This window comes from Roseixanthobacter pseudopolyaromaticivorans (assembly GCF_043195145.2).
Lineage (GTDB): Bacteria > Pseudomonadota > Alphaproteobacteria > Rhizobiales > Xanthobacteraceae > NCEH01.
The window spans coordinates 681,057-738,064 of the sequence record NZ_CM195539.1 but is presented as its reverse complement, the minus strand read 5'-3'; the positions used below and the strand labels follow the sequence as shown (position 1 = coordinate 738,064).

The following is a 57,008-nucleotide window of genomic DNA, read 5'->3' as shown; positions in this document are numbered from 1 at the left end:
CGGTGCTTGAGCGAGTGCGCGCCAAGGCGCGGGCCGAAGGGCTCTGGGCGCCACAGGTGCCGCAGGCGCTCGGCGGCATGGGCATCGGCATGGTGGGGCAGGCCGCCATGTATGAGGAGGCGAACCGCTCCATCTTCGGCCCCGCCTGCTTCAATGCTGCCGCACCCGACGACGGCAACATGATGCTCATGTCCAGGGTCGCCACCCCGGCGCAGCAGGATTGGTGGCTGAAGCCCGTGATCGCCGGCGAGATGCGCTCCGCCTTCGCCATGACCGAGCCCCATCCCGGCGGCGGTTCCGACCCCGGCATGATGCTGACCCGCGCGGAAAAGCGCGGGGATCGCTACATGGTCACCGGCCGCAAATGGTTCATCACCGGGGCCGAGGCGGCGCAGCGCTTCATCGTGATGGCGCGCACATCCGACGATCCGCGCACCGGCCTCACCGCGCTCCTGTTCGATGCCAAGTCCCCCGGCTGGCACATCGCGCGGCGCATCGAGATCATGGGGCCTGAGGAACACGGCGGGCATTGCGAACTGATCTTCGACGGGCTCGAGATTCCGGCCGAGAATGTCCTGATGAAGGAAGGCGACGGGCTGCGCGTCACCCAGATCCGCCTCGGGCCTGCGCGCCTCACCCATTGCATGCGCTGGCTCGGCCTCTCCAAGCGGGCGCTGGAGATCGGCCATGCCTATGCCAGCGAGCGCACCGGCTTCGGCATCCGCCTCGCGGACCGCGAGAGCGTGCAGATCAAGCTTGGCCGCGCCGCCTCGGCGATCGAGGTGGGCCGCTTGCTGGTGATGAAGGCAGCCTGGCTGCTGGATGCCGGTGACAAGGCGCGCAAGGAAATCTCCATGGCGAAGAACCATGTGGCCGAAACCCTGCACCTGTGCGCCGACACCGCGCTGCAGCTCTGCGGCGCCAGGGGCTATTCCAAGGACACTCCGCTGGAATGGATCTATCGCTATGCCCGCCAGGCGAAGCTGGTGGATGGGGCGAGCGAGGTGCACGACATGGTGCTGGCCGCAAATTATGCGCGGGAAGGCCAGGATTTCTGGCGCTGGGGCGTGCCCCATGGCAAGTGAGGGGCCTCCCGAAGCCGGCCTCCCCCTCGATACCCTCGCCGCCTTTCTCGCCCGCGAACTCGGGGCCACCGCCGTGGTGCCCCACGCGGCGCGCCTGCTGAAGGGCGGCGCGATCCAGCAGAACTGGCGGCTCGACCTCACCATCGCGGGTGGCCCGGAAGCGGGCGAACGCTCCTATGTCCTGCGCAAGGATGCCCCCAGCGTGGTGGGTTCCAGCCACGGCCGGGTGGCGGAATTCGAGATCATCAAGGCCGCTTATGCCGCGGGCGTCACCGTGCCGCGCCCCATCCTCTCATGCGCCGATGCCTCCCTGCTGGGCACGCCGTTCGCGCTGATGGAACGCGTGGAGGGCGTCGCGCTCGGCCCGCGCGTCGTGAAGGATACCACGCTCGGCGGCGACCGGCGGTCGCTGCTGCACCGGCTCGGCGCCGAGATGGCGAAGCTGCACCGCGTGCGTCCGCCCCACCCCGCCCTTGCCTTCCTGCCCCCGCCGCCGGAGGATTTCGCCCGCGCAGACATCGCCGATCTGCGCGCCGCGCTCGATGCGCTAGGCGAGCCGCGACCGGCGCTGGACTGGGGCCTGCGCTGGGGCGAGGTGACCACCCCGCCGCCGAGCGATATCCGCCTGATCCACCGCGATTTTCGCACTGGCAATTACATGCTCGACGCGACCGGCGTGACGGCCATCCTGGATTGGGAATTCGCCGGCTGGGGCGATCCCATGTCGGATCTCGGCTGGTTCTGTGCCGAATGCTGGCGCTTCGGCCGGCCCGACCTGGAAGCTGGCGGCATGGGGGACCGCGCGGATCTCTATGCCGGTTACTCGGCCGAAAGCGGCGAGAGCGTGGACGATGCCCGCGTGCGCTATTTCGAGGTGATGGCGCATATCCGCTGGGCCATCATCGCGCTTCAGCAGGGCGCCCGGCATGCGAGCGGGCAGGAAAGCTCGCTGGAACTCGCCCTCACCGGCCGGATCGCCGACGAATTGGAACTGGCTATCCTGCGTGCCACCGCGCCTGCCGCCTGGGAGATGCGCCCATGACCGGCCACACCCCGCCCGTCCAGACCTTCGGCGCGGACCTGCTTGCCATCGCCCGCAAGACGCTGCAGGAGGAAATCGCGCCCCAGCTCTCCGGCGACCAGCGCTATCAGGCGGCCATGGTGGCCAATGCCTGCGCTATCGCGGGGCGCGAGATGGCGACAGAAGCCGTCGCCCGCGAGGCGGAAGCGGCCTGTCTTGACGCCGCGCAGGCGCCCTCCCCGGCCGCGCTGTGCGCCGCAATCCGCGCCGGCGCGCGCGATGCCGATCCGCACCTTCATGCCGCCCTGCTGCGGCACAGCCTGATCGCGACCTATCGCACCCGTCCCGGCGCCTTGCGGCCCGCGGAGCGGCAAGAGGTCGATGCCCTCATCAAGGATCAGACCACATGACTAAGCCGAATCTCGGCGTGCTCGGCGCCGGCCTGATGGGCGGCGGCATCGCCCTTGACGCCGCGCGCCACGGCATCGAGGTGGTGGTGTATGACGCGCGCGCCGACGCGGTGGAAAAACTGAAGGCTCGAGCCGCCAAGACCTATGAGCGCTGGGTCTCCTCCAACCGCATGACGACGGACGATGCACAATCAGCGCTCGCCCGCATCATCGGGGCGCGCGACCTCGGCGAGGCCGGCACGCGCGATATCATCATCGAAGCGGTGTTCGAGGATCTGGCGGTGAAGCGCGCGCTGTTCGCGGACTTGGCCCCGCACATCGCACGCGGCAGCATCGTCGCCACCAATACCAGCGCTTTGAAGGTGGGCGACATCGCGGACGTGCTGCCCGATCCCGCGCGCTTTCTCGGCCTGCATTATTTCAGCCCGGCGGAAGTCAGCCCGCTGGTTGAGGTGGTGCGGGCGGAACGGACCTCGGCGGAAACCGTGGCGCGGGCTCTCGCCTTCCTGGAGCAGACGCGCCGCGTGCCGCTGCGCTGTTCGGATACCCCCGGCTTCGTGGTGAACCGCTTCTTCTGCCCCTATTACAATGAGGCAGCGCATATCGTTCAGGACCTGCGGGCAACCGCGTCGGAGGTGGATTTCGTCGCCCGAGAGCGGCTCGGCATCGCTGCCGGTCCGTTCAAGGTGATGAACCTCATCGGGGCGACGGTGGCGGCCCACGCCATGGAGAATCTCTCGCCCCTCGGCCCCTTCTATCGCGCCTGCGCTGCCCTGGTGCGGCAGGGCGAGAGCGGTGCCGCCTGGGAGGTTTCAGACATGGCGGCTCCCTCGTCCGAAGTCGCCGACGAGATCGAGCAGCGGCTTCTCGGCGCACTCTTCGTGCCGGCCCTGGAGCTGCTGAACGCCGGCGCTTCCACGCCCGCCGACATGGATAAAGGTGCGCAGCTCGCCCTGCGCTTCACGCTCGGCCCCTGCGCCCTCATGGAGCGCGCCGGAACCACTCGGGTGCAAACGGCGGTGGCACGCTTGTGCGCCCGCGACGGGCATCCGCAACCCGCCCTGTTCGATCTTCAGCCGAACCGCGCCGGTCGGGCCTCCTGAGGCCACGCCCGCTCGCAAGCCTCGCGTCCCGGCCAAGCGCATCGCCGCAGGCGCGGAAGGCACACCGGGACGCGGGACCGAGCCGCGATCCCAACGCCTTCTCCCGCATGCGGGGGAGGGTTGGGAGGGGGAAGCCACCGTGGAACGTGAAAGGACGGCCGTGCCATCGCGGGACACGCCCTTCCTCCCGCACCCGAACGCGCCCGGAACGAACCGGGAGCGAATCACGGTCGGTCCGCAAACCGCGCTTTGTTCCGTTCCTGTGCCCCGCGTGCGCGGAGCACGCGTCCCTGCTGCGCCTCCGCCCGGAATGAAAGACGCGACGCGCGGGCGTGATAGGACGCGCCGCGCCGGGCGCGTCCCCCCGCTCACACCCGCTCGATGGCCAAGGCGATGCCCTGCCCGCCGCCGATGCACATGGTGATGAGGCCATAGCGGCCGCCGGTGCGCTGAAGTTCGTTCAGCGCCTTCACCACCAGGATCGCGCCGGTGGCCCCAACCGGATGGCCGAGCGCGATGGCACCGCCATTGGGATTAAGCTTGGCCGCATCGAAATCCAGCTCCCGCGCCACGGCGCAGGCCTGGGCGGCGAACGCCTCGTTGGATTCGATCACGTCAAAATTCGAAACCTTCAGGCCCGTGCGTTCGCACAATTTGCGCACCGCCGGCACCGGGCCGATGCCCATCTCGCCGGGCTCCACGCCCGCATGGGCATAGCCGACGATGCGCGCGAGCGGCGTCTTCCCGGATCGGGCCGCGCGATCCTCCGCCATCAGCACGAGGCCGGCGGCGCCGTCATTGATGCCGGAGGAATTGCCGGCCGTGACCGTGCCACCCTTCTTGAAAGCCGCGCGCAGGCCGGCAAGGATCTCGGCGGTGGTCGCCTTGGGATGCTCGTCGGTGTCGAACACCATTTCCTTGCGGCCCACGGTGACCGTCACCGGCAGGATCTGGTCGCGGAAGCGGCCGTCATCGATGGCCGCGCGGGCACGCTGCTGGCTGGTGAGGGCGAGTTCGTCCTGCGCCTCGCGGGTGATGTTCCATTTCTCGGCGACATTCTCGCCCGTGATGCCCATGCCGCCATGGCCGAACGGGTCGGTGAGCACGCCGATCATCAGATCGGACGCCGCCATGTCGCCCATGCGCTGGCCGAAACGCGAGGTGGACAGCAGGTGCGGCGAGCGGCTCATGCATTCCGCGCCGCCGGCCACCGCCACATCGCAATCCCCCAGAAGAATGGCCTGCGCGGCGGAGACCACCGCCTGGGCGCCGCTGCCGCACAGCCGGTTCACGTTCATGGCCGGCACCTCCTTCGGGATGCCGCCCTCGATCGCCGCGACCCGGCTGAGATAGGCGTCCCGCGGTTCGGTGACGATCACGTGGCCGAACACCACCGTGCCCACGTCCGCGCCGTCCACATGCGCGCGCTTCAGCGCTTCGGCCACCACCAGGCTGCCAAGCTTAGTGGGTGGGACGGAAGCGAGCGCACCCCCGAAGGTGCCGATGGCCGTGCGCACGCCGGACATGATCATGACGGACTGTGACATGGTGTTCTTGAGCCTCCCTTGCGGCGGGTGCACCGCCGGTTCAGCTCCCGCCTAAACCCGGGAGAGGGCAGCGCGCAATGGGCAGAAGGCAAGGCGTGGACATTCATCATGTCCATGATCGACCAAACGCAGGCGCGCCGGTCAGGGGTTCGGCTGCACCTCGCCCCGGGGGTCGGGTAGGCTGTCCTTCTCGACCGGCGAGACCTTGCGCCCCGCCATCTCCGCGCCCGCATCCTTCGGCAAGCGCAGGAAGCTGATGACCGAACTGGCGCTGATGAGCGCCACAATGAGGAAGGCGGGCGTGAAATCCGCCAATACCAGGTTGGTCTCGCCCCGAAGGTCGCGCATCACCTCGAGAATGATGCCCGCGGTCGCGACCCCGAGCGAGATCGACACCTGCTGCCCGACGCTGGCGAAGGAGGTCGCCCGGCTCATGGACGAGGGCTCGACATCGGCATAGGCGATCGCGTTCAGCGCGGTGAATTCCAGCGAGCGGAAGAAGCCGCCGATGAGCAAAACCGCCATGATGACGAATGTCGGCGTATTCGGGGTGAAAAGCGCGTTAGAGGCGATGAAAGCCGCCGAAAGTAGGCTGTTCACTACGAGAACCCGGCGAAATCCGAAACGGCGGATGATCGGTGCCGCGGTGGTCTTCATGATCAAAGCACCGGCCGAGGCGGCGAACGTCATCAGGCCGGAGGCGAACGGGGAGAGGCCAAACGTGAGCTGCAGCATCAGCGGCAGCAGGAACGGCAGGGCGCCGATGCCGATTCGAAACACCGACGCGCCGATCACGCCGGAGCGGAAAGTGGGCAGGCGCAGGAGCGTGAGATCGAGCACCGCGTGCGGCGTGACCCGCGCGTGGCGGACATAAAAGATCAGAGAAATCAATCCGATAGCCGTCACGCCCCCGGCAACCCAGAGCGGCACCAGTTCCTGCCCGAAGACCGCGAAGCCGAACACCAGCCCCGAAAGGCCGATGCCCGAAAGCACGAGCCCCCGCAGATCAAGCGGCGGCACGTCTTCCTCGCGGACGTTCTCGATGAAGCGGGTGGCCAGGACGACGCCCAATACGCCAATGGGAACATTGATGTAGAAGATCAGCCGCCAATCGAAATAGGTGGTGATGAAGCCGCCGAGCGGCGGTCCCAGCACCGGCCCCAGCAGCGCCGGCACGGTCAACCACGCGAGCGCCGAGACCAGTTGCGCCTTGGGGATGCTGCGCAAGATCACGAGCCGGCCCACCGGCACCATCATCGCCCCGCCCATGCCTTGGATGATGCGGTAGAGCACGAAATCCGACAGGCTGGTGGACATGCCGCAGAGGATCGAGCCGATGGTGAAGATTACGATGGCGGCGCGGAATACAGTGCGCGCGCCATAGCGGTCGGCCGCCCAGCCGCTGGCGGGGATGAATACCGCAAGGCTCAGCAGATAGGACGTCAACGCCAGCTTCAGCGCCACCGGATCCTCACCCAGCGACGTGGCGATGGCCGGCAGCGAAGTGGAGATGACGGTCGAATCCACCTGCTCCATGAACAGCGCACAGGCGACGATCAGGGGGATGAGGATTTCGCGGGGAATTTGGCGGGAAAGCATGGGCGCAGGCAATCTTGCTCCGCTTGGAGTGCCCTCTTAGACCATCTTTTTCAATCCCGCCATGGCCCGTTTTCCAAGTCGTCCGCCGTCCTCCGGTACGGCATAAAGCCAGGCTCCAGCCTGTTTACGGGGGCTTTATGCGCACGCGCCGCCTTCCGGATGGAGCGCTTATGGGGGGTGTTGCATCCTTACTTCCGCAGCGTCGGGTTCGCCCCGCGCTGGCGTCACAGAAGGAGGGCGCGATGCCCCAGATCAACACCGCCGCCGTGCGGCGGCGCGAAGACGATCCCGAAATCGAACCCGAGCCGTCCAGTCCGCGTCGAAACGAACGGACCATGCCCGCGCGGCACCGCCTGCCTGCGGTCGCGGTGCAGCCGGCCGGCGTCACCGCTGCCCCTGAGCCGAACCCGAGCTGGGCCATCGAGGAAATCGCCGCCTTCGCTCATCTTCGTCCCTGTGATCACGTTGTCGTGCTCGGCAAGGAGAGCCTCAATCTCGCGCTCGGCCTGTGGCGGTCGGGCTTCACGAACGTCGGCTGCGCACCCCGCAATCTCGACAAGGTCGCCCACGGCACCGCCGACGCGCTGATCATCGACCATCTTGCCATGGATGAAGATTTCGCCGCCGCGATCGAGCGTAACCGCGGCTTCGTGCGGCGCGGTGGCTGGTTGTTGGTGCATGTGGCCCGCTCGGCCGGGCGTGGCGCGCTTCCGGCCCTGCGCGGTCTTCTGGCCAAGGCCGGCTTCTGCGCCGGGCCCGGCATCGTGGACGGGGCAGGCGTTTGGATCGCGGCACGCCGCCAGGAAGGCACGCCCCGGCTCGCCTCCTGAGCAGAGGCTTCATCTGCACGATCCGCGCGCCGGCGGGCCCCGCAATCTTGAAGCGGACAGGATCTCCCCCATATGAAATCCTGGTTCCTCGGAGCGCCGGTCAACACCCATGATCTACATTGTCGCCGCCTTGCTTCCCCCGCTCGGCCTGCTGCTGAATGCGCAGCCTGTGTCGGCGATCCTCAATCTGGTGCTGATCGTGCCATGCGTGCTGCTCGGCCTGATCTTTCCGCTGTTCTTCGCGGTTCCCTCCGCCCACGCGGTGATCGCGGTGCATATGAAGCGGTCCGACCGGCGCCAGCGGGAAATCGTCGATGCCATCTCCCGCCATGGCGTTCCGCCGGGCTGGGGCCGTTGATCCGGCACGCCGTTCGATGGTTCAAAAGGCGCCCATGGGCGCCTTTTTCATTGGCCAGACAGGGCGCGCACCGCCAGCGCGGTGGCAGACGCGCGGTTTTCCACGCCGATCTTGGCGTAGATCTGCTCCAGATGCTTGTTCACCGTGCGCGGGCTGAGGCCGAGGATCTGGGCAATGTCGCGATTGGCCTTGCCGCGCGCGATCCACACCAGCACCTCCGCCTCGCGCTGTGTGATGGACAGCGCCCGCCGCAGAACCTCTTCGTCCTTGGCCGGGGCCTCCTCGATCACCCGCAGCAGAAATTCCCGTCCGCCGATCTGGCCGACATAGGCGAGCTTCAGCGTGCGGGGCGCTTCGGCCAGTAGGGAAAGGTCGATCCCGTCGCGCTGCGCCGCATCCGAGTCCTGACAGGCCTCCAGCCATCGGCGAACCGCATCCGGCAAAACGAAGCCTTCGCCGGGCTGCACTGGGGCGATCTGCGCCATCAGGCGGGTGGCCTGCGGCGTACTCCACAGCACCCGCCCGTCGAGATTGGCGGAGAGCAGGAACCGCCCGGCGGCATCCAGCGCCACGTGCGCCCCTTGCGTCTGGCGCGCATTGGCGAGGTGGACCTTCATGCGGGCGATGATCTCGCTCGGCACGATGGGCTTGGTGACGTAGTCCACCCCGCCCGCCTCCAGCCCCTGAACGATATGCTCGGTCTCGGACAGGCCGGTCATGAAGATCACCGGCACGTGGGCGAGCGCCTTGTTGGTCTTCAGCGCCCGGCAGGTCTCGAAGCCGGTCATACCGGGCATGATGGCGTCCATCAGGATGATGTCGGGGGTGATCTGCTCCACCAAGGCGAGGGCATTGGCGCCCTCCACCGCCACCAGCACCGTGATGCCCGCCTCCTCCAGCGCGTCGGTGAGGAGGCTCAGGGTTTCCGGGCTATCGTCCACCACCAGGACGATGTCGCGTCGCTTGGCGCTATGCATCATCGCTGCGAAGGCCCTCCAGAACGGTCATGTAACGGTTGAGATCGAAGCTGCGCACGATATCGCTCATCTGCGCGACGAATTCCGCGTGATCGGGTGATTCTTCGCCGAGCGCCTGGAGCTTCGCCTGGATGCCACGCACGTAGCCGATGCGCCCGAGCTTCAGCAACTCGTCGATATGGCGGTTGGCGGGGGCGATCATCTCGCCAGGAGGTTCTTCGGGCGCGGCGGGGGGATCGCCGTCATAGATCCAGTCGAGCGTCAGCAGGCCACGCAGCTGTTCGAGCAGATGGCGCAGATCCACGGGCTTGGCGATCTGCTGATCGTGATGGCGCCCCTCCGCCTCAGGCCGGCCGGCATCGCCGGCATTGGCGGAAATCATGATGATGCGGGCACCCGGCGCCACCTTGCCGCGCAGGCGGCGGGCGACCTGCCAGCCGTTGAGACCTGGCATCGCGATATCGAGCAGGACGAGGTCCGGCTGCACCTGGGCGGCGAGCTCCAGGCAGGCGACGCCGTCGGGCGCGGTGAACACGACGAACCCCAGCGGCCGCAGCAATTCGCACATCAGATCCCGGTGGGCGGCATCATCGTCCGCGACCAGGAGGGTGCGCGGTTCCCCGCGATAGCCGGTGATGCGCCGTTCCGCCGGAGCGGCGTCGTCCGGGGTGGAAACCTCCGACAGCAGCAGCCGCACGGCGAAGATCGAGCCGCCTTGCGGCCCGCTCCTCAGGACGATCTCGCCCCCCATGATTTCGGTGAGCAGCTTGGTGATGGTCAGCCCCAGGCCGATGCCCACCGTATTGTAGGTGCCGGCGCGGCCGCCGCGCTCGAACGGCTCGAAGATGCGCAGGCGGTCCTCTTCCGCCACCCCAAGGCCGGTGTCCTCCACCTCGAACTCGGCCACCTGGTTGCGGAACGAGACCCGCAGGGCGACGTGGCCGGCGGCGGTAAACTTGATGGCGTTGGACAGCAGGTTGATGAGGATCTGCCGCAGCCGCTTCTCGTCCGTGAACACCACGGGCGGAAGCCGATCCGAACGGGAGTGGCGGAAGTCGATATCCTTCGCCTGGGCCTGAAGGCGGAACATGTCCACGATCTGGTCCAGCAATTCGTGGATGCGCACCTTGTCCCTGTTCAGGTGCAGGCGCCCGGCCTCGATCTTGGAGATATCCAGCAGCCCGTCGATGAGGCCGGACAGATGCTCGGCGCTGCGGCGTACCACCCGGATGGCATCCCGCCGGCCGGCGGGAATGGACGTGTCGCGCTCGAGCAGTTGGGCATAACCGAGGATCGCGTTCAGCGGCGTGCGCAATTCGTGGCTGATGCCGACCACGTAGCGGCTCTTGGCGAGGTTCGCCGCCTCCGCCACCTCCTTGGCGCGCTGGAGCTTGGCGTCGGTGCGCTTGTGTGCCGCGATTTCGTGCATCAGCAAGGTAGTCTGGCGCTGGCTTTCCTCCTGCGCCACGTTGCGGCTTTCCTGCGCCAGCACGAAAAGCCACGCCACCACGCCCACGACGATGATGAGGACGAAATAGACCGTCCAGAGCGTGGTGCGGATCGCCTCCCCATAGGCGGGAGATTCGAACGTGGCGTGGAAATAGATGATGGCGAGAATCGCGGCGATGAGGGACGCCAGCGTCGCCAGGATCGCGATGTAGTGCCCGACGCGCGAATTCAGCCGCTTCACCGCCCAGCGCGGCAAGGTCGCCGCCAGGAAGGCGAGGATCTGGTCGGCGGCGCGGGCATCCTCCTTGCAGCGATCACGGCAGCGCGCATCAAGCGAGCAGCACAGGGAACAGATGGGCCCGGCATAAAGCGGGCACTGGGCCATGTCCTCATGCTCGAACTTGTGCTCGCACACACAGCAGCGCAGTGTGCCCTTGCCGCGCCACTGCACCTTGGGTTCGCGGGCCATGTAATAGCGCCCCTTGGTGGCGAGCGCGATCGCCGGCGCCGCGAGGAAGGCCACCGCGAGCGCCAAGAAGGGCGCGAAGGCCTGCAGCATGCGGCCGAATTGTCCAGAATACGCCAGCACGCCCACCGCGGTGCCGAGTGCCACCGAGCCGACCCCAACCGGGTTGATGTCGTAGAGATGGGCGCGCTTGAACTCGATGTTCGGCGGGGACAGACCAAGCGGCTTGTTCACCACGAGGTCCGACACCAGCGCCGCCACCCAGGCGATGGCGACGATGGCATAAAGGCCGAGGATCTCGTCCAGCGCCTTGTAGATGCCGAGCTCCATCAGCATCAGGGCGATGGCGACATTGAACACCAGCCACACCACCCGTCCAGGATGGGAATGTGTCAGCCGCGAGAAGAAGTTCGACCAGGCGATGGAGCCGGCGTAGGCGTTGGTCACATTGATCTTGAGCTGGGAGATGATGACGAAGACGCCGGTGAAGGCGAGCGCCGCCTGTTGCGAGGGCAGCATCGAGCCGAAGGCGACCAGATACATCTGCGTCGGTTCGGCCGCATGGTCCAAGCCGATGCCGTGCTGAAGCGCCAGATAGGCGAGGAACGACCCGATCGTCATTTTCAGCGCGCCGGGAATGATCCAGCCCGGTCCGGCAGCCAGCAGGCTGCCCCACCAATTGACGCGGTTACCGGCTTCCCGGCGCGGCAGGAATCGCAGGAAATCCACCTGCTCGCCGATCTGCGCCACGAGCGCGAACACCACAGTGGACGCCCCGCCGAAGGCGAGCCAGGAAAAGCTGCCGTCCGCGGGCCCCACGCGGCCGGTGAAATCGGTCCAGGCGGAAAGATCCTCTCCGTGGGTCAGGGCGATATAAGCGAGCGGGATGATATGCAGCGCCAGCCACACCGGCTGGGTCCACATCTGGAACCGGGATATGAGCGTGATGCCGTGGGTGACCAGCGGGATCACCACCAGGGCGCTGATTATGTAGCCGATCGCCAGCGGGATGCCGAAACACATCTCCAGGGCCAGCGACATGATCGCCGCCTCGATGGCGAAGAACAGGAAGGTGAAGGAGGCATAGATCAGCGAGGTGAAGGTCGAGCCGATATAGCCGAAGCCCGCGCCCCGCGTCAGCAGGTCGATATCGACGCCGAATTTCGCGGCATAGAAGCAGATCGGGAAGCCGGCCGCGAAAATGATGGCGCTGACCACCAGGATCGCCGCGATCGCATTGGTGAAGCCGAATGAGAGCGTGATCGCTCCGCCGATGGCTTCCAGGGCCAGGAAGGAAATGGCACCAAGCGCGGTATTGGCGACGCGGAACGACGACCAGCGCCGCGCGCTCTTCGCGGTGAAACGCAGGGCATAGTCTTCCAGGGTCTCGTTGACGACCCATTTGTTGTACTGGCGTCGAACCCGAACGATCCGCTGTTCCCCGGCCATAGGTTCCCCGGCCCTCTGACTTCAAATTCCCTCAGGTCTTCGGGCCCATGAACCGCCCGCCCCGCGCCCCGGCTACATCTGCCGCGCCGCTGAGCCGGCTTCCGCCCTCTCCCGACCCGGGATCGCCACATGAAGCGCGTCATCCCCAAGATAATTCATTATGCCACAGCCTATTTTCGTATGCGTGACTGAATTTATCGCGCCTTTGCCTGCATTCTGATCAAACTCGAAGCATTGTTCCTGTGCATCTCTCACGGTTCCCAATATTCCCGAAACTTAAGTAGAAGCGCCCGCAGCGCCTGCACCGTACGTGCGCGCGCCCGCGCGTGCGAATTAAAACGCGAGCAGGAAACCTCTCCGCAAAATCGACAATACGGATTTTCTGGCTGCGCCATATACGTCAATCACCGTATTGCTGCGCCGCATCATCCCCGGAACCATGGAACCCAAGCAGGCGCCTGTTCGGCCCTGTCTTCGATCCGTAAAGCGCTGGAGGGGACCTTGATGTCGGGTGGCGACGATCGCAACAGCAAGATGAATGCAACGCGAAGGGATGTCTTGAAGGGCGCAGCCGCGCTGCCTCTTGCCTCCCTTATTCCCGCGACGACGCTCTTTTCCGGCGTTGCCCAAGCGCAGGTGCCGGCAACCTCTGCGGTGAATACGACCGGGCTCGCCGTAACCGATACCGAAGTCACGGTCGGCATCCTTCATTCCGTCACGGGAACCATGGCGATTTCCGAGACCGGCTCAGTCCAGGCAGAAAAGCTCGCCATCGACCAGATCAATGCAGCGGGCGGCATCCTCGGGCGCAAGATCAAGTACATTCAGGAAGACGGTGCGAGCGACTGGCCTACCTTCGCGGAAAAGGCCAAAAAGCTGCTGGTTCAGGACAAGTGCGCCTCGGTCTTCGGCTGCTGGACATCCGCCTCCCGCAAGGCCGTCCTGCCGGTGTTCGAGCAATATAACGGCATGTTGTATTATCCGACCTTCTACGAAGGACTGGAGCAATCGAAGAACGTCATCTATACCGGGCAAGAAGCAACCCAGCAGATCATCGCCGGTCTGAATTGGGTGGTGAAGGAGCGCGGGGCGCAGACCTTCTATCTGCTCGGGTCGGATTACATCTGGCCGCGCACGTCCAACAAGATCGCCCGCAAGCACATCGAGAACTTCCTGAAGCTCAAGGTGGTGGGCGAGGAATATTTCCCGCTCGGGCATACGCAGTTCAATTCGGCGATCAACAAAATCAAGCTGACGAAGCCCGACGTGATCTACGCCATCATCGTCGGCGGCTCGAATGTCGCCTTCTACAAGCAGTTGAAGGCGGCCGGCATCGACCTTTCCAAGCAGACCCTGCTCACCATCTCGGTCACCGAGGACGAAATTTTGGGTATCGGCGGCGAGAATATCGCCGGCGCCTTCGCCTGCATGAAATACTTCCAGTCCCTCGACAATCCCAACAACAAGGCATTCGTCGAGGCATTCAAGAAGACCTATGGCGACAAGATCGTCATCGGCGACGTGACGCAGGCGGCTTATCTCGGCCCCTGGCTGTGGAAGCTCACCGCGGAGAAGGCCGGGTCCTTCGACATTGACAAGATCGCTGCGGCTTCCCCCGGCGTTGCCTTCGACAAGGCGCCGGAAGGCTATGTCCGCATCCATGAGAACCACCATTTGTGGAGCAAGACGCGCGTCGGCAAGGCCCGGGCCGATGGGCAATACGACGTGGTGTTCGAGACCTCCGAACTGGTGGAGCCGAACCCCTTCCCCCAGGGATACCAATGATCTCCCGCTCGTCCTGAAGGACGAGCGCGTGGAAGCGGGATGGCGGCCGGGCCAGGGGGCCGCCGTCCCCTTCTTCTCCGCGATCCAGCCGGCCGCGCGTCGGCCGCACTGTCTTCCGTCATGAATTGAGCGGCAGCGAAAGCTGCGGGGGTGCTTTGATGCTGGGATATTCGCTCGGGGAGCTTGGTTCCATTTTCGCCATGCAGGCGTTCGCGGGCCTGATCCTGTTCTCGGTCTTCGTGCTGATGTCGCTCGGGCTGGCCATCATCTTCGGCCAGATGGGCGTGATCAACATGGCGCACGGCGAGTTCATGATCCTCGGCGCCTACATGACCTATCTCACCTCGCAGCTGTTCCAGACCTATTTGCCGGGCCTCTTCGGCATCTATTTCTTCATTGCAATGGCGGTGGCCTTCGTGGTCAGCGGCGCGCTGGGCATGCTGGTGGAGTGGAGCATGATCCGCTTCCTCTACAAGCGCCCGCTGGACACCCTGCTCGCCACCTGGGGCCTGTCGCTGATCATGCAGCAGGCCTTCCGGTCCATTTTCGGGGCGCGCGAGGTGGGCGTCGAACTGCCCGAATGGATGATGGGCTCGCTGCCCGTCACCGACACCATCGAGGTCCAGATCAACGGCCTGTTCGTCATGGGCCTCACCACGCTCATCGCCATCGCCGTCTATCTGCTCATGTACCGCTCCCGCTGGGGGCTGCAGGTGCGCTCCGTGGTGCAGAACCGCCCCATGGCCGGCGCCGTCGGCATAAATACCGAGCGCGTGGATCGCTACACCTTCGGCCTCGGCTGCGGCATCGCCGGCGTCGCGGGCAGCGCCTTCACCATGATCGGTTCCACCGGGCCAACGGCGGGCCAGCTCTACATCGTCGATACCTTCCTGGTGGTGGTCTTCGGCGGCGCGGCGAGCCTGCTCGGCACCATCGCCTCGGCCTTCACCATCTCGCAGGCGCAGTCGACCATGGAATTCTTCATGTCCGGCTCCATGGCGAAGGTGCTCACCCTGATGGTGGTCGTGGGCATCCTGATGGTGCGCCCCGAGGGCCTCTTCGTCCTCAAAGTCCGCCGCTGAGGAGCGCATTGATGCAAAGCGAAGCCTTCACCCTGCGCTCCAAGGATCTCATCGGCGTGCTCATCCTGGCAGCGCTGCTCTTCGTGGTCCTGCCGATGGCGCTCGAACCCTTCCGGCTCAACATGGTGGGCAAGTATCTCACCTATGCCTTCGTCGCGGTGGGCCTGGTGCTGTGCTGGGGCAATGCCGGCATTCTGTCGCTCGGCCAGGGCGTGTTCTTCGGCCTCGGCGGCTATTGCATGGCCATGTATCTGAAGCTCGAAGCCTCCAGTCCCGAAGCGACGAAGATCCAGTCCACGCCGGGCATCCCGGACTTCATGGACTGGAACCAGATCACCGAACTGCCATTCTTCTGGGTGCCGTTCAAATCGCTCGGCTTCTCCCTGGCGGCAGTGGTCCTCGTGCCGGCCATCCTGGCGCTGATCATCGCTTTCGCGTTGTTCAAACGACGTGTCGGCGGGGTGTATTTCGCCATCATCACCCAGGCCATGGCGGCCATTGTGACGATCCTTATCGTCGGCCAGCAGGGCTACACCGGCGGCATCAACGGCATCACGGACCTGCGCACCTTTCATGGGTGGGACATCCGCACAGACAGCGCCAAGACCCTGCTTTATTTCGTCAATGGCGGCTTGCTGATCGGCTGTATCCTGCTGTGCCAGTTCATCCGCCGCTCCAAGCTCGGCCGCATCCTGGTCGCCATGCGCGACAAGGAGGACCGGGTGCGCTTCTCCGGCTACGACGTGGCGAGCTACAAGATCTTCGTGTTCTGCTTCGCCGCGGCACTGGCGGGCATTGGCGGGGCCATGTTCACCTTGCAGGTGGGGTTCATGTCGCCCTCTTTCGTCGGCATCGTGCCGTCCATCGAGATGGTGATCTATGCGGCAGTCGGCGGTCGGCTATCGTTGCTCGGCGCGGTCTACGGCACGCTGCTGGTGAACTGGGCGAAGACCTCGTTTTCCGAAAGCTTCCCCGAATTGTGGCTGTTCGGCCTCGGCGGCCTGTTCATCGCCGTGGTGCTGCTGTTCCCGAACGGGCTTGCCGGCCTCTACCGCTCCTATGTGGAGCCGCGCATCGACGCCCTATTCACCCGCAAGCCTGCCGCGGACGCCGGGGCGGCCCCCGGCGCCGCCCCGACCCTGGCCGAGTGAGGAGACAGACCCATGAATGCCGCTCCCATCACCGACCAGATCGCGCCCGACTTCCTCCTCGCCGTGGAAGGGCTCACGGTCTCCTTCGACGGCTTCAAGGCGGTGGACGACCTCTCGTTCTACGTGGATGAGAACGAGATCCGCGTCATCATCGGCCCCAACGGCGCCGGCAAGACCACGGTGCTCGACCTCATCTGCGGGCGCACCAAGGCGACCTCGGGCTCGGTGCGGTTCAAGAGCACGGAGCTGACCAAGCTGAAGGAATACGAGATCGTCCGCAAAGGGGTGGGGCGCAAGTTCCAGAACCCGTCGATCTATGACGACCTGACCGTCTTCGAGAATCTGGAAATCTCCTTTCCCCGCGGCCGCGGCGTGCTCGGCGCGCTCGCCTTCAAGCGCGATGCGGAGGTGCGCGAGCGGGTGCAGCACGTGGCGGAGACCATCTTTCTCGCCGACCAACTGAACCGCAAGGCCGAGTTCCTCAGCCACGGACAGAAGCAATGGCTGGAGATCGGCATGCTGCTGATCCAGGACCCGGAACTGCTGATGCTCGACGAGCCGGTCGCGGGCATGAGCGTCGCCGAGCGCAAGAAGACCGCCGAACTGCTCAACACCATCATCAAGGACCGCTCGGTGATCGTCATCGAGCACGACATGAAGTTCGTCGAAGACATCGCCCACAAAGTCACGGTCCTGCACCAGGGGAAGATCCTGTCGGAAGGATCCATGGCCAAGGTGAAGGCCGATCCGAAGGTGATCGAAGTCTATCTCGGCCATTGAGGGCCTCGGCCCGCGCAGAGCTGAGCGTAGCCCGCGCGGCGGCGGGCAAGGACCGGTGTCGTCGGCACCATGGGGGCACACCACATGCTCGATGTTTCCAACCTCGTTGTTTCCTATGGCCAGAGCGAAGCGCTCCACGGGCTAAATTTCACCGTCGCGCCCAACGAGATCGTGGCGATCATGGGCCGCAACGGCATGGGCAAGACCACGCTGATGAAATCGCTCATGGGGGTGGTGCCGACCCGCTCCGGCAAGGTTTCCATCGGCGCGGACGAAATCACCGATTTGAAAAGCTACGAGCGGGTGGCGAAAGGCATCGCCTATGTGCCCCAGGGCCGCATGATCTTCTCCGCCATGACGGTGGAGGAGAATATCGAGACCGGCCTCGTCGCCTCCGGCACGAAGAAGGTGCCGGGCGACATCTATGAGTTGTTTCCCGTGCTGCTGGAGATGAGGAAGCGGCGCGGCGGCAATCTCTCCGGCGGCCAGCAGCAGCAACTCGCCATCGCCCGCGCGCTCGCCACCAAGCCCAAGGTGCTGCTGCTCGACGAGCCGACGGAGGGCATCCAGCCCTCCATCATCCGCGAGATGGCGCGCACCTTGAAGCGCATCCGCGACGAGAAGGGGCTTTCCATCGTGGTGTCGGAACAGGTGCTCTCCTTCGCCCTCGACATCGCCGACCGAGTGCTGGTGCTGGAGAACGGTTCTATCGTCCACGAGGACCTGCGGGCCGACATCGACGAGGCCAAGGTCGCCAAATTCCTTTCGGTGTGAGGCACGCGCCTCGCCCATTCATCCGCCCGCGTTTTCCGTCCGCCCAAGAGAGTCAAGCAAGCTGGGAGCTGTCCATGGCCGATACTTTGATTAAGGTCGATCTCAACCAGTCCGCCTACGACAATGACATGGTGCATAATCGCTGGCACCCCGACATCCCCATGGTGGCCTGGGTGAAGCCCGGCGACGATTTCATCGTCGAGACCTATGACTGGACCGGCGGCTTCATCAAGAACAACGACAGCGCCGACGACGTGCGCGACATCGACTTGTCCATCGTGCATTTCCTCTCCGGCCCGATCGGGGTGAAGGGGGCCGAGCCGGGCGATTTGCTGGTGGTGGACCTGCTGGACATCGGCGCCATGCCGGACAGCCAGTGGGGCTTCAACGGCTTCTTCTCGAAGAAGAACGGCGGCGGCTTCCTGACCGACCACTTCCCCCAGGCGCAGAAATCCATCTGGGATTTCAAAGGCATGTTCACCTCGTCCCGGCACATTCCGGGGGTGAATTTCGCCGGCCTCATCCATCCCGGCCTGATCGGCTGCCTGCCCGATCCCAAGCTGCTTGAGACGTGGAACAAGCGCGAGGTGGACTTCATCGCCACCAATCCGACCCGCGTGCCCCCGCTCGCCAATCCGCCCTTCGGCCCCACCGCCCACATGGGCCGCCTCACCGGCGAGGCAAAGGCCAAGGCGGCGGCGGAAGGCGCACGCACCGTGCCGCCGCGTGAACACGGCGGCAATTGCGACATCAAGGACCTTTCGCGCGGCTCGAAGATCTATTTCCCGGTCTATGTGGACGGCGGCGGCCTCTCCATGGGCGACCTGCATTTCTCGCAGGGCGACGGCGAGATCACCTTCTGCGGCGCCATCGAGATGGCCGGCTGGGTGCATCTGAAGGTGGACGTGCTCAAGGGCGGCATGGCGAAGTACGGGATCAAGAATCCCATCTTCAAGCCCTCGCCCATCACGCCCAACTATAAGGACTACCTGATCTTCGAGGGCATCTCGGTGGACGAGGCCGGCGGCCAGCATTATCTCGACGTCCACGTCGCCTATCGCCAGGCGTGCCTCAACGCCATCGAATATCTGAAGAAGTTCGGCTATTCCGGCGCCCAGGCCTATTCCATCCTCGGCACGGCGCCGGTGCAGGGGCACATCTCCGGCGTTGTGGACATTCCCAACGCCTGCGCCACGCTCTGGCTGCCCACCGAGATCTTCGACTTCGACATCAATCCGACCTCGGCGGGACCGACCAAGTTCCTGGACGGCTCCATCGACATGCCGCTTTCGCCCGATCTGTGATCGCGGACGTGCCACCGGCCGGGGCGTGCCCGCCCCGGTCTCCCGTGAGGAACGCCAGAAAACGAGGGCGACATGCCGGTCTATGATTATATGTGCGACGCCTGCGGCCCCTTCACGCAGACCCGGCCCATGAGCGAATACAACCATCCCCAGGCCTGCCCGGACTGCGCGGCCGCGTCGCCCCGCGCCATCCTCAGCGCGCCGCGCCTTGCCAATATGGATGCGGGCCGCCGCACGGCGCTTTCCACCAATGAGCGCAGTTCCCATGCGCCCATGAGCGTCGGCCAGTTCGCCGCCGCCCAGGCCTCGACCAAGCACGGGGCGGGCTGCGGCTGCTGTTCGGGCAAGATGAAAAGCCGCACCAAGACCGCCCAGAACGGGGCCAAGAGCTTCCCCTCGGCCCGCCCCTGGATGATCAGCCATTAGGCCGGTGCGAAACGAAAAGCCTCAGTCGGCGGACTGGCCGATGGGGGCATAGCCCTCCTCGCCCGGCAGAGGATCGGCCTTGCCGCGAAAACCGGTCGCCAGAACATAGAGTTCCGCCGAATCCGCCCGGCTCGCGGCCGGCTTGAGGTGCTTGACGGAGGTGAAATCCCGCTTCAGGTCCGCCAGCAGCACGCCTTCGGTGCCGCCCTGGATCACTTTGGCCAGAAACGTACCGCCGGGCGCGAGCACCTGCCGGGCGAATTCCACCGCCAGTTCCACCAGGGCGACGATCTTGATGTGGTCGGTCTTTTTGTGGCCGGTGGCGTTGGCGGCCATGTCGGACATGACGATATCGGCCCGCCCGTCCAGCAATTCCAGCAGCCGTGCCGGGGCCTTCTCGTCCAGGAAGTCGAGTTGCTCGAAGATCACGCCGGTCACCGGCTCCATCTCCAGCAGGTCGATGGCGACGATCTTGCCGCGCCCCTCTTCCAGGCCAATCTTCTTCGCCGCCACCTGGCTCCAGCCGCCGGGAGCGGCGCCGAGATCGACGATCCGCATGCCCTTTTTCAGCAGGTGCGCCTTCTCGTCCATCTCGATGAGCTTGTAGGCCGCGCGCGAGCGATAGCCTTCCCGCTTGGCGCGGGCGACATAAGGGTCGTTGAGCTGCCGTTGCAGCCATTTCTGCGAGGAGGTGGTGCGGCTGCGGGCGTTTTTCACGCGCACTTTCAGCGGCCGCCCATCCGGGCCCCGGGTCGGATTGGTCACGCGATGCTCCTATTGGGGCCGATGGCGACGCCAGGCCCCGTCCGCCCGCATCAACTGCACCAGCATGCCTTCGCGCAAGCCCCGATCGGCCACGCGCAGACGATCGGTGGGAAAAGCTTCCCGCACGGCTTCCATGATGGCGCAGCCGGCGAGCACCAGATCCGCCCGTTGCGCGCCGATGCAGGGATTGGAGACCCGTTCCTCGAACGACATGTCCACGAGGCGGTCCACCACCTCGTTGATGTCGCGGGCATGGAGCCAGGCGCCGTCCACGCGGGCGCGATCGTAGCGCTCGAGACCGAGGTGGATACCGGCAACTGTCGTCACCGTTCCCGACGTGCCGAGCAAATGGATGCGGCCCGGCGGGCGCACGCCCCAGCTCTGGCGCACGCCTTCCAGCATATCAAGCACTTCGTCCACCATCTTGATGAACAGTTCACGCGAAACCTTGACCCCGCCATGGCGCTCGGCCAGCGAAACCACGCCCACGGGCATGGAGGCCCAGGAGCGGATGCGGGCGCGCGGCGGCCCGTCGTCCCCCGCCGCCCGGCGGCCGAGCCAGACCACTTCGGTCGAGCCGCCGCCGATGTCGAACAGGATGGCGCCGTCGCAGCTCGGGTCCACTAGGGGCGCACAGCCGGAGGCGGCGAGGCCCGCTTCGGTGCGGCGGTCCACCACTTCCAGCACAAGGCCGGTGCGGCGCTCGACCTCGGCGCAGAATTCCGCGCCGTTCTCCGCCGCGCGGCAGGCTTCGGTCGCGATGATGCGGGCGCGCGAGACGCCCCGGGCGGCGATCTTGCCGGCGCATACTTCCAGCGCCGCGATGGCGCGCCCCATGGCCGGAGCGCCGAGGCGCCCGCTGCCCGAGAGGCCTTCGCCCAGGCGCACGATGCGCGAAAAGGCATCCACCACGCGGAAGTTGCGGGTGGTGGGGCGGGCAATCAAAAGGCGACAATTGTTGGTGCCGAGATCGAGCGCGGCGTAGATGCGGTCGCAGGAGGGCACCGCTTGCTGGCCCTCGCCGGCCTGCGTGTTGGAGGCTGCGGGATCGGGCCGCGGCGGGCTGCGCGGGTCCTCGCTCTCCTCGGTGCCGCAGGCATTGTCGTGGCGCGAATCGCGGCTGCCGGCATGCCCCGGCTGCGTGGGGCGCGGCTGCGCGGCCTCGCCCGCAAAAGCCTGCGCTGCAACGGTTTGCGCGGAAGAAACGGACGCGGAATAAGCAGGCGCGGTGTGGGGCGGCGTCATTTCCGCGCGCGTGTCGGCACACGGATCCGCCTCCGGGCGCGGATCAAGCACCATCTCTTCCGCTGCGTCCCCGCCAAAGGCGGTGCGGATCGGAGGAAAGCAAGGCTGAACCTCGCTATCCTGGCAAGAGCGCTCCGGGTCCCTGTCGGACCCGTGCGTCTCGTCCCTCATCTCAAACCCCTCGCCGCCCTGCGCCCGCGCCGTTTTCCAGCTTCGCGCGCCTGCGGTCAAAATGTCGCTTCGGCACGAAGTGTAACACCGGGCGGGGAAGGCGCAATGCGCCTGCCCCCATGCGGCAGGAGAATACCGGGCTGCGGGCCTATTCGGCGGCGCGGCGGCCGGACAGATCCAGCGTCAGCCCGGTCGCCAGAGCGTCCGCCCGGAAGGCCTTGACGGCGTCGAGAGACAATTCCTCAGCGGTCCTGCTGCCGAGCGCGGGCAGTTTCTTCAGCACGTCGGCGGGCGCGGTGATGATGTGGCAGCCGAGGCGGTCGGCCTCGATCACGTTCCACACCTCGCGGGTGGAGGCCCAGATGACTTCCACGTTCGGCGTCGCGCGGGAAAGCGCCACCGCCTTGGAAATGGCGGGCACATAGTCGATGCCGAGATCGGCGAGGCGGCCGGCGAATACGGAGATGATGGAGGGCGCACCGCCTGCCAGCGCGGCGACGCCCAATTCCACCTGCGGCACGGAGAAAATGGCGGTGAGGTTCACCTTCACGCCATCCTGCACCAGATCGCGCACCAGATCGTACAGCGTCTCGCCGCGCGTGGTGGAAACCGGAAGCTTCACATGCACATTCTCGCCCCAGGTGGCGATGACGCGGGCCTGGGCGCGGATTTCGTCGATCTCGTCGGAGAACACTTCAAAGGAAATATGCCGGTCGGGCACCGCCGCGACGAGGTCGCGGGCATAGGCCTCGTAATCGGAAACGCCGGCCTTGCGCAGCAGCGAGGGGTTGGTGGTGAAACCGGCGATATGGGCCTGCTTCGCCATCTCGACGATCTGCGCCTTGTCGGCGCCGTCGGTGAAGAGCTTCACCTTCAGATCAGCGAGCGTCACGGCCATGGCTTCTGTCTCCCGTCGCGTTTTGCGGCATCCTATAGCGCGCGGACCCGGCCGCGTCACGGGCCAAGGCGGCCCGCGCCCGGAGAGGCCGGGGCCGCTTTTCCAAGCGGCACAGCGGCGCAGCGGCCCTCGGATTTACAAAATGTTTCACGTGAAACAATGGCTTAGTGAAGACGAACATGGGTTCGGTGCATCTTCTCCGCGGCATTCCGGCTGATGAAACCCCAATTTCGGGCGAATGTTCGCCGCACATGAATCCGCCGCCCTGCGTTCGGGCGATCCCGGCCGGCCTCACGGCTAGGGTGCGAGCGGCGCGGCCATCAAGCCAAGGCGGGACGCGCCAGCAGGGAGCGCAGCGGCCGCTGGCAGGACGATAAGGCGATCCTCGCCCGCCTGTGCGAGGACGAAGGCGCCGGCGGGCGGCGGGCCGGCCATGTGCGCCACAGTGAGGTCCGCGCCGGAGGGGTCGCCCTCGTAGCGGGTGACGATCAGCGCCTGAGGCGGCGCATCAGCGCCGCGCAACAGCGGAGCGGCGGCGACGATGCGCATTCCCTCCGGCAAGGTGAGCCACCAGGACCCCTCCGGCGGCAGGACGGCGGCATCGGCCTTTCCCGCCGCCAGCGCATCGAGCGTCTCGGCGGGCTGGGCAACGCGCGATTGCGGGATCGCGGCGCCGAAAAAGGCTTGGGCAAGGCCCGCCTGAGTCTCGTCTCCAGCTACGGCCACGCGGAAATCGGGCTTCTGCTGGAGGATCGAGCCGGCGATGATGGCGGTCCAGACCTGCACCAGGGTCTGCGGCGTCTGCGGACCGCCGTCGCGCGATAGGAGGTGGCGAAGGAGAGCGGCCTGTCGTCCCGGCCGGAACACCGGGCCGCCGCTCGTGGTCTTTCCCGCGCCCACTTCCGCGACAATCCCCGCCCGCGCATTGAGCAAGGCCAGCAATTCCCCATCCACGCGGTCGATCTCCGCCCGCAGGGTTTCGAGCGGGCGCGGCGCCTTGGATGCTCCCTCGGAGGACGCGCCCTGCGCATGGACGCCCGCGACCGGAAGCAGCAGAAAACACCAGGCGAAAACAACGAGATAACGCGAACGCATGAGAGCGGGCCCCGATCCGCGCCACACCGGCGCTAACGTTTCGTTGACCAAGCCACAGGATCGCGTGCCCCCGCAACCCGCAATGTCCCGGCTGGAAAGAGTCCGGCAACTCCCTTGCCGCATCGTGAGCGGGACGTGCGGACACGCGCGTGCGGCGCGAAGAGGGTGCGATGGTTTCGGCGGATCTTGTGCAGCGGATGGCGAAGAAGGCGCACGCGGCCGCGCGGGCCCGTTATCCTTTGCTCGAGCCGTGGGATCGCCTCACCCCCGAGCGCCAAGCCTATCAAAGCCGCCTCATGAGCCAGGCGCTTTCGGCGCTCACCGCCCGCGACCTGCTCGATTTGCTGGATGCCGTGCCCGAAGTGGTGGCCCTGCCGGCCGAGCCGAGCCCGTTCGCGCTCGCCGAATTGCAGGAAGCCGCGATCGGCGACAACGGGACGGTCAGCGACGCACGGCGCCGTTATCGCTCGCTGCTGGCCATCGCGGCGCGGCCGTTGCGGTTGAAGCGGGCCGGGCAGCCCGCCTCCTGAGCCCGCGAGGCGCGGCTCAGCCTTCCCATTCCTGGCGCGCTACCAGCCGCGCCTTGAGGCAGGCGAGCCCGCCGATCATGCCATAGCCGCCCACGCTGCCGGCATAGGCATAGGTCACGTTGTGATCCTTGTGCAGGAAGGTCCCCGCAAGCCCCACCAGCTCGCCCGCGCGGGCCGCCTCCAGCAGGCGCTCCAGTTCCGCGACCACGGTCGGGTTGGGCGACGGTGTCGACGTCGACGGCAGGGCGGCGCCACGCAGGCTGATCACTTTCTCGGACATGCCGGTCTCCCTCGTTCCAAGGAGAGACAAGCAAGGAGCATGCCGAAAAAGAAGGGCGACCCAAGGGCCGCCCTTCCTTCGTCAGATTCGGCCGTTCCGCCGGCGTTCAGGCACGCCGGACGAACCGCCCCGATCGGTCAGCGCTTCACCGTGCCCGGCACGCTCGCCTGGCCGGTCTGGGACGTGACGCCCTGGGCGGTCGTGCCCTGGGTCGCCGTGTTCTGGCCGGTGGTGCCAGTGGTGCCTTGGCCGGTCAGGCCCGAGGTGTGCGCGGTGTGCGCGGTGTTCCCCTGGCCGAGGCCGGAGGCAAAGTCCCGCACACGCAGGTTATTCTGCACGTGGCGGACGCCGGACACCTGTTCCGCCACATCCTCGGCGCGGCGGCGCTGGGTCCGGTCGGCAACGGTGCCGGTGAGGGTCACCTCGCCGCCGCTGGCCGCCACCTCGATATCGGAGGCATCCACCTGCCAGTCGTCGGTGAGACGGTCGCTCACATCCTCGCGGACCCGATCGTCCGAGCGGGAATAGTTCTTGGGGCCGCGTCCGCGATATTCGTCCTCGCGGCGGCGGCGCTCCGCGGCTTCATCGCCGAACCAGGAGGAAACCTCGTCGGTCGCCCGGTCCCAGAGGCCGCGTTCCTGGTTGCGGTCGGCATCGCGGCCGGAATAGCCCTCGCGGCCGTAAGACTCGCGGCCGTAGGAGCTGTCGCGGCCATAAGCGCCGCGCCCGGTCTGCTGCGGGCCGGACATGCCCCATTCCTCGCGGCCCCAGTCGGGCCGGCGCATCTGCCGGTCACGGGAGAAGCGAGAGGCGTCCTCGTCGCGCGCATGGCCATAGGAGAAATCGGAGCGGGGATAGGTGCCGCCGCCGAAATAATGCTCCTCGCGGGCGCCCTGCCCGCGGCCGGACCCGTAATCCTCATAGGGGCCGCGCCCATAGTCACGGTTCGGGCCGGAGCCGTAATCCTGATAGCGGCCGCCCTGCTCGCGGGCGCCGGACGGATCGCGCCAGCCGGGGCGATTGCCATAGCTGGATTCCGACGAGAAATAACGCTCGCCGCCGCGGCCGTAATCGTCGCGATAACCCTGGTCTCGACCGCGCGCATAGGCCTCGCGGTCATTGCCGCCGCGCGGTCCGCTGCGGAAGCTGTCCTCGTTGCGCCAATCGGAGCCGTAGCGATCGTCATTGCGGTGCCGATCGTCTTCGGCGCGCCAGTTCTGAGGCATGCATTCCTCCTGCATTGGAATTTTCTTCCCCTCTCAGAAAAACCGCGCTGCGGCGAAGAGGTTCCGAGAAACAGCAGTGGCTTTGCCTAAATGAAATGCAATTGCCTCAAGTTCTTGCATGCCCTCTGCAAGGCAAACGCGAGCGCTGCCGAAATCTTCGACGCACCTCACACAGTCGCGGGCCGCGCGATCTGGTGTTCGACCCCGAACAAACGGCGATATCGCTCGATCTCGGCGGGTGGCCCCATGGCCTTGGTGGGATTATCCGAAAGCTTGACCGCTGCATGCCCGTTGGCAGAGATGACCTTGCAGACGATGGAGATGGGATCCAGCGCGCCATGGGGGGCGAGGCCGCGGAAATCGTTGGTCAGCAGCGTGCCCCAGCCAAAGCCGAGGCGCATGCGGCCCGTGAAGCGGGCATGGATGCGCGCCACCTCGTCCACATCCAGGCCATCCGAGAAAATCGCCAGCTTCTCGCGCGGGTCCTGGCCGCGCGCCTTCCACCAGGCGATCACCTCCTCGCCGCCCTCGATGGGGTCCTTGCTGTCGATGCGAATGCCGGTCCAGGCTGTGAGCCAGTCCGGCGCGTGGGCCAGGAATCCCGTGGTGCCGTAGGTATCCGGCAGCATTATGCGCAGATTGCCTTCGTAATCCTCCTGCCAGTCCGCCAGCACCTGATAGGGCGCGCGCAGCAGCTCGGCGTCGCTCCGGGCGAGGGCGGAATAGACCATCGGCAGTTCGTGCGCGTTGGTGCCGGTCGCCTCCACCTCGCGTCGCATGGCGATCAGGCAATTGGAGGTGCCGAGGAAGGTCTCGCCCAGCCCCTCCATGAGCGCCTGCACGCACCAATCCTGCCACAGATAGCCGTGCCGCCGGCGGGTGCCGAAATCCGCGACATTGACGGGGCCGAGCGCCTTGATGGCCTCGATCTTCTCCCACACCCGCGTCATGGCGCGGGCATAGAGGATCTGCAGCTCGAACTTGCCGAGCCCCTTCAATACGGCGCGCGAGCGCAGCTCGTTGATGATGGCGAGCGCCGGAATCTCCCACATGGTGGTCTCGACCCACGGCCCCTCGAACACCAGCTCATATTGCCCGTCCCACTTTTCCAGGTGGTAGGCGGGAAAGCGGAAACCCTCCAGCCACGCCACATAATCGGGCGAGAACATCTGCCGCTTGCCGTAGAACATATTGCCGCGCAGCCAGGTGGACTCCCCGCGCGTGAGCGAGAGCGAGCGCACATGATCCAGCTGCTCGCGCAAGGCGCCGATGTCGATGATATCGGCGAGCCGCACCCGGCTGGTGCGGTTGTGGATGCCGAAGGTGACTTTCACGTCCGGATGGCGCCGAAAAATAGTCTGCCCCATCAGCAGCTTATAGAAATCGGTATCCAGCACCGAGCGGACGATCGGATCGATCTTCCAGGTATGATTATAAACGCGCGAGGCTATGTCGGTCATGGCAATCCCGATGCGGCGGATGACTGCTATACCACCGCGCCGCGGGTGTACATCCACTTTGCCTTATACCGAGCCCCACAACCGACAATAACGGCTGCAATCATCATATGCTGGATTGAAACGTGTCTGTCCGCTCCGTTGAATTTATGTTAACAGAGAAACCGAAGGGCGAGATCGCAATCAATGGTTGCGTCTTAAGTAATGCAAGTATTATAGCGATTATTTCATCGCGAATCTTGTATAATGCGCCATTTCTCCGGAGGATAAATTGAAAGAGGCGCCGTCTAGAGAGGTCATGGGTGGAGATCGGGCAGAGGCTTTACGCGCCCTGAGGCAACTTCTTAGCCTCTCCAATTGCACGATCACCGAAATTTATGACCATTACTTGACATCGGCGCGCGCGATCTTCGGCATGGATGTCGCGATCATCGCTGCGGTGAAAGACGGCATGTTCACGCCTTTGCGGATGCAGTTCACCCAGCCGCTGACGATCAGCGAAGGGCAGTCGATCCCCGAGAGCGCCACCTTCTCGGTGGAGGCGATCCGCACCGGCCGCGCCATTTCCTGCCCCCATGTGGCGCAGGACCCTGTTCTGCGCGCCCATCCGATCTACGCGGACACCGGGCTGGAATCCTACATGGGCGCGCCGATCCGCATCGGCGACACGATCTTCGGCTCCTTCAGCCTGCTGGACCCCAAACCGCGTGAGTACCCCTTCGCCCCCGAATCCATGGCGCTGTTGGAATTGCTGGCGGAAACGCTGGGCCGCGCCATCGAACGCGACCGGCTGGAAGCCGAGCGCCGGGAAGCGGACAAGGAGCGCACCGCCGCCATCAATTTCTTCCAGACCGCGTTCGCGAACGCGCCCATCGGCATCACTCTGGTGGATCTCGACGGCAAGTTCCTGCGCGCCAACCCCGCCGCATGCCGCCTGTTCGGATATTCGGAAGAAGAACTTCAGGCGCGCGACTTCCAGTCTCTGACGTATCCGGAAGACTTGAGCCTCGATCTGGAGCACCTCGCCGAGATCAAGGCCGGCATCATCTCCGAATACGAGATGGACAAGCGCTATGTGCGGCCGGATGGAAGCATCATCTGGGCCCAGCTGAACGTCGCCCTGGTGCGCAACGAGGACGGCACGCCCCGCTGCTTCATTTCGCAGATCCACGACGTCAGCGAAGAACGCGCCCTGATCCAGGAACTCGACCACAAGCGCAAGCAACTGGAAGAGGCCAATCAGAAACTTACTCAGCTCGCTTCGCTGGACCCGCTGACCGGCACGCTGAACCGCCGCGCGCTGCGCCAGCGGCTCGACCAGGAAATGGCCCGCGCCAACGCCCAGGGCACGCCGCTCGCCTTCATCATGGTCGACGTGGACGACTTCAAGCCCTTTAACGACCGCTACGGCCATCTGGCCGGCGATGTCGCCCTCAAGGAAGTGGCCCAGTGCATGCGCGCCGCCTCGCGGGCGGACGATGCGGTCTGCCGCTTCGGCGGCGAGGAATTCCTGCTGCTTCTGCCCCGAACGCCCCAGGCCGAAGCCAAGAAGGTGGCCGAGCGCGTGCGCGAGTCCATCGCCACCAGCACCGCCCTTCCCGAGCGCGTCACAGTGAGCGCCGGTGTGCACGTCTACAATCCCTCGGAAAAAGGGCAGCCGATCGACCGCCTCATCGCCCAGGCGGACGCGGCGCTTTATGAAGCCAAGCGCAACGGCAAGAACCGCGTCGAAATCATGTGAGCCGATCCGGCGCGCCGGCCCGGGGCGCGCCGCGCGCGGTCAGCACGGCGCGCACCGCGCGATAACCGCGGCGGGTTTCCCGCCGCCGGTTCATGCCGCCTGCGCGCTCATGCAGAGCCGGCCATCCGGGCCGGAGGTCCACAGCTCCAGCCCCTCGGCGTGCGCGGCGGCATTGAGGCGCATGGGCGGGCCATCGAAGATCGGCCGCACGCTGCGGAACGCGAAGCGCTGCAGCGGCCGCCCCAGCAGGCGCGCGGCGAATTCCACCAGCAAGGTCGCCTGCAACGGGCCGTGCACGACCAGGCCGGGATAGCCTTCTTCCTGCTGGCAATAGGTGCGGTCGTAATGGATGCGGTGGCCGTTGAAGGTGACGGCGGAATAGCGAAACAGCAGCACCGGGGAGGTGTCCACCTCTTCCTGCCAGGTGGCGACCGGAGGCGGCTCGCTCTTGCCCGCCCCGCCCGCCGGCGCATCGACGCCGCGAAAGACGATGTCCTGCCGCTCGGCGATGGCAAGGCCGCGCGGCGTATAGATGTTGTGCGCGACGGTGACGAAGCACAAAGTGCCCGTGCGCCCCTCCTTCACCACCACATCCTCGATGCGCGAGAGGCGCCGCGCCTCGTCGCCCACACGCAGCGCATCGTGAAAATCGAGCTGGCCGCCCGCCCACATGCGGCGCGGCAGCGGCACGGGCGGCAGGAACCCGCCGCGCGCGGGATGCCCGTCCGGCCCCAAGCGATCCATCTCCACCGTGATGGGCGAGAGGCACCAATGGGCGGTGAGCGTCGCCTCCTCACCGGGCACCGGGTCGCCGGGGTCGCGGTTCAGCGTCGCGCGCATCTCGCGCACCGCGCGGGCGGTGACGAGGTCGCGCACCTCGTGGGTGCGGCCGATCCAGCCGCGCAGGGTGGCAACGTCCAGGGGTTCGCTCATTTCGACCTCAATAGGAGCGCGGCATGCCGAGCACATGCTCGGCGATATAGCTCAGGATGAGATTGGTGGAGATGGGCGCCACCTGATACAGGCGCGTCTCGCGGAACTTGCGCTCCACATCGTATTCCTCGGCGAAGCCGAAGCCGCCATGGGTCTGCACGCAGGCTTCCGCCGCCGCCCAGGAGGCATCCGCGGCCAGCATCTTGGCCATATTGGCCTGCTCGCCGCAGTCAAGGCCGGCCTCGAAGCGCTCGGCCGCCTTGTGCACCATCAATTCCGCCGCGCGCATCTGGGCATAGGCCTTGGCGATGGGAAACTGGATGCCCTGGTTCTGGCCGATGGGCCGGCCGAACACCACGCGCTCCTTGGCATAGGCGGTGGCCTTCTCGATGAACCATTTGGCATCGCCCACGCATTCCGAGGCGATGAGGATGCGCTCGGCATTCATGCCCGACAGGATGTAGCGGAAGCCCTTGCCCTCCTCGCCGATGAGGTTTTCGGCGGGAATGCGCACATTGTCGAAGAACACTTCGGTGGTGGAATGGTTCATCATTGCCCGGATCGGACGGATGGTGAGGCCGGCGTTGCGCGCTTCGCGCATGTCAAGGATGAACACCGAGAGGCCGTCGGTGCGTTTCTTCACCTGATCCTTCGGCGTGGTGCGGGCGAGCAGCAGCATCAAATCGGAATATTCCGCCCGCGAGGTCCACACCTTCTGCCCGTTGACCACATAATGGTCGCCGCGCTTCTCCGCGAAGGTCTTGATGGAGGAGGTATCCGTGCCCGAGGTCGGCTCGGTGACGCCGAACGCCTGGAGGCGCAGTTCACCCGATGCGATCTTCGGCAGATAGGCCTGCTTCTGCGCTTCATTGCCGTGCCGCAGCAGCGCGCCCATGATGTACATCTGGGCGTGGCAGGCGCCACCGTTGCACCCTGCCCGCTGCACTTCCTCCAAGATGGCGGCTGCGGCGGACAGGGGCAGGCCGGCCCCGCCATAGGCTTCCGGTATCAGGGCGGACAGGAAGCCCGACTGGGTCAGCGCAGTCACGAACTCGGACGGATACGCCGCCTCGCGGTCGAGACGGCGCCAATATTCGCCGGGAAAGCCTGCGCAGAGCTTGCGCACCGCATCGCGAATATCGGCGAATGTTTCCTCGTCCTGACCCTGCATGAACCAACTCCAAAGCAAACCGTCCTCCTCCCTAGCAAGGGATGAGGCCATCTTGGAAAGTGATAAAAGTGATTGCCCCGTGAGGGTAAAAGTTATGCCAGTTCCGCGATCCGGGACCGCCACAGCGCCGGCCCCAGCGCATGCACCGATTGCCCGGCGCTATCCACCGCCACCGTCACCGGCATGTCCTCCACCACGAATTCGTGGATCGCCTCCATGCCGAGGTCGGCGAACGCAAGCACCCGCGCGCTCTTGATCGCCTTGGACACCAGATAAGCCGCCCCGCCGATGGCGATCAGATAGGCCGCCTTGTGTCGGGCGATGGCCTCGATCGCGACCGGCCCGCGCTCGGCCTTGCCGATCATGGCGATGAGCCCGGTGCCGGCGAGGATCTCCTCGGTGAAGCCGTCCATGCGGGTGGAAGTGGTGGGGCCGGCCGGGCCGACCGCCTCCTCGCGCACCGCGTCCACCGGGCCGACATAATAGATCACCCGGTCCTTCAGGCTCACCGGCAAGGGTTCGCCGGCGCGCAGCATCTGCGACAGGCGCGCGTGGGCGGCGTCGCGCCCGGTGAGCATGCGCCCGTTCAGCAGAAGCTTCTCGCCGATGCGCCAGGAGGCGACCTCCGCGCGGGTGAGCGTATCGAGATCCACCCGCCGCGCGGCGGCGCTCGTCTGGTCCAGCACGATCTGCGGCCAGGCGGACAGGTCCGGCGGGTCGAGCTTCACCGGGCCGGAGCCGTCGAGCACGATGGTGGCATGGCGGTTGGCGGCGCATTGGGGGATCAGCGCCACGGGCTTGGAGGCCGCATGGGTGGGGAAGGTGGCGATCTTCACATCCACCACGGTGGTCAGCCCGCCGAGCCCCTGGGCGCCGATGCCGAGCGCATTCACCTTTTGGTACAGCTCGATGCGCAACTCCTCTTCCCGGCTCGCCGGTCCGCGCGCGAGGAGCTGCGTCATGTCGATGGGTTCGAGCAGGGATTCCTTGGCCAGCAGCATGGCCTTTTCCGCGCTGCCGCCGATGCCGATGCCGAGCATGCCGGGCGGGCACCAGCCGGCGCCCAGCTCCGGCACCGTCTTCAGCACCCAGTCCACCACCGAGGCGGAGGGATTGAGTGTGGCGAAGCGCGCCTTGTTCTCCGAGCCGCCGCCCTTCGCCGCCAGCGAAATCTCCACCGTGCCGCCGGGCACCAGTTCCACATGCACCACGGCGGGCGCGTTGTCGCGGGTGTTGCGGCGGGCGAACAGCGGGTCCTCCACCATGGAGGCGCGCAGCGGATTGTCCGCGTCCAGATAGGCGCGGCGCACGCCTTCGTTGATGAGGTCGGCCAGCGAACGCTCGGTATTGAAGCGCACGTCCATGCCCACCTTCACGAACGCCACCACCAGCCCGGTATCCTGGCAGATGGGGCGATGGCCGAGCGCGGCCATGCGCGAATTCACCAGGATCTGCGCGATGGCGTCCTTCGCCGCGGGGGATTCCTCGCGCGCATGGGCCTGCGCGAGATGGACGATGTAATCGGCGGGATGAAAATAGGAGATGTATTGCAAAGCGTCGGCGACGCTCGCGACCACATCCTCCTCGGCGATGACGACGCTCGCTCTCATGGCATCACCTTTCCGGCCGCGGGATCGCGGACACGGCGCAAGCCGCGCCCGCGATTTAGATCAGATGGTGCGCCCGCCATCCACTTCCAGGATCACGCCGGTGATGAACTCGGCTTCGTCCGACGCCAGATAGAGGCAGGCGTTGGCGATGTCCTTCGGCTCGGAGAGCCGGCCGAGCGGAATGGTGGAGATGAAGCGGGCGCGGTTCTCCGGCGTGTCCGGCATGCCCATGAAGCTCTCCAGCAGCGCGGTCGCGCCCATCACCGGGGCCACGCAGTTCACGCGCACCTTCTGCGGGGCGAGTTCCACCGCCAGCGAGCGGGTGAGCAGGTTCACCGCGCCCTTCGAGCCGTTGTACCAGGTGAGGCCGGGACGCGGGCGGATGCCGGCGGTGGAGCCGATGTTCACCACCACGCCGCCGCCGGCGGCCGCCATGCCCGGCACCACCGCATTGATCATGTGGAAGATCGACTTCACATTGATCGCATAGACGCGGTCGAACTCCTCCTCACTCACTTCGAGCAGGGGCTTGTTGCGATGGGTCCAGCCGGCATTGTTGATGACGATGTCGAGCTTGCCGCCGTGGGCGATGGCGGCTTTCACGCCGGCCTCGATATCAGCCTTCTTCGTGACGTCGCCCTGCACCGCAGTGGCGGCGGCGCCGATCTCCTGGGCGACCTTCGCCGCGCCGTCCCCGTTCAGGTCCAGGATGGTGACCTTCGCGCCCTCGCGGGCGAACAGGCGGGCGATCTCCGCGCCGAAGCCGGAGGCCGCCCCCGTGACGAGGGCGGATTTACCTTGCAGCCGCATGTGCCGTTTCCTCAATCGTGCTTGATGATCATGGTCTTGAGGGTCGAGAACTCGTACAGGGCCTCGAACCCCTTCTCGCGGCCGTGGCCGGATTTCTTCATGCCGCCGAACGGCAGCTCGATGCCGCCGCCGGCGCCATAGGCATTCACATAGACCTGCCCCGCCTTGACCTTGCGGGCGACCCGCATGGCGCGCGAGCCGTCGCGCGACCACACGCCGGCCATGAGGCCGAAATCGGTGCCGTTGGCGAGCGCCACCGCATCCGCCTCGTCGTCGAACGGCAGCATGGACAGCACCGGGCCGAACACTTCCTGCGTGGCCAACTCGTTGGCGCGCGGCACCGGGCCGTAGATGCGCGGCGTCACGTAGAAGCCGCCCTCCGGAACGCCCTCGGCGATGCCGCCCTGCGCCAGAACTGGCACGCCCTTTTCCTGGGCGCGGGCGAAGAAGCCTTCCACGCGCTCTTTCTGCTTGGCGTTGATCACCGGGCCGAGGTCGAGGTCCATCTCCGGGGTGCCGGCGCGCAGCTTGGAGAAGCGCTCGGCGACGCGGGCGACCACCTCCTCATAGGCGCTGCGCTCCACCAGCAGGCGCGAGCCGGCCGAGCAGGTCTGGCCGGCATTCTGCACCACCGTGTTCACGATCACCGGGATCGCCACGTCGAGGTCGGTATCGCCGAACAGCACGTGGGGCGACTTGCCGCCCAGCTCCAGCGTGCAGCCGATGTGGTTGCGCGCGGCGGCGGTCTGGATCAGCACGCCCACTTCCGGGCTGCCGGTGAAGGCGATGAAGTCGATGTCGCGATGGGCCGAGAGCGCCGCGCCCGCCTCCTCGCCGAGGCCGGGAACGATATTGATGGCGCCTTCCGGGAAGCCCACGCCGGCTGCAAGCTCGGCGATGCGCAGCGGGGTCAGGCAGGCGTCCTCGGCCGGCTTGATGACCGTGGCATTGCCCACCGCCAGCGCCGGGCCGATGGTGCGGCCGAACATCTGGGCGGGATAGTTCCAGGGAATGATGTGTCCCGTCACGCCGAAGCGCTCGCGCTCGGTGGCGACGAAATAGCCGTTCAGGAACGGAATCGTCTCGCCGTGCAGCTTGTCGGCGGCGCCGCCGTAGAATTCGAAATAGCGGGCGGCGGCCACCATGTCGGCCCGCGCCTGCTTCATGGGCTTGCCGGTGTCGCGCGCTTCCAGCAGCGCCAGTTCCTCCGCGTGATCGGCGATGGCGATGCCGAGCTTCACCAGCAGGCGGCCGCGCTCGGTGGCCGAAAGCCGGCCCCAGGCGCCCTCTTCCACCGCCGCGCGCGCGGCCTTCACCGCCGCGTCCACGTCCGGCGCCGTGCCGGCGGCGATCTCGGCGAACACCTTGCCGTCGGCCGGGGCATAGACCGGAACGGTGCGGCCGGACGCTGCGGGGCGCCAGGCATTGTTGATGAAGACGCCTTTTGCGGCGGCGACCGGGGCGGGGGTTTGCGCGTTCATGCGGGCAGTCCTTCGTTGCGCACATCCTGGGCGATCTCGCCGCGCTCGACGGTGATGATCCGCTCGGCGAAGCTGCGCAGGAGGTGGGGGTTGGATTCGGTGATCACGAGCGCGAGGCTCGGTTCGGCATCGCGCAGGCGCCGCAGCGCCTCCGCGTAGCGATTGGCGAGAACCGGGGCGAGGCCCTGGAACGGCTCGTCCAGCAGCACCAGGCGGGTCGCCAGCATGAGCGCGCGCGCGAGCGCCACCATCTTGCCCTGCCCGCCGGAAACCGAGCCGGCGGGGCGGCGGGCCATCTCCCGCAATTCCGGCAGGATGTCGTAGACCCGGTCCAGCCGGCGCTTGGTCTCGGCGGTCGAGAGCTTGGCCACCTGCGCCGGCAGCAGGATGTTTTCCTCCACCGTGAAGCGCGAGAACAGGCGCCGGTCCTCCGGCGCATAGCCGATGCCGAGGCCGGGGCGGCGGAAATCCGCCACCGTATTGAGATCGGCGCCGTCGAACTGAAGCCGGCCGGTATTCTTGGTGAAGCCCATGATGGTGCGCAGCGTGGTGGTCTTGCCGGCGCCGTTGCGGCCGACGAAGGCCACCGCCTCGCCCTCCCCCACCTTAAACGAGACGCCGCGCAGCACCGGCACGGTGCCGAAGGAGACGCAGATGTTTTCAAGCAGCAGCATGGCTCAGACTCCGATCACCGTGCGGATGACCTCGGGGTCTTCCAGGACCTCCTTCGGCGGTCCGGCGCGCTTGATCTTGCCGGTGCTCCACACCGCCACGCGATTGGCATAGCGCTGCACCATGTCCATGTCGTGCTCCACGAACACCGAGGAAACCTTGGCCTTGGCGAGCGCCGCCACCAGGATTTCCATGACCTCGAACTTGTCCGCCGAGGCGACGCCGGAGGTCGGCTCGTCCATCAGCAGGAGCTGCGGCTTCAGGGCGAGCGCGACGGCGATGTCCACCAGCTTGCGATGGCCTTCCGGCAGGTCGCCTGCGCGCTTGTCCTTGTATTGGGCGCAGTCCACCAGCTCGAGCAGGGCGATCATCTCGTCGCGCTCGGCGATGCCGGAGAGCGGCTTGAGCAGGTTCCAGCGCTTCTGCCGCACGGCGGCGGCGAGCAGCATGTTTTCCAGCACCGTATGGTCGGAGAACAATTGCGGGATCTGGAACGCACGGGCGATGCCGAGGCGCGTGATGGTGCGCGGCGGCTGGGCGGTGATCTCCCGTGCGTTGAACCGCACGCTGCCCGCCAGCGGCCGCAGATAGCCGGTGCAGATGTTGAGGAAGGTGGTCTTGCCGGCGCCGTTCGGGCCGATGATGGCAAGGTTCTCGCCCTCATAGACATCGAGGTCGATGCCGTCGGCCGCGACCACGCCGCCGAAGCGGATCTCGATGCCGCGTGCTTCCAGCAGGATGCGGGGCGCCGCCGCCGCGCTGTGAGGGGCGCCGCTCATTTCATGCTCTCCAGTTCCGCGCTCTCCAGGGCATTCGCGTGGGTCGCACGCGCCGCCGCCCGGCGTTGCGCGATGGTCTCGAACACGCCGACGATGCCCGTGGGCGCCTTGAGGATGATGGCCAGCAGCACGAAGCCGAGGATCAATTGCCAGCTGTCCGCCACGAACGCCGCCGCATAGGTGCGGATCGCCTCATAGACGAAGGTGCCGGTAAGCGCCCCGGCGACGTGGCCGACCCCGCCGAGGATCGCGATGAACACGAATTCGGAGGACCGCGTCCAATAGGTGTATTCGGGCGTCGCGATGCCCTGGATCAGGCCGAGCCCAGCCCCACCGATGCCGCACAGCACCGCCGAGATCACATAGCCCACCAGCAGCACCGAACGCGCCGAGAGGCCGATATATTCCAGCCGCGTCTCGTTGGTCTTGATGGCCTTGAGCGCCTGGCCGAGCGGGCTCTTCAGGTAGCGCCAGACGAGATAGGCCCCGGCAAGCGCCAGAACCAGCATCACGTAATAGAGCAGCAGGTCGAACTGCGCGCGATCGAACGCGAAGCCGAACAGGGTCGGCCGGCGGATGCGCAGGCCGTCCGATCCGCCGGTCAGGTGGAAGAACTTCTCCAGGATCGAATAGAGCACCATGGAGAAGGCGAGGTTCAGCATGCCGAAGAAAATGTAGCGGTAGCGCACCACGAACAGGCCCACGACCAGGCCGAGCACCAGCGAGGTGCCGACGCTCGCCACCAGCAGCAGGGCGAGATCGCCGCCCCCGCCCATGGCGCGGCCGAGGAAGGCGGCGGTATAGGCGCCGGTGGCGAAGAACATGCCGTGGCCGAACGACACCTGCCCCGCCTGCAGCAGCAGGATGATGCCCAGCACGGCGAGGCTCTTGGCATAGACGATGGCGAGGAAGGTCAGCGAAGAGAGCGCGAACAGCGGCACCAGGGCCAGCAGGATCGCGAGCGCGATCAGGGAAAGACGGGCGGCCATGGTCAGATCTTCCTAACGGCGGTGGCGCCGAACAGGCCGCTCGGCCGCACGATGAGCACGAGCACCATGAGGATGTAGGGCACCAGCACCTCGAATTCGGGGGCGATGTAGACGGCGAGCGAGCGGCCGAGGCCGATCATCAGCGCCGCCACCGCCGCGCCCTCGATCTGGCCGAGGCCGGCGGTCGCGGCCACGGCGAAGGAGAGCACGATCATCTCCGCGCCCATGCCGGGGATCAGCGAGGTGGTGGGCGCGGCCACCGCGCCGCCCAGCGCCGCAAGCGTCGCGCCGACGATGAAGGTGAGGAAATAGACCCTCTGCGCATCGATTCCGATCGCGCGGGCGGCTTCGCGGTCCTCGGTCACGGCCATGATCTGCGCGCCGGCATTGGTGTGCCGCAGGAAGAACCGCAGGCCGAGCAGCACCGCCAGCGCGAGCAGCGGCAGGAACAGGGTCTGGTAGGCGGTGTAATTGATGCCCACCAGCGAGACGTTGCCGAGCAATTGCAGCGGCTCCGACATGAAATAGGGCTGCACGCCCCAGATCAGGCGCTGGATATTCTCCAGCATCATGAAGACCGCGAAGGTGACCAGGATCTGGAGCACGTGCTCCTTGTCGTAGATGCGCTGGAGCAGCAGCTTTTCCATCAGCCCGCCCAGCACGGCGCCGACCAGGATGGCGGCCACGAACAGCGCCGGGAAGGTCAGCCAGGGGCTGAACCCCATCTTCACCAGCGCCAGGCCGATGCTGACGGCCATATAGGCGCCGAGCGCATAGAAGCTGCCGTGGGCGATGTTGAGCACGCCCAGCACGCCGAAGATGAAGGTCAGGCCCACCGCCACCAGGAACACCAGGGAGGCATAGGCCACGCCGTCGGAGACGGCGAGGATCAAGGTATCTAGGGACATCTCAACTTTCCGCGGAAACGGCACCGGCGCACCGGCGCGCTCCGTCCTGGCCTAAGGCGTGCGGGCCGCACCCGCGCGGGAGCATGCAAGCGGCCGGACCCGTCCGCCGATGGCGGAGGGCCCGGCAGGTCGTGGGATCAGTGCTTGAAGGTGTCGACCTGCATCTGGATCAGGTCCGGCTTCAGGGTCTTGATCCAGGCGTCCGTGGTCTCGCCGACCGGCGGCATGAGCTTGCTGGCCGAGAAGATCATCATCTTGTCCATGACGTCGAACGGATATTCGGGGACACGCACGGTGGTGCCGATGAGCTGGTCCTCGACGCCCTGGCCGTCGGCGCGGATTTCGACCGGCCGGCCGAACGCCTGGAACTTCAGGCCCGGCATGGCCTTGGCCACCTGCTCCTTGGTGGGCCACTTGCCGCCGTTCGCCGCCACCGCCTTGGCATAGACCGCATCAAGCGCGGCGAAGGCCTGGGCCATGTGGAACACCGAATAGATCGGGTAATGGCCGGTCTTGGCCTTGAAGGCATCGACGAAGGCCTTGAACTTGGGCTCGCCCTTCATCTCCGGATGCAGGAAGTAATGGTCGCCGCGCCCGCCCACGATCACGCCTTCCGGCAGATCGGTGCCGAGCCGCTCGAGCGAGGATTCGGCCAGCGGCAGCACGAATTGCGATTGGGCGAACAGGCCGCGCTGGTTGGCCTGGCGCACGAAGGTGTCGAGATCGCCGCCCCAGGAGGTGGAGAGGATCACGTCCGGCTTCAGCGCCAGCAGGCGGGAGACTTCGGTGGAGAAGTCGGCCGCGCCGAACTTGGGGAAGAATTCCGCCACCACCTTCACGTCGGGCTTCAGCACCTTCAGCGCGCCGGAGAAGATGGCCCAGCTGTCGCGGCCCCAGGCATAATCCTGATTCACCACCGCCACCGTCTTGAAGTCCGGCTTCACCTTCAGCAGATAGATAAGCGGGGCGAGGGTCTCGGGGGTGGCGTTGGCCTGGGTGCGGAAGACATAATTATACTTGTCGTCTTCAAGAATGCGCTGGGTGCCGCAATCCCACATGAAGTTGAGAACCTTCAGGTCCTCGGCGAGCGGGGCAACCTTGTTGCAGACGCCGGAGGAGATGGACGCGAACATCACGTCCACCTTGGTGTCCTGAACCAGGCGGCGATATTCGGTCATCAGCGTTTCGATGCCGGCGCCTTCGTCGATGAAGTAGAGCTTCACCGGCACGCCCTGGATGCCGCCGCGCTTGTTGATGTCCTCGGCAAGCAATTCGGCGGCGTCGCGCGCGGGCACGCCGAACACCGAGGCGGAGCCCGAATTATAAGTGGTGATACCGATGCGCAGTTCGCTCGGCTTTTCCTGTGCGAGGGCGGGCACGAGGCCCAGCAAACTGAAGGTCGCTGCCGCGATTATCCGGCGAAACATGTGCGGCTTTCCTCCTGATGCCCGCATGATGCGGTGATTATTCTTCGGCCCGTGAACCGAGCCGGGCGCATCTTGCTGGGCGGCCGCGCCATCTCAAAAGACTATTTTGAACTGGTTCCTATATTAAAAAGAGCTAGCGCTCGGAATCCGCGTCGTCGGCCAAGGTGGCGCTCCAGGCGCCTTCCTTTACGAGGCGGATCAAGGTGGCATGGGCCAGGGAATCGATGGCGCGCACGGCGTTGGAGAGCGGCCGGTCGCTGGGCCGCACGATGTGCAGGTCGCGCGTCAGCACCGGCGTTCCCATGGGCCATGCGATGAGACGCCCTTCCTCCACCTCCCGCTTCACGGCGGCGGCCGGAAGGATGGCATAGCCGAGCCCGCCTTCCACCAGCAGCTTGATCTGGCCATAGGTATCGATGTCGATGACAGTGCTCAGCAGCACCCCTTCCGACATGGCCCGCTCCTCGATGAGATCGCGCAGGCCGTGGCCGGGGCTCGGCAGGATGAGCGTGAGGCCCGACACCTGCTCGAACGGCACCGGCCCGCCGGCGGGATGGGTCTCGCCCTCCGGCGGCACGATGGGCCCGATCAGGCACAGGTCTTCCGACAGCACGCGATGGGCGATGAGGCCCCGGTCGTTGACCGTGCGATACAGCACGCCGAGATCGATCTTGCCGTCGCGCAGCCAGTCCAACACGAAGCCGCTCATCGCCTCGGCGACGCGCAGCTTCACCTTCGGATAGCGCCGGCGCGCCTCGCTGATGAGCGGCACGCACAGCATCTGGCTGATGGTGCCGGGCATGCCGAAACGCACCTCGCCGGCGGGCTCCGCCTGCCCGCCCTTCACCGCCTCGCGCGCCACTTCCATCTGGCCGATGATCAGACGCGCGTGCCGCAGCAGGGTTTCCCCGGCTTCCGTCGGGCGCACGCCCTGGGGGCTGCGAAACAGCAGTTCCAGGCCGAGATCCAGCTCCATGTTGCGCACATGCTGGCTGAGCGCCGGCTGGGCGACGCGCAGGCGATGGGCGGCCTTGGAGAACGAGCCCATCTCCACGATGGTGGTGAAATAGCGAAGCTGGCGCAGGTCCACGATCGGCGTCTTCCCTGAGGGTCAGAAGCCGGAATTATACGCAAAGACCCGCGAAGAAGGGAAATCTATGGGGCGGCAAAGCCCAGCCGGTGCGCCCGGTGCGGCTGCACCAGCCGGAAGCCCTCGCCCTCCGGCACCGCATTGGTGCGGAACAAAGCGTCGAGTTCCCCGCGCTTGGCCACCGTGGTCGGCGCGCGGGCCGGGTCCACCTCCACCAGCTTGGCGATGAAGGCATCGAGGCCGGAGAATTTGCGCGGGTCGTCATATTCCACGCATTCGATGATGCGCAGCCCGTCCCGCTCCACCGCGTCCAGGGCGGCCTGCGCCTGCGCGCGGATTTCGGTCTCGTCCTCCACCGGCAGCATGGAGAGGAAGAAGGTGCCGGCGGCCAGCGGCTCGATCACCACCACGTTGCCGCCGCTGACCCGCGCCGCCTCGCGCAGCGCCGCCGCCATCACCGCCTGCGGCACGTGGTGCAGGCTGTTGAGAAACACCGCCGCGCCGAATGCCGCGTCGGCGAACGGCAGATCCTGTGCGCCCGCCTGCTCGAACCGCGCCTTGGGCACCGTCTGCCGGGCCACGGCGATCGCGTCCGCCTGCGGGTCGATGCCCGTCACCTCGGCGCCGCGGGCGCTGAGGGCGCGGGCGAGCGCGCCGGTGCCGCAGCCCACATCCAGCACCTTTAGCCCCGCGACAGGATCGAGCCAGCGCTCCAGGAGGCCGAGCGCATTGCCGGTGGGCCGAATGGTCATGAAGGTCTTCCCTGCTTGTTTGCCTCAGGCGGACGCCGGCACGGGCGCGAAGTCGGCCCGCACCGCTTCGGTGTGGGCGCCGAGCCCCGGCACCGCGCGGAATTCCGCCGGCTTGCCGTCCACCACCGCTCCGGGCGCCAGGCAGCGCACGGGGCCGGTGGGCGTTTCCACTTCCACATAGCGGTTTTGGGGATGGGCCGCGACATCTTCCAGCGTGCTCACCCGCCCATAGGCGACACGCGCCCGCTCCAGCCGCTCCACGGCTTCGACGCGGGTTAGCGTTGAGAAGACCGCGTTGATGGCATCGTCCAGCGCCGGGCGGGCGGCGACGCGATTGTTGTTGCTGTCGAAGCGCGGATCGGCGGCGATGGCGGCATCGCCCAGCACCTCGGCGCAGAACATCTGCCATTCGCGCTCGTTCTGGATCGAGAACAGCACCGCCTTGCCATCGGCGCAGGTATAGGCGCCATAGGGCGCGATGGTGGGATGGTTGAGCCCCGCCCGCTCCGGCACCTTCCCGCCATAGACATATTGAAGGTAGGGCACGTTCATCCAGTCGGAGAGCGCGTGATAGAGCGACACCGCGATATGCTGGCCGAGGCCGGTGCGTTCGCGGGCATAGAGCGCCTGCATCACCGCCTGAAGCGCCGTCATGCCGGCGGCGATGTCGCACACCGAGACGCCGACGCGCGCCGAGCCGTGTTCATTGCCGGTGATCGAGGACAGCCCCGTCTCCGCCTGCACCAGCAGGTCATAGGCCTTCAGATCGCGATAGGGCCCCTCGTCGCCATAGCCCGAGATGGAGCAGGTGATGAGGCGGGGATTTGCCGCCCGCAAATCCGCGGGCGCAAAACCCAGCCGGTCGATGGCGCCGGGGGCGAGGTTCTGGATGAAGATGTCCGCCTGCGCCACCATGGCCCGCAGCACCGCCAGGTCGTCCGCATTCTTCAGGTCAAGGCAGATGGATTCCTTGCCCCGGTTCAGCCAGACGAAATAGGCGCTCTCGCCATGGACCAGGGAATCGTAATTGCGGGCGAAATCCCCCTCCGGCCGCTCGATCTTGATGACCCGCGCGCCGGCATCCGCGAGGCGGCAGGACAGATAGGGAGCGGCCACCGCCTGCTCCACGGAGACGACAAGGAGGCCTTCGAGATCGTTCTGCATCGGGACCGGAAAAGTTCGAGGGGCCGTCGCGGCCGGCGCGCACGCGCCGTGCGGATCGCACAGGCCGCGACACTCGCCCTAAAGTCGGTCAGAGCACAAATACGCATCTGGCCTAGGAGACATATGCAAAACATATAGCGCGGCTCCGGCACGGCGCGTCGCCTGCCGATGGCGAGATCCTGCCGGATGCCGGGCGGCGCGCGGCGGGCCATAGGTCTTTGCTATGAGAGGGCAAGCAAATCGCTATTTGCACCCGCCCTTGCGCTCGGCACTGTGCGGCTTCTCTTGTTCTGACCCAGGGCCGTTCATGTCCTCCTCGCTGTTCGACGCGCGTCTCGTGGTCCTGTTCGTTCCCGGCGACCGCCCGGAGCGCTTCGGCAAGGCGCTGGCCGCCGGCGCCGATGCCATCATCCTCGACCTGGAGGACGCGGTTGCGGTGGCCGAGAAGCCCCGGGCGCGCGACGCCATCGCCGCCGGCTTCCCGTCCGGCGGCGGGCCGATCTTCCTGCGCGTCAATCCCGTCGGGACCCCCTGGCATGCCGAGGACCTCGCCCTGGCGCGGCGCCTGCCGCTCGCCGGGCTGGTCCTGCCCAAGGCCGAGAGCGTCGCCGACATCCCCGATCTCGGCGACGTGCCGGTGATGGCGCTGGTGGAAAGCGCGCGCGGCATCGCCAATGCCCGCGCCATCGCCGCCGCCCCGCAGGTGCGCCGGCTGGCGTTCGGCTCCATCGATTTCGCCGCCGACATCGGCTCCTCCCACACCAATGACGCGCTGCTCGCGGCGCGCAGCGAACTGGTGCTGGCCTCGCGCCTCGCCGGCCTTGCCGGGCCGCTCGATGGCGTCACCGCCGGGTTCGACGATGCCGCCTTGTGCGAGCGGGACGCGGCGTATGCCGCAAGCCTCGGCTGCGCCGGCAAGCTGTGCATCCATCCCCGCCAGATCGCCCCCGTCATCAAGGGGTTCGCGCCCTCGGAAGCGGAACTCGCCTGGGCGACCCGCGTGCTGGCGGCATCGTCCGCCGGCGGCGCGGCGGTGAAGGTGGATGGCGCCATGGTGGACACGCCGGTGCGCCTGCGGGCCGAGGGCATTCTGGCCCGCGCGCAGGGCACGCCGACGCTTCAGGGAGATTCCAAATGAGCGACGAAACCAACATCCTCGCCCGCTATGCCGCCACCCTCGCCTTCGCCGACATTCCCGACGAGGTGGTCGCGCGGGCCGAGCGGCTGGTGCTCGATTTCTTCGGCAATATCGCGCGCGGGGGAGCGGATGCGGATTCCAGCGCCAGCGTGCGCGCCATGCTCGCCCGGCTCGGCCTCGATGGTCCCGGCGCCTGCACGGTGGTGGGCGCACCGCGCACCTATGCCCCGGCTGTCGCCGCCCTGCTGAACGGCGTCTATGGGCATTCGCTGGATTTCGACGACACCCATGCGGAATCCTCGCTCCATCCGAGCGCGCCGGTGGTCTCCGCCGCGTTCGCGGCCGCCGAGATGACCGGCGCCAGCGGGCGCGACTTCATCACCGCCGTGATCGCCGGCTATGAAGTGTGCTGCCGGCTCGGCGTCGCGCTCGATCCCACCGTGCATTACGCGCGCGGCTTCCACCCCACCGCCACCGCCGGCACGTTCGGCGCGGCGGCCGCCGCCGGCAAGCTGCTGGGGCTCGATGCCGAGCGCATCGCCTGCGCCTTCGGCGTTGCGGCGAGCCAGGCGGCGGGGTCGCTGCAATTCCTGGTCAACGGCGCCTGGAACAAGCGCTACCAGGTGGGCGCGGCGGCCATGAACGGGCTGATCGCCGCCACCCTTTCAGCCGAGGGCTTCAAGGGCGCGTCGGAGGCGATCGAGGGCAAGCACGGATTCCTGCACGGCTATAGCGACGGCGCCGACCCGGCCAAGGCGGTGCGCGACCTCGGCACCGTGTACGAGACCATGAAGATCGGGCTCAAGCCGTATCCGAGCTGCCGCTACACCCACGCCGCCCTCGACGGACTGCTGGCGCTACGCACCGCGCACAATCTCACCGCCGCCGACATCGTGAAGGTCCGCGTGGGCCTGCATCCCAATGGCATCACGCTCACCGGCGCGCCGCTCGCGGAGAAGCGGCGGGCGCGCACGGTGGTGGACGGGCAATTCTCCATGCCCTTCACCGCCGCCGTCGCGCTCGACCAGGGCGCGTTCGGCTGGGACGATTACGACCGCCTCGGCGATCCCGCCCTTGAGGCGCTGTGCGACCGCATCGACGTGGAGGCCGATTCCGCCCTGGAAGGCCGCGCCCATCCCTTCGGCGCCCTCCTTACCGTGACCACCACCGGCGGGACGTTCAAGCTGGATATTCCCGACCCCTCGGGCGAGCCGGACCTGTTCCCGGCGGACGCGGCGCTGGGCGCCAAGTTCAGCACGCTGGTGAAGCCGGTGCTCGGGGATAAGACCCCGGATCTCGCGCGCAGCCTGCTGCAGAGCACGGATATCGCGGACATGGCGCAGGTGGCGGCCCTCGCCCGCGCCTGAGGCGGATCATCCGCGCCGCCGCCCAAGGCACGGCGCGTGGCGGCCCGACGCGGGCCGCCACGCTACGGAAAAGCCTTTCGCAGCGCACATGCTGCAGCGCCAAACTATTCAGCCGACACGGCTTTTTCCCGATCTTTGCCTTTTCGGCATCAATGTCGTTCCATATCTTCGATAGTGGAACGAAATCCAGAGGAGTATCCAGAGGGCAATTCAGAAACAGGGAGGGACACCATGCCCCGCATGCGTGCCATAGACGCCGCCGTCCGCGTTCTCGAGAAGGAAGGCATCACCTGCGCCTTCGGCGTTCCGGGTGCGGCGATCAACCCGCTTTACTCCGCCATGAAGCTGCGCGGCTCCATCCGCCACGTGCTGGCGCGCCATGTGGAAGGCGCCTCGCATATGGCAGAGGGCTATACCCGCGCGGTCGCCGGCAATATCGGCGTGTGCATCGGCACCTCCGGCCCCGCCGGCACCGACATGATCACCGGCCTCTATTCCGCCTCGGCGGATTCGATCCCGATCCTGTGCATCACCGGCCAGGCGCCCCGCGCCCGCCTCTATAAGGAAGACTTCCAGGCGGTGGACATCGAATCCATCGCCAAGCCGGTCACCAAATGGGCCGTCACCGTGCGCGAGCCGGCGCTGGTGCCCATGGTGTTCCAGCAGGCCTTCCACGTCATGCGCTCCGGCCGCCCCGGCCCGGTGCTGATCGACCTGCCCATCGACGTGCAGCTCGCCGAGATCGAATTCGACGAAAGCACCTATGAGCCCCTGCCCGTCTACAAGCCCAAGGCCACCCGCGCCCAGGCCGAGAAGGGCCTCGAATTCCTGCTCTCGTCCGAGCGCCCGCTGATCGTCGCCGGCGGCGGCATCATCAATGCGGACGCCTCCGACCTGCTGGTGGAACTGGCCGAAGTCACCGGCGTGCCGGTCATCCCCACCCTCATGGGCTGGGGCACCATTCCCGACGACCACCCGCTGATGGCCGGCATGTGCGGCCTGCAGACCTCGCATCGCTACGGCAATGCGAACATGCTGGCCTCCGACTTCGTGCTCGGCATCGGCAACCGCTGGGCGAACCGCCACACCGGCTCGGTCGAGGTCTACACCAAGGGCCGCAAGTTCGTGCACGTGGACATCGAGCCGACCCAGATCGGCCGCGTGTTCGGGCCGGATTTCGGCATCGTCTCCGACGCCAAGGCGGCGCTGGCGCTGTTCGTCGAGATCGCCAAGGAATGGAAGGCGGCGGGCAAGCTGCCCGACTTCTCCAAATGGGCGGACGAATGCCTCATGCGCAAGCAGACCATGCTGCGCAAGTCGCACTTCGATAGCGTGCCGCTGAAGCCGCAGCGCGTCTATGAGGAGATGAACGAGGCGCTCGGCCGCGATGTCACCTATGTCACCACCATCGGCCTGTCGCAGATCGCCGGCGCGCAGTTCCTGAACGTCTACAATCCGCGCCACTGGATCAATTGCGGCCAGGCCGGCCCGCTCGGCTGGACCCTTCCCGCCGCCCTCGGCGTGCGCGCCGCCCGGCCGGATGCCAAGATCGTCGCGCTCTCGGGCGATTACGACTTCCAGTTCCTGATCGAGGAACTGGCGGTGGGCGCGCAGCACAAGCTGCCCTATCTGCACGTGGTGGTGAACAATTCCTACCTCGGGCTGATCCGCCAGGCGCAGCGCGGCTTCGAGATGGATTTCGAGGTTTCGCTCTCCTTCGACAACATCAATTCGGAAGAGATCGGCGCCTATGGCGTGGATCACGTGGCGGTGGCCGAGGGCCTCGGCTGCAAGGCGATCCGCGTGCGCACGCCGAACGAGTTCAAGGATGCCTTCATCAATGCCGAGAAGCTGATGCAGGAGCATCAGGTGCCGGTGGTGCTGGAATTCATCCTGGAGCGCGTCACCAACATCGCCATGGGCGTTGAAATCGACAAGATCAACGAGTTCGAGGAAATCCTCGACGTGCCCGTGGAACAGGTGCGGCAGGTTGAGCCGGCCGAGTGATCTGCTAAAGCTTTGCTCCGCCCTGCCGTAGCCGGTTCCCTCCGGCTGCGTGCAGTGGCGGCGCGATGTCGTCGGCACCGGACCCGTCCGGGCGCCGCGGCGATCGCTCACAAGGGGATCGCCGCCTCGCCCAGCTGCCCCTGCAACGGGGGCCGGCATGCGCGACGGCCATGTCCGCCGATGAAGCACCAACCCGAAGCGGAGCTTGCCCGCCGCCGGGGGAGTTGAGCGCAAACGTCCAAAAGGCCAGGCTAAGCCAGCGGAGAGGTGAATGCCCAAACTCGCAGCGAATCTCACAATGCTCTGGAACGAGCTTGATTTCACCGAACGCTTCGCCAAGGCGGCGTCGGTGGGCTTCAAGGGCGTGGAGTATCTGTTTCCCTACGCTTATCCCGCCGAGCAGCTCGCCGAGAAGCTCAAGGAGAACGGCCTGACCCAGGCGCTCCACAACCTGCCCGCCGGCGACTGGGCGAAGGGCGAGCGCGGCATCGCCGTGCTGCCGGACCGGGTCGGCGAATTCCAGGACAGCGTCGGCAAGGGCATCGAATATGCCAAGGTGCTGGGCACGCAGACGCTGAACGTGCTGGTGGGTCTCACCCCCAAGGACGTGCCGGCCGAGAAGGTGCACGAGACCCTGGTGTCGAACCTCAAGTTCGCGGCGGCGGAACTCAAGAAGGCGGGCATCCCGTTCGTGGCGGAAGCCATCAACACCCGCGACATTCCCGGCTTCTACCTCACCAACACCAAGCAGGCGCTGTCGCTGTTCGATGAGGTCGGCGCGGACGACATCTTCTTCCAGTACGACATCTACCACATGCAGATCATGGAGGGCGATCTCGTCCCCACGATCCGCGCCAACCTGCCTCGCATCAAGCACATCCAGCTGGCGGACAATCCCGGTCGCGGCGAGCCGGGCACGGGCGAGATCAATTATCCGTTCGTGCTGAAAGCCATCGACGAGGCCGGCTACACCGGCTGGATCGGCTGCGAATACAAGCCCAAGACCACCACCGATGACGGCATCGGCTGGATCAAGGATTACCAGTAAGCCCTCCGCAGGCCGGGCATCCTCGGCTCCGGCCGCAAGTCAAACACCCCTGCCCCGCCCGGCGGGGGTGAAACCAATCCAGGAGATACGCACATGAACGTGGGTTTCATCGGTCTCGGCATCATGGGCACCCCCATGGCCGGCCACCTTGTCGATGCCGGGCACAAGCTGTTCGTCTATGACGTGTTCAAGATCCCCGCCGAAATCACCGACAAGGGCGCGACCGCCGTTGCTTCCTCTGCGGAAGTGGCGAAGAATTCCGACATCATCATCCTCATGGTGCCCGATACGCCGCACGTAGACGAAGCCCTGTTTGGCAAGGGCGGCGTCGCCGAAGGCCTCAGCGCCGGCAAGATCGTGGTCGACATGAGCTCCATCTCGCCGGTGGAGACCAAGAAGTTCGCCGAGAAGATCAATGCGCTCGGCTGCGATTACCTCGACGCCCCGGTCTCCGGCGGCGACGTGGGCGCCAAGGCCGCCTCCCTCACCATCATGGTCGGCGGCCCCGAGGCCGCCTTCGAGAAGGTGAAGCCGCTGTTCGAGAAGATGGGCAAGAACATCACCCTGGTCGGCGGCAACGGCGACGGGCAGACCACCAAGGTCGCGAACCAGATCATCGTCGCCCTCACCATCGAGGCGGTGAGCGAGGCTCTGCTGTTCGCCTCCAAGGCAGGCGCCGACCCGGCCAAGGTGCGCCAGGCGCTGATGGGCGGCTTCGCCAATTCGCGCATCCTGGAAGTGCATGGCGAGCGCATCGTGAAGCGCAATTTCGCCCCCGGCTTCCGCATCGAGCTGCACCAGAAGGACCTGAACCTGGCGCTGTCCTCGGCGCGGGCGCTGCAGATCGCGCTGCCCAACACCGCCACCGCGCAGGAACTGTTCAATGCAGTCGCGGCCCGTGGCGGCGGCAAGCTGGACCATTCCGCCATGGTGCAGGCGCTGGAACTGCTGGCCAATCACGACGTCGCCTGAAAATGGCCAAGCTTAGCCGAAAGTCATAGAACTTTCGGCTAAGCCCGTTATGTAAAAACGATCCCCCGGCCAATCGGGGCTGGCCCAAAGAGGCCGTCGCCGCAAAGGCGATGGCCTCGCCCAAATGCTTCAGAAGCCGCAGCCAGCGGACGGAAACAGATCAGCGGGCGGCAAACCGCACGCATCATCGGGAGGAGACGAGAATGTCGACGAAGCGCGCGCGTGCCACCAAGATCGTGGCGACCGTCGGGCCCGCCTCCAACAGCCCGGAAAAGCTGAAGGAATTGTTCCTGGCGGGCGTTGACGTGTTCCGCCTCAACTTCAGCCATGGCACCCAGGAAAACCACGGCGAGGTGCTCGCCCGCATCCGCGCGCTGGAGCAGGAGGTCGGCCGCCCCATCGGCGTCATCGCCGATCTTCAAGGCCCGAAGCTGCGCCTCGGCAAGTTCGCCGACAACGCCATCACCTTCGCGCCCGGCAAGGTTCTGCGCTTCGATGCCGATGTGGCGACGCTGGGCGATGAGAACCGCGTGCCGATCCCCCATCCCGACATCATCGAGGCGCTGGTCATCGGCTCCACCGTGCTGTGCGACGACGGCAAGGTGCGGCTCAAGGTGGTGGCCAAGGGGCCGGGCTGGCTGGATGCTCAGGTCATCAGCGGCACGCGGCTTTCCAACAACAAGGGCTTCAACATTCCCGACGTGGTCCTGCCGCTTTCTCCGCTGACGGAGAAGGACCGCAAGGACCTGGATTTCGCCTGCAATCTCGGCGTCGAGTGGATCGCGCTCTCGTTCGTGCAGCGCCCCGACGACATCCACGAGGCGCGCGCGCTGATTGGTGATCGCGGCGCCGCCATCATGCTGAAGATGGAGAAGCCGGCGGCGGTGGAACATCTCACCGAGCTGGTGAAGCTCTCCGACTCGATCATGGTGGCCCGCGGCGACCTTGGCGTCGAACTCTCCCTGCCCGAGATCCCGGCGATCCAGAAGCGCATGATCGCGGAATCCCGCCGCTACGGAAAGCCGGTGATCGTTGCGACCCAGATGCTGGAGAGCATGATCACTGCCCCCGTGCCCACCCGCGCGGAAGTCTCCGATGTCGCCACCGCCGTCTATGAGGGCGCGGATTGCGTGATGCTCTCGGCCGAGAGCGCGGCCGGTCAGTATCCGGTCGAAGCGGTCTCCTTCATGGACGACATCATCCGCCACGTGGAGCGCGACCCCGGCTATCGCCAGACGCTCGACGCCACCCAGGCGGAATGGGGCAAGACCATCGGCGATGCGGTGACGAAGGCGACCTACCAGACCGCCATCGCTGTGGATGCCTCCGCTTTGGTCGCCTACACCCTCTCCGGCACCACGGCCCTGCGCGCCGCGCGCGAGCGCCCGCCCATGCCGATCCTCGGCATCACCACCAGCCTGGAAACCGCCCGCCGGCTTGCGCTCTCCTACGGCGTGCACGCGGTGCATGTGGAAGAGGATATCCACTCGTTTGGCGAGATGGTGGACACGGCCGTGCGGATCGCGGTGGAAGAGGATCTCGGCACCCCCGGCGATCGCCTCGCCATCACAGCGGGCGTGCCGTTCGCCAAGCCCGGCACCACCAACATCATGCGCGTGACGACAATCGGCGACACCAACCCGCCGAGCAAGTTCGACGGCGTACAGGGTTGACGCGTGCGGCCGGGTGGCGCGCCGCGCGCCCGGCCTGCAATCCTTACGTGCTCTTGAACAAGAATAAACCCTGAGCACGCATCGCGATCAAAGGATTTTGTCGCATAAATTAGTCAAAGCGCGCCATTTTGGACGCAGGTCTTCGCCTGCGCGCGATCCGAATGCTTTTGCCATAGCGTCTTCGATTGAGATGGGCGAGAGTTCGCCGTCGCCAATCAGGATCGCGCATGCCCGTCGAAGTCGAACGGAAGTTTTTGGTGACCTCCGACGCTTGGCGCAAGGATGCGCGCGGCGCACGCTTCTCCCAAGGGTATTTGTGCATCGGCGCCGAATGCACGGTGCGCATCCGCCGCGCCGGCGAGAAGGCCTTCATTACCGTGAAGGGCCGCACCGAAGGCATGTCCCGAGCCGAATTCGAGTATGAAATCCCGCTCGACCATGCGGAGCTGATGCTCGCCGAGCAATGCATGAAGCCGCTGATCGAGAAGACCCGCTACGAGGTGGACTTCGCCGGCAAGGTCTGGACCGTCGACGTGTTCGAGGCCGAGAACCAGGGCCTCGTCGTGGCCGAGATCGAACTGTCCCATCCGGCGGAAGATGTCGCCCTTCCCCCCTGGATCGGCGAGGAAGTGACGGACGATCCGCGCTATCGCAATTCCTCGCTGGTCACCGCGCCGATCACCGGCTCCTACGAATCCTCGGACCTCTGAGCCCCGCGCCGGCCCCAGCCGCCGGCTAGGCTCTGCCTCAGCCGGTTTTCGCATTGTCCTTCGCCAATAAGGCTTCCACCGCCAGCAGGTCCCGCCACACCAGCCGCTTGCCCAGCGGGGTGCGCAGGAGATAGGCGGGGTGGAACGTGGGAAGCGCGCGGATGACGCGGGTGCCGGTATCGTAATCCACCAGCCGCCCGCGCATCTTGGTGATGCCCTCGCTCACCGCCAGCAGCGCCTGTGCCGACGGGCCGCCGAGGCAGACCAGGATATCCGGATCCACCAATTGGATCTGGCGGCGGATGAACGGCAGGCAGATGGCAGTTTCCTGGGGCGTCGGCGTGCGGTTTCCCGGCGGCCGCCAGGGAATGACGTTTGCGATATAGGCGCTGGTCCGGTCGAGGCCGATGGCGCCGAGCATCAGATCCAGCAGCCGGCCCGAGCGGCCGACGAAGGGCAAGCCCTGCTCGTCCTCGTCGCGGCCCGGCGCCTCGCCCACGAACATGATGCGGGCCTGAGGATTGCCGTCGGCGAACACCATGCGGGTGGCGGTGCGCTTCAACGGGCAGCCGTCGAACACCTCCATGATGGCGCGCAGGTCGTCCAGCGTCGCCGCCGCGTGCGCCATGTCCCGCGCGGCCATCTCCGCCATGTCCGGCGGGGCGGCCGAGAGCGTCGGCACCGGGGGCAGATGGCCGCTGGCGCCAGCGCCGGCTTTTGCGGGCACCGGTGCGGAGGCGGCGTGTAGGGAGTTCCCCTGGGCGGAGCCGGCTTGCGCCGGCGAAGCCGGGCGGGCGGGGGCGCTGTTTCCCGAAGCACCACGGTTCGGCGCGCCTTGCGCCCGTGCGGCGGCTGCCGCCTGCGCGGCCGCGCTTTCGGCGAAGCGGTCCACGGGCGTTTCGCCGACGGCCACATCCACCCCCGCCTCCACATGGAAGGCCAGAATGTCGCGCCAATCGTCGAGCGAAGAGGAATCCATGGGCATCCGCTGGAATGAGATCCACCCAGGATAAAGCGGAACGGGCGCGGAGGGAACGCAATGATCGGGCGCGCCGCATTTCCCGGCCGGATATGGCCCTCCCGCACGCGGATACGGCGGGCGGAAGAACCGGCGTCGCCTGGAGCCCTTCTGGAGGCACGGGGAAATCCCCCTGCGCGAAGCTGACGCGTGCACGAGCGAATTGTCAGATGGCTTCAACCGTGGAAGAACTCCAAGGATAAAAGGCTAACGTATGCGGGAGCGATCGATGAGCGAGGCGGAACTGCCGGAACGCGAAGGCATGGACTACGACGTGGTCGTCGTCGGGGCAGGTCCGGCCGGTCTTGCCACGGCCATTCGCCTGAAGCAGCTCTCGGCCGAGCGCGGCGAGGACATCTCCGTCGTGGTGGTGGAGAAGGGCTCGGAAGTCGGCGCGCACATCCTCTCCGGCGCGGTCGTGGACCCGGTGGGGCTCGATCTGTTGTTCCCCGACTGGCGCACGGAAGCCGATGCGCCCCTGGTGACGCCGGTCACCGAGGATCATTTCTACCTGCTCGGCCCGGCCGGCGGGGTAAAGCTGCCCAATTTCACCATGCCGCCGCTGATGAACAACCACGGCAATTATGTCGGCTCGCTTGGCAATGTCTGCCGCTGGCTGGCGCAGAAGGCGGAAGCGCTCGGCGTCGAGATCTATCCCGGCTTCGCCGCCGACGAGATTCTCTATGACGACAAGGGCGCCGTGGTGGGCATCGCCACCGGCGACATGGGCGTGGACAAGCACGGCAAGCCCAAGGGCGAGTTCACCCGCGGCATGGAATTGCGTGGCCGCTACACCGTGTTCGCGGAAGGCGCGCGTGGCCATCTCACCAAGCAATTGATCGCGAAGTACGCCCTCGATGCCGGCAAGGAGCCGGGCAAATACGGCATCGGGCTGAAGGAATTGTGGAAGGTGAAGAAGGAAAAGCACCAGCCCGGCCTAGTGCAGCATGCCTTCGGCTGGCCGCTCGGCAATTCCACCGGCGGCGGAGCGTTCCTCTATCACATGGAGGATGAGCAGGTGATGGTGGGCTTCGTGGTCCACCTCAATTACCAGAACCCCTATCTTTCCCCGTTCGACGAATTCCAGCGCTTCAAGACCCATCCCACCTTCCGCGACACCTTCGAGGGCGGAAAGCGCATCTCCTATGGCGCGCGCGCCATCACCGAGGGCGGGTATCAGAGCGTGCCGAAGCTTTCCTTCCCCGGCGGTGTGCTGGTGGGCTGCGCGGCCGGGTTCGTGAACGTGCCGCGCATCAAGGGCAGCCACAATGCGGTGCTCTCCGGCATTCTCGCCGCCGACCATCTCGCCCCGGTGCTGGCCGAAGGGCGCAGCCACGACGAGCTGATCACCTATGAGAATGCCTGGCGCTCCTCGGCCATCGGCGCGGACCTGAAGAAGGTGCGCAACGTGAAGCCGCTGTGGTCCAGGTTCGGCACCTTCATCGGCATCGGCCTCGGCGCGGTGGACATGTGGACCAACACCTTCGGCTTCTCCTTCTTCGGCACGCTGAAGCACGGCAAGACCGACGCGGCGAGCCTGAAGCCGGCGGCGCAGTGCAAGAAGATCGCCTATCCCAAGCCGGACGGCGTGCTGACGTTCGACAAATTGTCCTCGGTCTTCATCTCCAACACCAATCACGAGGAGGACCAGCAGGTCCATCTGGTGGTGAAGGACATGGCGCTGCAGAAATCTTCCGAGCACGACATCTACGCCGGCCCGTCCAACCGATATTGCCCCGCCGGCGTCTATGAGTGGATCGAGGAGGGCGCGGACGCGCCGCGCTTCCAGATCAACGCGCAGAACTGCGTCCACTGCAAGACCTGCGACATCAAGGACCCGAACCAGAACATCACCTGGACCGCCCCGGAAGGCGGCGGCGGGCCGAACTATCCTAATATGTGAGGACGGGAACGGGGCGGGGCTTCCCCCCGCCGCGGCCTGGATGCGGCGCGCGCCCCGGGGTGCGCGTCAGCCTGGCTGCGCCGCAGGCGTGAGCGGCGCCGGGCAGGGCTCGGCCTCCATGCGATGGAGCAGCCGCACCAGCGGCCCCGGCGAAACCTGGATCAGGCCGTCGAACGGCTCGCCCATCTCGATCACCAGGAAGATGGCGGCGGAAATCGCGATCATCGCGAGCACATGCCCCACCGCCACCAACGGATTGCGCGGCGCGAACACCCCGAGATACAGGAAGATCAGCGAAAACCAGCAGATCACCACGGCGATGAAGATCGTGGGGGTCGCGGTGCGCGCGAGGCCCGAGACTTTCCAGCGGTATTCGACCAGCTGATGGGCGAACGCGAGCAGCGACAGACGCGCCTGCGTCTGACTTTCCGTGGCGGGCACAAGCGCCCGAACCTGCGAATCGAACCGCAGGATCACCTTCAGGGCGGACCCTTCGGTGCGCACCTGCCAGAAATCGGCGTTGTTCTGCCAGGTCTCGGCCAGCAGCTGCTGGCCATATTCCTGCAAGGTGTGGCGCAGATCACAGGCGGCCGGGCCGTAATTGAGCAGGTCCAGGTCCGTCAACTGGATGCTCGCGGCGTATTTCTGCACGTCCGAATAGGCTTCGCTGTAATTGTAGCGCGCCGAATTGACCATCAGGCCCAACAACAGGGCGGACATGGTGGAAACCATCGCCATGCTCGCCTTCAGGCTCATGATGGAGCCTTCTCCAAGCCAGGCCTCGGGCAGCCGCTTTGCCAGCACGCTGCCCGCACCCGCGGCCAGGAGCATCACGGCGAATGCGGCGACGATCGAGATCCAGATATCCATAGGTTCCCCATCCCCGCTTCATCGTCGCGCCCGGCCAAGCTTTAGTACTGCCCTCCCCTCGCCCCGCCAAGGTCGGCGCCGCGATCGCCGTCGCGCGATGGCAGGGCGCCTCGCTCCGCCTCGACAATGCTCTGCATGGTGAAGCGCGCGCCGTGCAGGAAGCTCCTCACCGCATCGCGCACCACGTCATCGAGGTGTTCCGGGGTCGGGGTACCGTACACGAAGCGGCGAATCGCCAGATAGAAGATGCGCCCGTGCAGGCCCCAGAACATTTCCGCCTCCCGCTCGCCGATGGGCGCCTCCTGCGGCGACGGCAGGCCGAGATCGTGCCGCAGCTCCGCGCAGGCCGGCAGGATGATGAGGTCGCGCACGATGGTGAGATAGCGGTTGGTGATGTCGAAAGACTTCAGTCCCGAAAAGACGAAGATCCGGACCCACTGATAATCGAAGACCTTCTCGACATATTGCAGATAGAAGGCGATCAGCCGCTCTTCGAGCGAATGGCTGCGGTCCTTGACCAGACGTTCCCAATCCGGATTCCAGCGGCTGAGATAGACGTGCTCGTACACGCGCTCGATCAGCGCTTCCTTACTGGGAAAATGGCGATAGATGGCGGAATGGGTGATGCCCATGCGCTTCGCCAGCTCGCGGGTCTGCCCCTCGAAGCCGTGTTCCGCGAAGAAGCGCGCCGCTTCCTCGACGATGGCCAGCTCGCGATCGGCCGCGCGCATGTTGCGGCGCCTGGGCCGCTCCGGCGCGTTGGCGGGCCCCGGTTCGGCGGGGTGAGCTTGGGTGGTGGCCTTCCGGCGCGGCGACGCCCCCTTCTCCAACAGCACGCTCTCCCTGCCCTTGGCCGCTCAACGCGGCGTCTCTTTCGATAGCCCAAACGAAGAAAGTGACCAAATGGTCATTTCTTATTGACAAGCGTTCGCAGCCGGGATCATTTTGTGACCAAGCGGTTACAAAATCCGCATGAGGAAAACGCCAGGGGAGTTTGCGCGTGAAAGCTCGCGCCTTCAGCTATGTCCGCGCCGATTCGCTTGCCGCCGCCCGTGCGGCATTCCTCGCCGCGTCCGGCGATGCCAGCTACATATCCGGCGGGCAGAGCCTTGTCCCCGCGCTCGCCCTACGGCTGCAGGCACCGGAGATCCTGGTGGACCTCGGCCATGTCGCGGACATGCGCGGGGTCACGCTGGAAGGCGACATGCTGCGCATCGGCGGCCTCACCCGCCACGCGCAGATGCTCACCGAACCTTTGATCGCCCGCCATGCGCCCTTGCTGGCGCAGGCCGCGCCCCATGTCGCGCATCCGGCGATCCGCAACCGCGGCACCCTGGGCGGCAGCGTCGCGCTGGCTGACCCCGCCTCCGAGTTTCCCGCCATGATGCTGGCCATGAACGCGCAGATGGAAATCTTCGGCGCCTCCGGCACTCGCCTCGTGCCGGCCGACGATTATTTCCAGGATCTCTACCAGACCGCGCTCGAACCCGGCGACATCCTCGTGGCGCTGCA

Annotated in this window: 51 protein-coding genes (2 of these 51 cut by a window edge); 24 read left to right on the top strand and 27 right to left on the bottom strand. The window is 66.4% G+C overall.

Translation table 11 applies throughout. From position 1 onward, the window contains the following. The 4 genes in view from V5F68_RS03435 to V5F68_RS03420 are tightly spaced (each overlapping or abutting the next) and all read left to right on the top strand, a layout consistent with a single transcriptional unit that may run on beyond the window. Positions 1-1,085 carry the 3' portion of an acyl-CoA dehydrogenase family protein gene (locus tag V5F68_RS03435; RefSeq protein WP_394014452.1) on the top strand. It extends 127 nt beyond the left edge of the window, so only the last 1,085 of its 1,212 coding nucleotides appear in the window; its start codon lies beyond the left edge, outside the window; its stop codon occupies positions 1,083-1,085. Beyond that, positions 1,075-2,127: a phosphotransferase family protein gene (locus tag V5F68_RS03430; RefSeq protein WP_394014453.1), complete on the top strand. Its 1,053-nt coding sequence runs from the start codon at positions 1,075-1,077 to the stop codon at positions 2,125-2,127. The genes V5F68_RS03435 and V5F68_RS03430 overlap by 11 nt, the downstream gene beginning before the upstream one ends. Then, entirely contained in the window at positions 2,124-2,516 is a 393-nt protein-coding gene (locus tag V5F68_RS03425) for a DUF6285 domain-containing protein (RefSeq protein ID WP_394014454.1), read from the top strand. The genes V5F68_RS03430 and V5F68_RS03425 overlap by 4 nt, the downstream gene beginning before the upstream one ends. Continuing rightward, positions 2,513-3,619 (top strand): 3-hydroxyacyl-CoA dehydrogenase, encoded by a 1,107-nt coding sequence (locus V5F68_RS03420; protein WP_394014455.1) that lies wholly within the window; start codon positions 2,513-2,515, stop codon positions 3,617-3,619. The genes V5F68_RS03425 and V5F68_RS03420 overlap by 4 nt, the downstream gene beginning before the upstream one ends. Positions 3,620-3,987: 368 nt before the next feature. On the opposite strand, the gene bktB is transcribed toward V5F68_RS03420, so the two are convergent. Both bktB and V5F68_RS03410 read right to left on the bottom strand, forming a co-directional pair. Continuing rightward, complete coding sequence (gene bktB, locus V5F68_RS03415) at positions 3,988-5,166, bottom strand: beta-ketothiolase BktB (RefSeq protein ID WP_394014456.1); 1,179 nt, start codon at positions 5,164-5,166, stop codon at positions 3,988-3,990. 141 nt (positions 5,167-5,307) lie between these two features. Then, the gene (locus V5F68_RS03410; RefSeq protein ID WP_394014457.1) at positions 5,308-6,765 is read right to left on the bottom strand and encodes an MFS transporter; all 1,458 of its coding nucleotides are present in this window, start codon (positions 6,763-6,765) and stop codon (positions 5,308-5,310) included. Between the two features lie 242 nt (positions 6,766-7,007). Between V5F68_RS03410 and V5F68_RS03405 the strand changes: the two genes are divergently transcribed. Then, the gene (locus V5F68_RS03405) at positions 7,008-7,595 is read left to right on the top strand and encodes a hypothetical protein (protein WP_394014458.1); all 588 of its coding nucleotides are present in this window, start codon (positions 7,008-7,010) and stop codon (positions 7,593-7,595) included. Positions 7,596-7,704: 109 nt separating this feature from the next. Continuing rightward, a complete protein-coding gene (locus tag V5F68_RS03400) occupies positions 7,705-7,953 on the top strand; it encodes a hypothetical protein (RefSeq protein ID WP_348847034.1) in 249 nt (82 codons plus the stop codon). Between the two features lie 47 nt (positions 7,954-8,000). Here V5F68_RS03400 and V5F68_RS03395 read toward each other — a convergent pair whose 3' ends face one another. Together V5F68_RS03395 and V5F68_RS03390 are read right to left on the bottom strand one after the other, a co-directional pair. Then, a complete protein-coding gene (locus tag V5F68_RS03395) occupies positions 8,001-8,933 on the bottom strand; it encodes a response regulator (protein WP_394014459.1) in 933 nt (310 codons plus the stop codon). Next, a complete protein-coding gene (locus V5F68_RS03390) occupies positions 8,923-12,294 on the bottom strand; it encodes a hybrid sensor histidine kinase/response regulator (protein WP_394014460.1) in 3,372 nt (1,123 codons plus the stop codon). Before V5F68_RS03390 ends, V5F68_RS03395 begins: the two co-directional genes overlap by 11 nt. 504 nt (positions 12,295-12,798) lie before the next feature. Between V5F68_RS03390 and urtA the strand changes: the two genes are divergently transcribed. The 7 genes from urtA (at position 12,799) to V5F68_RS03355 (ending at position 19,596) form a co-directional block, all read left to right on the top strand. Next, the gene (gene urtA / locus V5F68_RS03385) at positions 12,799-14,079 is read left to right on the top strand and encodes an urea ABC transporter substrate-binding protein (protein ID WP_394014461.1); all 1,281 of its coding nucleotides are present in this window, start codon (positions 12,799-12,801) and stop codon (positions 14,077-14,079) included. Positions 14,080-14,237: 158 nt separating this feature from the next. Continuing rightward, entirely contained in the window at positions 14,238-15,161 is a 924-nt protein-coding gene (gene urtB / locus V5F68_RS03380) for an urea ABC transporter permease subunit UrtB (protein WP_394014462.1), read from the top strand. Between the two features lie 11 nt (positions 15,162-15,172). Then, positions 15,173-16,312 (top strand): urea ABC transporter permease subunit UrtC, encoded by a 1,140-nt coding sequence (gene urtC, locus V5F68_RS03375; protein WP_394014463.1) that lies wholly within the window; start codon positions 15,173-15,175, stop codon positions 16,310-16,312. 12 nt (positions 16,313-16,324) lie between these two features. Then, on the top strand, positions 16,325-17,092 hold the full coding sequence (urtD, locus tag V5F68_RS03370) for an urea ABC transporter ATP-binding protein UrtD (RefSeq protein ID WP_394014464.1): 768 nt from the start codon (positions 16,325-16,327) through the stop codon (positions 17,090-17,092). Between the two features lie 84 nt (positions 17,093-17,176). After that, on the top strand, positions 17,177-17,866 hold the full coding sequence (gene urtE / locus V5F68_RS03365; RefSeq protein ID WP_394014465.1) for an urea ABC transporter ATP-binding subunit UrtE: 690 nt from the start codon (positions 17,177-17,179) through the stop codon (positions 17,864-17,866). A gap of 74 nt (positions 17,867-17,940) precedes the next feature. After that, a complete protein-coding gene (gene fmdA / locus V5F68_RS03360) occupies positions 17,941-19,170 on the top strand; it encodes a formamidase (RefSeq protein ID WP_348847043.1) in 1,230 nt (409 codons plus the stop codon). Positions 19,171-19,242: 72 nt separating this feature from the next. After that, complete coding sequence (locus tag V5F68_RS03355) at positions 19,243-19,596, top strand: FmdB family zinc ribbon protein (RefSeq protein WP_394014466.1); 354 nt, start codon at positions 19,243-19,245, stop codon at positions 19,594-19,596. 21 nt (positions 19,597-19,617) lie between these two features. Here the strand turns inward: V5F68_RS03355 and V5F68_RS03350 are convergent, their stop codons facing one another. The 4 genes from V5F68_RS03350 to V5F68_RS03335 all read right to left on the bottom strand — a co-directional run bounded on the left by V5F68_RS03350 (position 19,618) and on the right by V5F68_RS03335 (position 23,770). Beyond that, positions 19,618-20,361 (bottom strand): RlmE family RNA methyltransferase, encoded by a 744-nt coding sequence (locus V5F68_RS03350; protein ID WP_394014467.1) that lies wholly within the window; start codon positions 20,359-20,361, stop codon positions 19,618-19,620. A gap of 9 nt (positions 20,362-20,370) precedes the next feature. Then, complete coding sequence (locus V5F68_RS03345) at positions 20,371-21,606, bottom strand: Ppx/GppA phosphatase family protein (RefSeq protein WP_394100486.1); 1,236 nt, start codon at positions 21,604-21,606, stop codon at positions 20,371-20,373. Between the two features lie 319 nt (positions 21,607-21,925). Further along, complete coding sequence (locus tag V5F68_RS03340; RefSeq protein ID WP_394014469.1) at positions 21,926-22,675, bottom strand: transaldolase family protein; 750 nt, start codon at positions 22,673-22,675, stop codon at positions 21,926-21,928. Positions 22,676-22,972: 297 nt separating this feature from the next. After that, complete coding sequence (locus V5F68_RS03335; protein WP_394014470.1) at positions 22,973-23,770, bottom strand: chorismate mutase; 798 nt, start codon at positions 23,768-23,770, stop codon at positions 22,973-22,975. A gap of 170 nt (positions 23,771-23,940) precedes the next feature. Here V5F68_RS03335 and V5F68_RS03330 point away from each other — a divergent pair, with 170 nt between their 5' ends. Further along, on the top strand, positions 23,941-24,300 hold the full coding sequence (locus V5F68_RS03330; protein ID WP_348847049.1) for a hypothetical protein: 360 nt from the start codon (positions 23,941-23,943) through the stop codon (positions 24,298-24,300). A 16-nt stretch (positions 24,301-24,316) separates the two neighbouring features. Here V5F68_RS03330 and V5F68_RS03325 read toward each other — a convergent pair whose 3' ends face one another. The 3 genes from V5F68_RS03325 to pncB all read right to left on the bottom strand — a co-directional run bounded on the left by V5F68_RS03325 (position 24,317) and on the right by pncB (position 27,266). Continuing rightward, entirely contained in the window at positions 24,317-24,580 is a 264-nt protein-coding gene (locus tag V5F68_RS03325) for a hypothetical protein (RefSeq protein WP_394014471.1), read from the bottom strand. 137 nt (positions 24,581-24,717) lie between these two features. Beyond that, the gene (locus V5F68_RS03320; RefSeq protein ID WP_394014472.1) at positions 24,718-25,806 is read right to left on the bottom strand and encodes a BON domain-containing protein; all 1,089 of its coding nucleotides are present in this window, start codon (positions 25,804-25,806) and stop codon (positions 24,718-24,720) included. Between the two features lie 167 nt (positions 25,807-25,973). Next, the gene (pncB, locus tag V5F68_RS03315; RefSeq protein WP_394014473.1) at positions 25,974-27,266 is read right to left on the bottom strand and encodes a nicotinate phosphoribosyltransferase; all 1,293 of its coding nucleotides are present in this window, start codon (positions 27,264-27,266) and stop codon (positions 25,974-25,976) included. 385 nt (positions 27,267-27,651) lie between these two features. On the opposite strand from pncB, the gene V5F68_RS03310 reads away from it, so the two are divergent. Further along, on the top strand, positions 27,652-29,004 hold the full coding sequence (locus V5F68_RS03310; RefSeq protein WP_509274658.1) for a diguanylate cyclase: 1,353 nt from the start codon (positions 27,652-27,654) through the stop codon (positions 29,002-29,004). Between the two features lie 90 nt (positions 29,005-29,094). Here the strand turns inward: V5F68_RS03310 and V5F68_RS03305 are convergent, their stop codons facing one another. The 13 genes from V5F68_RS03305 to V5F68_RS03245 all read right to left on the bottom strand — a co-directional run bounded on the left by V5F68_RS03305 (position 29,095) and on the right by V5F68_RS03245 (position 42,790). Beyond that, positions 29,095-29,937: an HTD2 family dehydratase gene (locus V5F68_RS03305; RefSeq protein WP_394014475.1), complete on the bottom strand. Its 843-nt coding sequence runs from the start codon at positions 29,935-29,937 to the stop codon at positions 29,095-29,097. 7 nt (positions 29,938-29,944) lie between these two features. Continuing rightward, entirely contained in the window at positions 29,945-31,108 is a 1,164-nt protein-coding gene (locus V5F68_RS03300; RefSeq protein WP_394014476.1) for an acyl-CoA dehydrogenase family protein, read from the bottom strand. A 92-nt stretch (positions 31,109-31,200) separates the two neighbouring features. Next, positions 31,201-32,718, bottom strand: coding sequence for a fumarate hydratase (locus V5F68_RS03295; RefSeq protein ID WP_394014477.1), 1,518 nt, complete (start codon positions 32,716-32,718; stop codon positions 31,201-31,203). Between the two features lie 60 nt (positions 32,719-32,778). Continuing rightward, positions 32,779-33,528 (bottom strand): SDR family oxidoreductase, encoded by a 750-nt coding sequence (locus V5F68_RS03290; RefSeq protein ID WP_394014478.1) that lies wholly within the window; start codon positions 33,526-33,528, stop codon positions 32,779-32,781. An 11-nt stretch (positions 33,529-33,539) separates the two neighbouring features. After that, entirely contained in the window at positions 33,540-35,009 is a 1,470-nt protein-coding gene (locus V5F68_RS03285; RefSeq protein WP_394014479.1) for an aldehyde dehydrogenase family protein, read from the bottom strand. Further along, positions 35,006-35,683: an ABC transporter ATP-binding protein gene (locus V5F68_RS03280; RefSeq protein WP_394014480.1), complete on the bottom strand. Its 678-nt coding sequence runs from the start codon at positions 35,681-35,683 to the stop codon at positions 35,006-35,008. Before V5F68_RS03280 ends, V5F68_RS03285 begins: the two co-directional genes overlap by 4 nt. Before the next feature lie 3 nt (positions 35,684-35,686). Further along, complete coding sequence (locus tag V5F68_RS03275; protein WP_394014481.1) at positions 35,687-36,460, bottom strand: ABC transporter ATP-binding protein; 774 nt, start codon at positions 36,458-36,460, stop codon at positions 35,687-35,689. Beyond that, positions 36,457-37,449 (bottom strand): branched-chain amino acid ABC transporter permease, encoded by a 993-nt coding sequence (locus tag V5F68_RS03270; RefSeq protein ID WP_394014482.1) that lies wholly within the window; start codon positions 37,447-37,449, stop codon positions 36,457-36,459. The genes V5F68_RS03275 and V5F68_RS03270 overlap by 4 nt, the downstream gene beginning before the upstream one ends. A 2-nt stretch (positions 37,450-37,451) precedes the next feature. After that, positions 37,452-38,357 carry a branched-chain amino acid ABC transporter permease gene (locus tag V5F68_RS03265; RefSeq protein ID WP_394014483.1) on the bottom strand — a complete coding sequence of 302 codons (906 nt, stop codon included), beginning with the start codon at positions 38,355-38,357 and terminating at the stop codon, positions 37,452-37,454. 137 nt (positions 38,358-38,494) lie between these two features. Beyond that, on the bottom strand, positions 38,495-39,784 hold the full coding sequence (locus V5F68_RS03260) for an ABC transporter substrate-binding protein (RefSeq protein ID WP_394014484.1): 1,290 nt from the start codon (positions 39,782-39,784) through the stop codon (positions 38,495-38,497). Positions 39,785-39,917: 133 nt separating this feature from the next. Beyond that, a complete protein-coding gene (locus V5F68_RS03255) occupies positions 39,918-40,874 on the bottom strand; it encodes a LysR family transcriptional regulator (RefSeq protein ID WP_348847063.1) in 957 nt (318 codons plus the stop codon). Between the two features lie 65 nt (positions 40,875-40,939). Continuing rightward, entirely contained in the window at positions 40,940-41,626 is a 687-nt protein-coding gene (locus V5F68_RS03250) for a class I SAM-dependent methyltransferase (RefSeq protein WP_394014485.1), read from the bottom strand. 24 nt (positions 41,627-41,650) lie between these two features. Beyond that, positions 41,651-42,790, bottom strand: a complete 1,140-nt coding sequence (locus V5F68_RS03245) for a CaiB/BaiF CoA transferase family protein (RefSeq protein ID WP_394014486.1) — start codon at positions 42,788-42,790, stop codon at positions 41,651-41,653. A gap of 307 nt (positions 42,791-43,097) precedes the next feature. On the opposite strand from V5F68_RS03245, the gene V5F68_RS03240 reads away from it, so the two are divergent. The 7 genes from V5F68_RS03240 to V5F68_RS03210 all read left to right on the top strand — a co-directional run bounded on the left by V5F68_RS03240 (position 43,098) and on the right by V5F68_RS03210 (position 51,705). Then, on the top strand, positions 43,098-43,928 hold the full coding sequence (locus tag V5F68_RS03240) for an HpcH/HpaI aldolase/citrate lyase family protein (protein WP_394014487.1): 831 nt from the start codon (positions 43,098-43,100) through the stop codon (positions 43,926-43,928). Next, a complete protein-coding gene (locus V5F68_RS03235) occupies positions 43,925-45,295 on the top strand; it encodes an MmgE/PrpD family protein (RefSeq protein WP_394014488.1) in 1,371 nt (456 codons plus the stop codon). The genes V5F68_RS03240 and V5F68_RS03235 overlap by 4 nt, the downstream gene beginning before the upstream one ends. 231 nt (positions 45,296-45,526) lie before the next feature. Then, complete coding sequence (gene gcl / locus V5F68_RS03230) at positions 45,527-47,302, top strand: glyoxylate carboligase (protein WP_394014489.1); 1,776 nt, start codon at positions 45,527-45,529, stop codon at positions 47,300-47,302. Between the two features lie 271 nt (positions 47,303-47,573). Beyond that, a complete protein-coding gene (gene hyi, locus V5F68_RS03225; RefSeq protein WP_394014490.1) occupies positions 47,574-48,350 on the top strand; it encodes a hydroxypyruvate isomerase in 777 nt (258 codons plus the stop codon). 93 nt (positions 48,351-48,443) lie between these two features. After that, entirely contained in the window at positions 48,444-49,322 is an 879-nt protein-coding gene (gene glxR, locus V5F68_RS03220; protein ID WP_348847070.1) for a 2-hydroxy-3-oxopropionate reductase, read from the top strand. Between the two features lie 203 nt (positions 49,323-49,525). Then, a complete protein-coding gene (gene pyk / locus V5F68_RS03215; RefSeq protein ID WP_394014491.1) occupies positions 49,526-50,995 on the top strand; it encodes a pyruvate kinase in 1,470 nt (489 codons plus the stop codon). 227 nt (positions 50,996-51,222) lie between these two features. After that, positions 51,223-51,705, top strand: coding sequence for a CYTH domain-containing protein (locus tag V5F68_RS03210; RefSeq protein WP_394014492.1), 483 nt, complete (start codon positions 51,223-51,225; stop codon positions 51,703-51,705). A gap of 37 nt (positions 51,706-51,742) precedes the next feature. Here V5F68_RS03210 and V5F68_RS03205 read toward each other — a convergent pair whose 3' ends face one another. Further along, positions 51,743-52,684 (bottom strand): uracil-DNA glycosylase, encoded by a 942-nt coding sequence (locus V5F68_RS03205; protein ID WP_394014493.1) that lies wholly within the window; start codon positions 52,682-52,684, stop codon positions 51,743-51,745. 268 nt (positions 52,685-52,952) lie between these two features. On the opposite strand from V5F68_RS03205, the gene V5F68_RS03200 reads away from it, so the two are divergent. Then, positions 52,953-54,626: an electron transfer flavoprotein-ubiquinone oxidoreductase gene (locus V5F68_RS03200; RefSeq protein ID WP_394014494.1), complete on the top strand. Its 1,674-nt coding sequence runs from the start codon at positions 52,953-52,955 to the stop codon at positions 54,624-54,626. A gap of 66 nt (positions 54,627-54,692) precedes the next feature. On the opposite strand, the gene V5F68_RS03195 is transcribed toward V5F68_RS03200, so the two are convergent. After that, the gene (locus tag V5F68_RS03195) at positions 54,693-55,496 is read right to left on the bottom strand and encodes a bestrophin-like domain (RefSeq protein WP_394014495.1); all 804 of its coding nucleotides are present in this window, start codon (positions 55,494-55,496) and stop codon (positions 54,693-54,695) included. Between the two features lie 41 nt (positions 55,497-55,537). Continuing rightward, on the bottom strand, positions 55,538-56,227 hold the full coding sequence (locus tag V5F68_RS03190) for a TetR/AcrR family transcriptional regulator (protein ID WP_394014496.1): 690 nt from the start codon (positions 56,225-56,227) through the stop codon (positions 55,538-55,540). Positions 56,228-56,496: 269 nt separating this feature from the next. Between V5F68_RS03190 and V5F68_RS03185 the strand changes: the two genes are divergently transcribed. Then, on the top strand, positions 56,497-57,008 hold the 5' portion of the coding sequence (locus V5F68_RS03185) for an FAD binding domain-containing protein (RefSeq protein ID WP_394014497.1). Its footprint extends 352 nt past the window's final position; only the first 512 of its 864 coding nucleotides appear in the window; it begins with the start codon at positions 56,497-56,499; the stop codon falls past the right edge of the window.

Coding starts and splice junctions, on each gene's coding strand:
- V5F68_RS03430 (WP_394014453.1), top strand. CDS start 1,075: ATGGCAAGTGAGGGGCCTCCCGAAGCCGGCCTCCCCCTCGATACCCTC.
- V5F68_RS03425 (WP_394014454.1), top strand. CDS start 2,124: ATGACCGGCCACACCCCGCCCGTCCAGACCTTCGGCGCGGACCTGCTT.
- V5F68_RS03420 (WP_394014455.1), top strand. CDS start 2,513: ATGACTAAGCCGAATCTCGGCGTGCTCGGCGCCGGCCTGATGGGCGGC.
- bktB (WP_394014456.1), bottom strand. CDS start 5,166: ATGTCACAGTCCGTCATGATCATGTCCGGCGTGCGCACGGCCATCGGC.
- V5F68_RS03410 (WP_394014457.1), bottom strand. CDS start 6,765: ATGCTTTCCCGCCAAATTCCCCGCGAAATCCTCATCCCCCTGATCGTC.
- V5F68_RS03405 (WP_394014458.1), top strand. CDS start 7,008: ATGCCCCAGATCAACACCGCCGCCGTGCGGCGGCGCGAAGACGATCCC.
- V5F68_RS03400 (WP_348847034.1), top strand. CDS start 7,705: ATGATCTACATTGTCGCCGCCTTGCTTCCCCCGCTCGGCCTGCTGCTG.
- V5F68_RS03395 (WP_394014459.1), bottom strand. CDS start 8,933: ATGATGCATAGCGCCAAGCGACGCGACATCGTCCTGGTGGTGGACGAT.
- V5F68_RS03390 (WP_394014460.1), bottom strand. CDS start 12,294: ATGGCCGGGGAACAGCGGATCGTTCGGGTTCGACGCCAGTACAACAAA.
- urtA (WP_394014461.1), top strand. CDS start 12,799: ATGTCGGGTGGCGACGATCGCAACAGCAAGATGAATGCAACGCGAAGG.
- urtB (WP_394014462.1), top strand. CDS start 14,238: ATGCTGGGATATTCGCTCGGGGAGCTTGGTTCCATTTTCGCCATGCAG.
- urtC (WP_394014463.1), top strand. CDS start 15,173: ATGCAAAGCGAAGCCTTCACCCTGCGCTCCAAGGATCTCATCGGCGTG.
- urtD (WP_394014464.1), top strand. CDS start 16,325: ATGAATGCCGCTCCCATCACCGACCAGATCGCGCCCGACTTCCTCCTC.
- urtE (WP_394014465.1), top strand. CDS start 17,177: ATGCTCGATGTTTCCAACCTCGTTGTTTCCTATGGCCAGAGCGAAGCG.
- fmdA (WP_348847043.1), top strand. CDS start 17,941: ATGGCCGATACTTTGATTAAGGTCGATCTCAACCAGTCCGCCTACGAC.
- V5F68_RS03355 (WP_394014466.1), top strand. CDS start 19,243: ATGCCGGTCTATGATTATATGTGCGACGCCTGCGGCCCCTTCACGCAG.
- V5F68_RS03345 (WP_394100486.1), bottom strand. CDS start 21,606: ATGACGCCGCCCCACACCGCGCCTGCTTATTCCGCGTCCGTTTCTTCC.
- V5F68_RS03340 (WP_394014469.1), bottom strand. CDS start 22,675: ATGGCCGTGACGCTCGCTGATCTGAAGGTGAAGCTCTTCACCGACGGC.
- V5F68_RS03335 (WP_394014470.1), bottom strand. CDS start 23,770: ATGCGTTCGCGTTATCTCGTTGTTTTCGCCTGGTGTTTTCTGCTGCTT.
- V5F68_RS03330 (WP_348847049.1), top strand. CDS start 23,941: ATGGTTTCGGCGGATCTTGTGCAGCGGATGGCGAAGAAGGCGCACGCG.
- V5F68_RS03325 (WP_394014471.1), bottom strand. CDS start 24,580: ATGTCCGAGAAAGTGATCAGCCTGCGTGGCGCCGCCCTGCCGTCGACG.
- V5F68_RS03320 (WP_394014472.1), bottom strand. CDS start 25,806: ATGCCTCAGAACTGGCGCGCCGAAGACGATCGGCACCGCAATGACGAT.
- pncB (WP_394014473.1), bottom strand. CDS start 27,266: ATGACCGACATAGCCTCGCGCGTTTATAATCATACCTGGAAGATCGAT.
- V5F68_RS03305 (WP_394014475.1), bottom strand. CDS start 29,937: ATGAGCGAACCCCTGGACGTTGCCACCCTGCGCGGCTGGATCGGCCGC.
- V5F68_RS03300 (WP_394014476.1), bottom strand. CDS start 31,108: ATGCAGGGTCAGGACGAGGAAACATTCGCCGATATTCGCGATGCGGTG.
- V5F68_RS03295 (WP_394014477.1), bottom strand. CDS start 32,718: ATGAGAGCGAGCGTCGTCATCGCCGAGGAGGATGTGGTCGCGAGCGTC.
- V5F68_RS03290 (WP_394014478.1), bottom strand. CDS start 33,528: ATGCGGCTGCAAGGTAAATCCGCCCTCGTCACGGGGGCGGCCTCCGGC.
- V5F68_RS03285 (WP_394014479.1), bottom strand. CDS start 35,009: ATGAACGCGCAAACCCCCGCCCCGGTCGCCGCCGCAAAAGGCGTCTTC.
- V5F68_RS03280 (WP_394014480.1), bottom strand. CDS start 35,683: ATGCTGCTGCTTGAAAACATCTGCGTCTCCTTCGGCACCGTGCCGGTG.
- V5F68_RS03275 (WP_394014481.1), bottom strand. CDS start 36,460: ATGAGCGGCGCCCCTCACAGCGCGGCGGCGGCGCCCCGCATCCTGCTG.
- V5F68_RS03270 (WP_394014482.1), bottom strand. CDS start 37,449: ATGGCCGCCCGTCTTTCCCTGATCGCGCTCGCGATCCTGCTGGCCCTG.
- V5F68_RS03265 (WP_394014483.1), bottom strand. CDS start 38,357: ATGTCCCTAGATACCTTGATCCTCGCCGTCTCCGACGGCGTGGCCTAT.
- V5F68_RS03260 (WP_394014484.1), bottom strand. CDS start 39,784: ATGTTTCGCCGGATAATCGCGGCAGCGACCTTCAGTTTGCTGGGCCTC.
- V5F68_RS03250 (WP_394014485.1), bottom strand. CDS start 41,626: ATGACCATTCGGCCCACCGGCAATGCGCTCGGCCTCCTGGAGCGCTGG.
- V5F68_RS03245 (WP_394014486.1), bottom strand. CDS start 42,790: ATGCAGAACGATCTCGAAGGCCTCCTTGTCGTCTCCGTGGAGCAGGCG.
- V5F68_RS03240 (WP_394014487.1), top strand. CDS start 43,098: ATGTCCTCCTCGCTGTTCGACGCGCGTCTCGTGGTCCTGTTCGTTCCC.
- V5F68_RS03235 (WP_394014488.1), top strand. CDS start 43,925: ATGAGCGACGAAACCAACATCCTCGCCCGCTATGCCGCCACCCTCGCC.
- gcl (WP_394014489.1), top strand. CDS start 45,527: ATGCCCCGCATGCGTGCCATAGACGCCGCCGTCCGCGTTCTCGAGAAG.
- hyi (WP_394014490.1), top strand. CDS start 47,574: ATGCCCAAACTCGCAGCGAATCTCACAATGCTCTGGAACGAGCTTGAT.
- glxR (WP_348847070.1), top strand. CDS start 48,444: ATGAACGTGGGTTTCATCGGTCTCGGCATCATGGGCACCCCCATGGCC.
- pyk (WP_394014491.1), top strand. CDS start 49,526: ATGTCGACGAAGCGCGCGCGTGCCACCAAGATCGTGGCGACCGTCGGG.
- V5F68_RS03210 (WP_394014492.1), top strand. CDS start 51,223: ATGCCCGTCGAAGTCGAACGGAAGTTTTTGGTGACCTCCGACGCTTGG.
- V5F68_RS03205 (WP_394014493.1), bottom strand. CDS start 52,684: ATGGATTCCTCTTCGCTCGACGATTGGCGCGACATTCTGGCCTTCCAT.
- V5F68_RS03200 (WP_394014494.1), top strand. CDS start 52,953: ATGAGCGAGGCGGAACTGCCGGAACGCGAAGGCATGGACTACGACGTG.
- V5F68_RS03195 (WP_394014495.1), bottom strand. CDS start 55,496: ATGGATATCTGGATCTCGATCGTCGCCGCATTCGCCGTGATGCTCCTG.
- V5F68_RS03190 (WP_394014496.1), bottom strand. CDS start 56,227: ATGCGCGCGGCCGATCGCGAGCTGGCCATCGTCGAGGAAGCGGCGCGC.